We start from the raw sequence: 42,309 nt of genomic DNA on the forward strand, positions 1-42,309 counted from the left end.
GGCGAGAAGACCGTCGAGGCGATCCGCGACCACGCCCGTCATGCCGAGATTTCCATGTGGGAATCCATGCGCCAGCTGGTGGCCAACAAGGGCCTGACCGGCCGCGCCGGCAATGCCCTGGGCGCGTTCATGGAGCTGATCGAGAACCTGGCCGCCAAGGTCATGGAGATGCCCCTGCACTTGATGACCCAGACCGTCATCGAGCAGTCGGGGCTGATCATCTATCACCAGGAAGAAAAAGGTGAAAAGGGCCAGGCACGGGTAGAAAACCTTGAGGAACTGGTCAGCGCCGCGCGCAACTTCGAGACCGCCCCGGAGGACGAGGAGCTGACGCCCCTGGCGGCGTTCCTTGGCCACGCGTCGCTGGAAGCCGGCGACACCCAGGCCGACGAGCACGAAGACAGCGTGCAGTTGATGACCCTGCACAGCGCCAAGGGCCTGGAGTTCCCCCACGTGTTCCTGGTGGGCATGGAAGAAGGCCTGTTCCCGCACAAGATGAGCCTGGAAGAGCCCGGCCGCCTTGAAGAGGAACGCCGCCTGGCCTACGTGGGCATCACCCGCGCCATGCAGCAGCTGGTGATGACCTACGCCGAGACCCGCCGCCTGTACGGCAGCGAGACCTACAACAAGGTCTCGCGTTTCGTGCGCGAAATTCCCGGCGGGCTGATCCAGGAAGTGCGGCTGTCCAACAGCGTCAGCCGCCCGTTCGGCTCGGGCCAGAAGCAGAACTCCAGCAGCCTGTTCGGCGGCGCCAGCATTCCGCAGACCGAATTCACGCTGGGCCAGCGCGTGGCACACTCGGTGTTCGGCGAAGGGGTGATCCTCAACTTCGAGGGCTCCGGCGCCCAGGCCCGGGTGCAGGTCAACTTTGCCGAAGGCAGCAAGTGGCTGATGCTCGGCTACGCCAAGCTCGAAGCGCTGTGATCCTTTCCTGACGCGGCCTGCGGCCGCTGCTACGGTCTTTGTAGCAGCGGCCGCAGGCCGCGTCAGCGGGCACCCCACATCACGCGTGATTGTTTCCCCCTGTAAAAGCTCGAAACACTATGTCACTGGCCATGGCCTGCCCATCTGTGCAACATGGCCTCAGTGCAATCCACAACGGGAATTCCCTTATGCAACGTTTTCTGAGCATCGCCCTGGCGCTGTGCATCGGCCTGACGATGAGTATCGACGCTCACGCCAAGCGCTTTGGCGGCGGCAAGTCGTTCGGCAATGCGCCGACGCACCAGTCGGTCACCCCTTCTTCCTCCGGCGCTGCCGGTGCAGGCGCCGCCGGCATGGCCGGGCGTGCAGCCCCTGCCGCCGGTGGCGCTTCGAAATGGCTGGGCCCACTGGCCGGCATCGCCGCCGGCGGCCTGCTGGCCTCCATGTTCATGGGTGGCGGCTTCCAGGGCATGCAGATCTTCGACATCCTGATCATGGCGGTTATCGCCTTCGTGATCTTCCGCTTCATCGCCGCCCGTCGGCGCAAGCAGCAGGAGCACCTGGCTCCGGCTGGCGCACCGTTCCAGCGTGAAGCCTTCGAGCAGCCTGCCCAGCCGATCTTCGGCAGCTCGGGTGGCCAGCCGGTTCGCCCGGTCATCCACGCCCCGGCCTGGTTCAACGAGCAGAGCTTCCTGAACGCCGCCCGCAGCCACTTCGAAGCGCTGCAGCAGCACTGGGACGCCAACGAGATGGACAAGATCGCCGAGTTCGTCACCCCGCAGATGCTGCAGTTCCTGCGTCAGGAACGCGCCAGCCTGGGCGACGGCTTCCAGTCCACCATCATCGACAACCTGCAGGTGCAGCTCGATGGCGTGGACGACCGCGCCGACAAGACCATCGCCACCCTGACCTTCAGCGGCGTGTCCAAGACCTCGCGCTTTGACCAAGGCGAAGTGTTCAGCGAAAGCTGGAACATGGAACGTCCGCAGGGCGACAACCAGCCTTGGCTGATTGCCGGGATTCGCCAGAACGGCTGATCCACCGGTATTGCACGCCCGAACCCCGGCCCAGGCCGGGGTTTTTCATTTTTAACATTGCGAAAATATCCAGCTAATGTATAAACCGCACCGCGCAATTCGTTGAGAGGAAATACATCGTGGAAGAAGTGATCGAACAACTCCGGGAAGCCAATGAACCGGTACCCGTTCCACTCGAGTTGCCCGATGAGGACCAACTGGTCGAGGTTGAAGAACAGCTGTTCATCAACATCCCGTTCGTCTTCAAGGAATTCCTGTTGACCGTCAGCGACGTCGTCTACGGCAGCCTCGAGCCCGTGACCGTCACCGACCCGCAGTCCCACACCTACCTGCCGGAAGTGGCGGCAAACGCCTGGGACGCCGGCGTGCCGCGCGACCTGATCCCTATCTGCCAGGACGGTGACGACTACTACTGCGTCGAGGAAGACGGCACCGTGGTGCTGTGGTCCGGTGAGGAAGAGCTGGTCACCGAGGAAAGCTGGGAGTCGGTGTGGCACTGGGCGCGGGACGTCTGGCTGGAAAGCTGATCCCCTTGTAGCCGCTGCCGAAGGCTGCGCTGGTTCGGTGCCCCACTGTAGATATCCAGTGTACTCGGAGCCCAGCGCAGCCTGGCGGCAGCGGCTACAGCGCTAGTGGCCATCGGCGTTGTTGCCCAGGGTATCCAGCAACGCCACCTGCATGCGCGTGTGCACGCGTATGAACCAGCGCCATAGCACCGCCGCCACCGCCGCGGCCACCAGGCCCACCACCACCAGCAGCTCGCTGGTGGGCAGGATGCTGGCCGACAACGCTGCCAGCAGCAGGAAAATCACCAGCAGCGACACCAGCGGGATCACCTCGGCGATCACCCGCCGCACCCGCTCGGTGTGCCTGCCCGCCATCTCCGGCTTCACTCCCATTTCCGCCAGCAACATCGACAGCGCCTTGAGCTTGCGATACGCCGCAATCAGGAACGCCAGGGACAGCAGCAGTGCCGCGCCCCAGATCAACGCGTTGTGCCAGCGCGCCTCGCTTACCCACGCCTGCAGGTGCACGGAGATAGGCTCGGCGAAATAGGCTGCGCTGAAGAAAATACCCATCACCAGCGCCAGGTTCACCCCCACCTGCAGCAGGATGCGCCGTATCAACGTCGCCAGCAGCGCGCCCTGCCCCTGCGGCTGAATGCTGCGCAGCCATTCGCCATAGAGGCCGAACACCCGCGCCATGCGCACTGGCACCCAGCCGGCGAGTTTCTCCGACAGCGGGTCGGCGGCGCGGATCAGGTAAGGCGTGGATAACGTGGTCAGCGCCGAGACGGCGACCGCCACCGGGTAGAGGAAATCGCTGGTCACCTGCAGGGTCATGCCCAGGGCGGCGATAATGAAAGAGAACTCGCCAATCTGTGACAGCCCCATGCCTACCCGCAACGAGGTGCGACCGTCGTTGCCGGCGATGAAGGCCCCCAGGCCGCAGGAAATCATCTTGCCCAGCACCACGGCGATGGTGATGACGGCGATCGGCCAGGCGTACTGCACTAGGATCGCGGGGTCGATCATCAGGCCGATGGCGACAAAGAAGATAGCGCTGAACATGTCGCGGATCGGCTCTATCAGCCGCTCGATCTTCAACAGCTGCCGGGACTCGGCCATGATCGCGCCGATCAGGAAGGCGCCCAGCACCATGCTGTATTCCAGCTTCACCACCAGCAGGCAGAAGCCGAAACACAGCCCCAGGACCGTCACCAGCAGCATCTCGTTGCTTTCGAACTTCGCCACGTAGGCCAGCAGCCGGGGCACCAGCAGGATGCCCACCACCAGCGCCACGATCATGAACAGCGACAGCTTGCCGACCGTGGAGAACACTTCGCCGGAGCTGACCGAACCGCTGACCGCTATGCCCGACAGCAGCGCGATGATGCCGATGCCCAGGATGTCCTCGACGATGAGCACGCCGAAGATCAACTGCGCGAAGCGCTGGTTCTTCATCTTCAGGTCGTTCAGCGCTTTGACGATGATGGTGGTGGACGAAATCGCCAGGATGGCACCCAGGAACAGCGAGTCCATGGCGCTCCATTCAAACCAGCGGCCAATCTCGTAGCCGATCCAGATCATCAGCACGATTTCCAGGAAGGCGGCGATGAACGCGGTAGCCCCGACTTTGAACAACTTGCGCAGGCTGAATTCCAGGCCCAGGCAGAACATCAGGAAGATGACCCCCAGCTCGGCCAGGGTCTTGATGGTGTCTTCGTCGTGGATCAACCCAAACGGCGGGGTGTGCGGGCCGATGACGAAGCCGGCGACGATGTAGCCCAGCACCACGGGTTGTCGCAGCCGGTGGAAAATTACCGTGACCACGCCGGCAATCAGCATGATCACGGCCAGATCCTGGATGAAACTGATGGCATGCATGGGCCCGGCTCCTTTTCACGGTGTAACATCTCAAGTCTGAGGTTAACATCGCGAAACCTGCGGAAATGCCGGTGCAACAAGTGGAAACAGATCCGTTCGCCTGGCAGCCTCCAGGCCACGCGGGCTGTGACGTCCAGCCGGCGACCAACGTCCCGGAAGAGTGGGATTTTTTGCCCCAGCGGGTAAGCACCAACATAGGTGGCGCCCCTTAACTACAGCAACATTACCGTGAGCGCACTATGGAACCCGGAAACGCCCAGTTGTCGATGACTGTTCTGATGACCCCGGACATGGCCAACTTTTCAGGCAATGTGCACGGCGGCACCTTGCTCAAGTACCTCGACGAAGTCGCCTACGCCTGCGCCAGCCGCTATGCCGGCCGCTACGTGGTGACCCTGTCGGTGGACCAGGTGATCTTCCGCGAGCCGATTCACGTCGGCGAGCTGGTGACGTTCCTGGCGTCGGTGAACTACACCGGCAATACCTCCATGGAGGTGGGCATCAAGGTGGTCACCGAGAACATCCGTGAACGCTCGGTGCGCCACACCAACAGCTGCTTCTTCACCATGGTGGCCGTCGACGACCAGCGCAAGCCTGCCCAGGTGCCGCGCCTGGAGCCGCAGACCAGCGAAGAGAAACGTCGCTTCGTGCAGGCCCAGCAGCGCCGCCAGATCCGCCAGGAACTGGAAAAGCGCTACCAGGACATCAAGGACGACGGGCTTTAATACGCCAAACGCTGCGCCTCGAAGCGCAGCCGTGGGTGCACGATGCGGTCCTGGGCCCGCACCAGCTCGAGTTCGTAGCTGGCGCAGGCCTGGGTTTCCAGCAACACCTCATGCACGGCCGCAGCGGCGAACTCGAACGCCGCCACCTTGCTGTCGCCCAGCAGCAGGCGCGCCAGGAACAACCCCGACGTCAGGTCACCCACCCCTACCGGCTGGCGCGGGAAGGCCAGCAGTGGCCGGCGCAGGTGCCAGCTGCCTTCGGCAGTGACCAGCAGCATCTCGAACTCTTCGGCGGCCTTGCCGGGGTAGGCCAAGTGCTTGACCACCACGGCCTTGGGGCCGCGTTCCAACAGCGAGCGGGCCATGCCCACGCAATCTTCCAGCGACTGCGCCAGGCGGCCACAGAAGGTATTCAGCTCAAGCTGGTTAGGGCACACCAGGTCAGCCACGGCCACCGCTTCGTCGAGCAGGAACTCGCTGACCTCGGCAGGCACGATGCAGCCCTTCTCCGGGTGGCCCATGACCGGGTCACACAGGTACAAGGCGTTGGGGTTGGCTGCCTTGACCTTGCGCACCACTTCCAGGATCGCCCGGCCCTGGGCAGCGCTGCCCAGGTAGCCGCTGAGCACGGCATCACAGTTGCCCAGCTCACCAATCGTCGCAATCCCTTCCACCAATGCCGGAATTTGCGCTGGCGCCAACACTTCTCCGGCCCACTGGCCATACTGAGTGTGATTGGAGAACTGCACGGTGTTCAGTGGCCATACGTTGACCCCCACGCGTTGCATGGGGAACACCGCGGCGCCGTTACCGGCATGGCCAAACACCACGTGCGACTGGATGGCGAGCAGGTGTGGAGTACGTTTCATGCAAATATCCCGCAGCGGTATCTGATTTTCGAGGGGCGCAGTATGGCGCCAAATACCGTCTGTACGACAGACCGACGTCGCAGTTAAGCTGGGCACACCTAGTTGGAGCATTCCTCGATGTTTACCCTCGGAAATCTGTTTGTGCTGATGGTGCTGGGCGCAGGCGCGGCCTGGCTGTGGCATAACCATGGCCTGCGCGAGCGGGCACTGGAACGGGTCAAGCAGCATTGCGCCAAGCTGGACCTGGAATTGCTCGACGAGAACGTGGCCTTCAAGCGCTTCGGCTTCGTGCGCGATGCCAACGGCCGTCGCCGTTTTGCCCGTGTGTATAACTTTGAATTCACCGTGACCGGCGAGCAGCGTCACCCCGGCACCATCACCCAGTTCGGCGGGCACGCGGTGCAGATCGAACTGGCGCCCTACCCGTTCGAGATCAAGACCCAGCCCACCGCCGAGGTCATCGAGATGGACCAGTGGCGGCAGGAGCACAAGCGCTGGCGGCCTTGAGCTGCCGGTAGCTGTGACGCGGCCTTGCGGCCGCTGCTACAGGCATTGCCTCAGGCCTTGCTCCAAGGCCTGTTCATCCTGCGCATGATCGAAGATCAACTCCACGCGCGAATCCTTGCGCCACTCGCTGGCGCGCCATTCCGGCACATTTTTATCCACAGCGTTGAATGACAGCCACCCACGGTCGCTGTGCACAACTCCTTTCGCCCGCCGCCAGGCCATTGTGGATAACCACATATCCAGCTTCCGCGCATCGAACACCCGGTCCGGATGCCAGCGCCAGCCCATGCTCCAGCCCCCTTCGCCGTTATGCACAGCCCTGATCGGCACATGCGGGTCTATCCACAGAAAAACCGGCTCCACAGCCGCTTTCGGCAGTTTATCCACAGCCCCTGGAAGCGCCTCGACTGTTCTCAATTCACCAATTGGGAGGTATCCAGCCTCTGTAAAATATATTGGAATATCAATAAGTTGCGATTTTATCCACATTATTTTTTCCACAGCCAGTCTAGCCGACTTATTCACAACCACCAAACCCATGCTACCCAGCGCCTGCTGCTGGGCCTCCGGAAGAAGTTGTCCACAGGCCAGCGCCTGGCCGTCCAACACCATGATCGGTGGTTGCACGGCCAGCACCCCGCGCCATGGCGCCTCGCGCAGCTGCGCCAGCAGTTGCAGCGGATGGCCCAGGCCCGAGGGTTCGATGAACAGCCGGTGAGGCTTGGCCTTGCGCAGCAGCCGGGCAAGGCCCACCTGGAACGGCGCGCCATTGACGCAGCACAGGCAGCCTCCCGCCACCTCGCCCAGTGCGATACCATCGTCCGCGGTGCTCAACAACGCGGCGTCCAGGCCGACCTCGCCGAACTCGTTGATCAACACCGCCCAGCGCTCCCCTGCAGGGCGCTGTGCCATCAGCTGGCGGATCAGGCTGGTCTTGCCGGCACCCAGGGGCCCGGCGATGACGTGAGTAGGTATGTTCTCAAGCATCATTGGTTTTCTTGAATGGAGGTAGTGGATGCGTCTTTGGGGTGTGCTGGCGCTAAGCCTTGCCAGCAGTCAGGTCTGGGCCCAGGCCTGCGTGGTGCACAGCCATGCCGAACGGCTCGACGTGAAGGTATGCCAGCAGAACCGCAACATACCGGAAAAGATGTTTCACGATGGTTTCTGCGAGCCGAACCTGCCAGGGCAAAAGGTCGAGGTGCAGTTCGTCGACCAGTGCCCGGCAGGTGCGTTTGGCGTGTGCAGCGACGCCCATGTGGACAATATGCCCTATCGCCAGGATATCCACTATTACGGCGTGGCCAGCGACGCCGCCTACCTGGAACCGTTCTGCGAGCAGAAGAGCCAGGGCACCTGGCTCAAGCCCTGATCAGGCCGCGTCTTCGTGCCAGGGGCCGAAGGGGTCGGGCAGCTGTTCCCAGGCGCCAGCGCCCAGGGCCATTTCCGCTTCGCTGAGCAGGCACTGGTCCAGCTCGGCGTTCAGGCGGGCGAAGTCCACGCCCTGGCCAATGAACACCAACTCCTGGCGGCAGTCGCCGCTGTCAGCCTGCCAATGGGCCATGATCGATGCGGTGCTCTCGGCGTCCTGGGGCCAGTGGGCCTTGGGCACGAAACGCCACCAGCGCCCGGCGAAGCCATGGCGCACCAGGCCGCCGGCCTGGGACCAGCTGCCCGCCTCCTGGGGTTTGCTGGCCAGCCAGAAGAAGCCCTTGGAACGCAGCAGCTTGCCGTTCTGCCACGGGCTGTTGAGCCAGTCGTAGAAGCGCTGCGGGTGGAACGGCCGGCGCGCGCGGTAGGCCCCCGAGCTGATGCCGTACTCATCACTCTCCGGCACGTGCTCGCCGCGCAACTCTTTCAGCCAGCCCGGCGCCTGGCTGGCGCGCTCGAAGTCGAACAGCCCGGTGTCGAGGATCCGCTCCAGCGGCACCTGGCCCATCACCATGGGCAGGATCTGCGCCTGGGCATTGAGACGCTTGAGGATGGCCATCAACTCATCACGGTCGGCGCTGCTGATCAGGTCGATCTTGCTGATGAGGATGACGTCGGCGAACTCCACCTGCTCGATCAACAGGTCGGTGATGGCCCGCTCGTCTTCCTCGCCCAGGGTCTCGCCGCGGCTGGCCAGGCTTTCGGCGGCCTCGTAGTCGCGCAGGAAATTCACCCCGTCCACTACCGTGACCATGGTGTCCAGGCGCGCCAGGTCGGCCAGGCTGCGGCCCTGTTCATCCCGAAAGGTAAAGGTCTCGGCCACCGGCAGCGGTTCGGAGATGCCGGTGGACTCAATCAGCAGGTAATCGAAACGGCCCTCGTCGGCCAGGCGCGCCACTTCTTCCAGCAGGTCTTCGCGCAGGGTGCAGCAGATGCAGCCGTTGCTCATTTCCACCAGCTTTTCTTCGGCGCGGTTGAGGCTCACATCACGCTGCACCTCGGTGCCGTCGATGTTGATCTCGCTCATGTCGTTGACGATGACGGCCACGCGCAGGTTGTCGCGGTTGCGCAGCACGTGGTTGAGCAAGGTGCTCTTGCCCGCGCCCAGGAAGCCTGACAGCACGGTGACGGGAAGACGATGGGGCATGGTTCGATTCCTCAAGGCGCCTGGTCTTGTGGAATGAACTGCCAGGCTATCCTGCAATGTTATAGTATAACATTGCAGGATAGCCAATACCGATTGTCTCTTCAGACGATGCGCTGGGCGTTCTGCTCCTGTTTCCAGGCAATGAAGGAGTCGCTGGGTGGGTTTTTCTGGAAGTAGGTGTTGATGCCGGCGAACAGCCGGTCGGCTACAGCCTGCTGGTGGCGCGCGGTCACCAGGCGCTGGGCGTCGCTGGCGTTGGAGATGAAGCCGGTCTCCACCAGGATGGACGGCACGTCCGGTGACTTCAGCACCGCGAAGCCGGCCTGCTCCACGCGGTTCTGGTGCAGGGTGGTGATGTCGGCCAGGCTGCCCAGCACCGTGTGGCCCAGTTGCAGGCTGGCGGCGATGGTGGCGTTCATCGACATGTCGATGATCACGTTGGCCAGCATCGGGTCCTTGTCCTTGAGGTTGAGCAGGCTGGCGGCGCCGATCAGGTCCGCGCCGTTCTCGCGGTCGGCCATCATGCGTGCGGTGGCCGAGGTGGCACCGTTTTCGGACAGGGCGAATACCGAGGCACCCGACGCGGTCAGGCGCGGCGCCGCATCGGCGTGTACCGAGATGAACATGTCGGCGTTGCGCTGGCGCGCGAAGTCGACGCGTTTGCGCAGCGGCACATAGAAGTCGTCGTTGCGCACCAGGTGCACGGTGTAGCCGTTCTCGCGCTTGAGGCGGCGCGCCAGCAACTGGGCGATGGACAGCACCACGTCTTTCTCGCGCTCGCCCTTGCCGCCGATGGCACCCGGGTCCTTGCCACCGTGGCCAGGGTCGACCACCACCACGATGTCACGCTTGGGGTGCGGGCCACGGCTGGCCACAGCCTTCGGCGCCTCGACCGGCTCAGGCTCGGGTGCCGGTGCGCTGGCCAGCACCGCCGGCGCGGCAACATGGTTGCCCTGAATCAGGTCCAGCACCAGCCGGTGGCCCTGGCCCGCCTGCGGGCCCAACAGGAACGCGTTAGCCTGCATGGGCGCGCTGAGGTCAAAGACGATGCGGGTGTCGCCGTGGCCGAACGGCCCGGAACGAATGGCCCGCACGCTGGTGCCAGCCAGGTTCAAGTGGCCCAGATCGCCGCTGAGCTGGGCGCCGGCCACGTCGACGATGAGGCGGTCGGGGGCCTGCAAGGTAAAGGTCTTGAATTGCACCGGACCGCTCAAGTCGAACACTACGCGCAGCTTGTCGTTGCTGCGCCACAAGCGTGCGTCGCGCACCAGCGCCGCGGAGGCGCCAAGTGGCAGTGCCAGCGTCGTGCTGGCCAGGATGAAGGTGAGCAGTTGGCGTCTATGCATGGCGGATCTTCATCAAAGGAAGTTACAATTTTCGCATCGTTATAATATAACACGCGGAATGTCGCCCAAGATGAAATAGCGCAGGCACAGGGTCCGCATGGTGGCGACTCTAAACCGGGCTTGCATTGCAGATTATGAAATTTTCTACATCTGAGTGTTCCACGTGGAACGCTGTAGCAGCGGCCGCCAGGCCGCGTCCCAGGCGCCTCGGTTGGCAGCCCTGGCGCGGACGCAGCCTTCGGCAGCTGCTACGGGTCAGGGGCGGGGGCGGACGGTGCCGCAGTCGTTGCCCAGCCATACGGCGCGGGTTTCCATGCTGCCTTTCTGCTGGGTGCCGGTAGCGTTGAACGTGCCGCTGACCTTGGTCAGAAACTCACGCTGGCTGAGGAAGGTGGCCTGGCCACTGCCCTGGGCCTTGGGGCAGTTGAAGCGGAAGTCCCAGACGTTGCCATGGCGGGCGGTGATCTGCTGGGTGCAGCCCGACTGCGGGTCCTGCAGCGGGATGTTGTCGGACTGCACCTGTGCTTGGGTCAGGCAGCTGCGAATGCCCTTGCCGCCCACGCTGATGCCCTGCTTGGCCATGGCCTGCTCGACCATGGCTTTCTGTTCCGGCGCCAGCATCTGCATCTGCCCCAGCATCACGTTGAGGTCAGGCAAGGCGCTGCCGTCCACCTGCATGTTGCTGGTGGTCAGCTCCCACAAGCCTGGTTGAAGCATTTGCGCCTGCACGAGGGGCGCCGACAGACACAGGGCCAAAGCCACGGCCGGCAAACGAATCTTCATGGATAACTCCTGGGGTGGGCCACTCTTGGCTGGCTGATGATACTTGGATGCGGGTTTGCCGATTGCGTTGCATGCTGAATTATTTCGAGACAACCCGGGCTGAACGTGGTCTGTTAAGCACAACGCATTCGGGAGCATCGCTGCGCATGGATTATCACAGCCCCTGGTTTTTTGGCTACCTGTTTGGCCTGATCCACCTGCTCGGCGTCATCGCCGCCATTCATGCGGTGTTCACCGTCCGCACCGCGCAGGGCTCGATCGCCTGGGCACTGTCACTGGTCTTCGTGCCCTATCTGACCCTGATCCCCTACCTGGTGTTTGGCCGCAGCACCTTCGACGCCTATATTGAAGCGCGCCGCCAGGCCAATCGGGAAATGCACAAGGCCATTGCCGACTTGGACTGGCGGCCCTGGGTGGAGGAAGCACTGACCGCGCGCAACTCCAGTTCCTACGCATCGCTGCGGGCCATGCCCAAGCTGGGACGCATGCCGTGCCTGGCCAACAACCAGGTCAGCCTGCTGGTCAACGGCAAGGCCACCTTCGAGGCCATCTTCGCCGCCATTCGCGAGGCGCGTGAAGTGGTGTTGGTGCAATTCTTCATCATCCACGACGACCAGATCGGCCGCGAGCTACAGGCGCTGTTGCTGGAGAAAGCCGCTCAGGGTGTGAAAGTGTATGTGCTGTACGACAGCGTCGGCAGCCACGCCCTGCCCCACGAATACAGCGACGTCCTGCGCAAGGGCGGCGTGAAGATCCGTGCGTTCGCCACCCGCAGTGGCTGGCTCAATCGCTTCCAGGTGAACTTCCGCAACCACCGCAAGATTGTCGTGGTGGATGGCGTGGTGGGGTTCATCGGTGGCCATAACGTCGGGGACGAGTACCTGGGCGGCAACCCCAAGCTGTCGCCGTGGCGCGATACCCACATCCGTATCACCGGCCCGGTGGTGGCTTGCCTGCAGGAGTCCTTCGCCGAAGACTGGTTCTGGGCCTCGCGCAAACTGCCACCTTTGATCCTGCCCGACACCTATGAAGACGGCGGCGTGCTGTGCCAGGTGCTGGCCAGCGGCCCCGCGGACCCACAGGAAACCTGCTCGCTGTTCTTCGTCGAAGCCATCCATGCCGCGACCGAGCGGGTGTGGATCACCAGCCCCTACTACATTCCCGACGAGGCGGTGTTCGCCGCCCTGCGCCTGGCGGTGCTGCGCGGGGTGGACGTGCGCATCCTGCTGCCGTCGCGCCCGGACCATAAGGTGGTGTACGCCGCCTCCAGCCTGTTCGCCTTCGAGGCAGTGCGCGCCGGTGTGCGCATGTTCCGCTACGGGCCAGGCTTCCTGCACCAGAAGGTGGTGCTGGTGGACAACGAGATCAGCGCCATCGGCAGTGCCAACATGGACAACCGCTCGTTCCGGCTGAATTTCGAAATCATGCTGCTGACGGTGGACAGCGCGTTCGCAGGCCAGGTGGCGGAGATGCTTGAGGCGGACTTTGCCCTGTCACGAGAGATCACCGTGGAAGACAGCCGCCATACGCACCAACTGCAGAAGCTGGGCATGCGCATCGCCAGGTTGATTTCACCCATCCTGTGATGCGCACGCCCAGGGGTCAGCGGTACAGATCCTCACGGGTCCATGGCAGGCCATGGGTACCATCGGAATAGGCTTTCACCGAGAGGATCTGGTGAATGTTGATCCAGCCACGAGCAAACGCATAAGAGCAGCCGGCCAGGTACAGGCGCCAGATGCGCAGTGCCTGCTCCGGCACCATGGCGGCCGCCTTGTCGAGATTGGCCTCCAGGCGCTTGCTCCAGAAGTCCAGCGTCTTGGCGTAGTGCAGGCGCAGGCTCTCCACGTCCACCACCTCGAAACCAGCCTCGCTGATGCGCGCCGACATCATGGCCATGTGCGGCAGCTCGCCATGGGGAAACACGTAGCGCTCGATGAACTCCCCTGCCCCACGCCCGACCGGCCGGCCATCAGTGTGCTTGGCGGTGATGCCGTGGTTCATCACCAGGCCGCCTTCGCGCACGGCGCCGAACAGGCGCTCGCAGTAGACCTGCAGGTTGGCGTGGCCAACGTGCTCGAACATGCCCACACTGACCACCTTGTCGAAGCGGCCGTCCTGCGGCAGGTCGCGGTAGTCCAGCAACTGCAGCTCCACCAGGTGGTCGAGGCCCTCGGCCTTGACCCGCTCGCGCGCCAGCTTCAGTTGTTCCTTGCTCAGGGTAATGCCGAATACCTTGGCGCCGTATTCGCGTGCGGCATAGCGTGCCAGGCCGCCCCAGCCACAACCCACGTCCAGCAGATAGTCGCCGGCCTGCAGGCGCAACTTACGGCACAGGTGCTCGAACTTGGCATGCTGGGCCTGCTCCAGGGTCTCGGTACCGGTCTGGAAATAAGCACAGGAATAGGCCATGTCCTCGTCCAGCCACAGCTGGTAGAACTCGTTGGACAGGTCGTAGTGGTAGGAGATGGCAGCGGCGTCGGTGTCCTTGTCGTGGACGGTGCGAATCGGCTGGTCGCCGTCATCGTCATCCACCAGGGCTTGGCTAAGCTCGTCACATACCCGGATTACCTCACCGATCGAACCTTCCATTTCCAGCTTGCCCTCGACGAAGGCAGTACCCAGGAGATCAAGGCTCGGGTGAGTGAACTGAGTCACCAGCTGTGGGTCTTTCACCACGATAGTGACACTGGGCGCGGGGCCCAGGTTGAACTCATGACCATCCCAGAGTCTCAGGCGCAGCGGGAGCTGAAGATTCTGTAAGGCCGGTGGTAATTGCGCGAGCATGTGTTTAACCCCCCTAAGTCAGACTTCTCTGAAATTAGGGTAGTCCAGAATTTGGCGCTGTCATGGGGTTCACTACTATGGTCTTAGACCATGCTGCGGATTTTGGTAGGTTTTCTTACGTTACACTTTGTTTCGAGCCACCTGTAGCAGCGGCCGCCAGGCCGCGTCCCTGGCACCACAATTCGCGTCGCCTGGGGACGCGGCCTGGCGGCCGCTGCTACGGGGAATGCAGTTATTCCACGGTGACCGATTTCGCCAGGTTGCGTGGCTGGTCGACGTCGGTGCCTTTCAGCACGGCTACGTAGTACGACAGCAGCTGCAGCGGAATGGTGTAGAGAATCGGCGCCAGCGCATCGAGGATGTGCGGCATGGCGATCACGTGGGTGCCAGGCCCGTCGCGGAACTCGGCCTGGGCGTCGGCGAAGACGATCAGCTCACCGCCGCGGGCGCGCACTTCCTGCAGGTTGGACTTGAGCTTCTCCAGCAGTTCGTTGTTCGGCGCCACGGTGACGATCGGCATGTCCTTGTCCACCAGCGCCAGCGGGCCGTGCTTCAGCTCGCCTGCCGGGTAGGCTTCGGCGTGGATGTAGGAGATTTCCTTGAGCTTGAGCGCGCCTTCCATCGCTACCGGGAACTGTGCGCCACGCCCCAGGAACAGCGTGTGGTGTTTCTCGGCGAACAGCTGGGCAACCTTCTCCACCGTGCTGTCCATGGCCAGGGCTTCACCCAGGCGGGTTGGCAGGCGGCGCAGCTCTTCTACCAGCTCGGCTTCGACGCCGGCTTCCAGGGTGCCACGCACCTGGCCCAGGGACAGGGTCAGCAGCATCAGCGCCACCAGCTGGGTGGTGAAGGCCTTGGTGGAAGCCACGCCGATTTCCGGGCCGGCCTGGGTCAGCAGGGTCAGGTCCGACTCACGCACCAGCGAGCTGATGCCGACGTTGCAGATGGCCAGGCTGCCGAGGAAACCCAGCTCCTTGGCGTTGCGCAGCGCGGCCAGGGTGTCAGCGGTTTCACCGGACTGCGAGATGGACACGAACAGGGTGTCAGGCTGCACCACCACGCGGCGGTAGCGGAACTCGCTGGCCACTTCCACCTGGCAGGGAATGCCGGCCAGGCCTTCGATCCAGTAACGTGCAACCATGCCGGCGTGGTAGCTGGTGCCACAGGCGACGATCTGCACGTTGCGCACCTTGGCAAACAACTCGGCAGCTTGCGGGCCGAACGCTTGCACCAACACCTGCTCCTGGCCCAGGCGGCCTTCCAGGGTGCGTTGCACCACTTTAGGTTGCTCGTGAATTTCCTTGAGCATGAAGTGACGGAACTCGCCCTTGTCGGCGGCTTCGGCGCCTTCGTGGTACTGCACGGTGTCGCGCTGCACTGGCTGGCCATCGGCGTTCCAGATGCGCACGGCTTCGCGAGTGATCTCGGCGATATCGCCCTCTTCCAGGTACATGAAGCGGTCGGTGACCTGGCGCAGGGCCAGTTGGTCGGACGCCAGGAAGTTTTCCCCCAGGCCCAGGCCGATGACCAGCGGGCTGCCGCTGCGCGCAGCTACCAGGCGGTCAGGCTGTTTCAGGCTGATGGCGGCCAGGCCATAGGCACCGTGCAGTTCCTTCACCGTGGCCTTGAGGGCATCGGTCAGGTCCGGCAGGGTCTTGAGGTAGTGGTGCAGCAGGTGCGCGATCACTTCGGTGTCGGTGTCCGAGCTGAACACATAGCCCATGCCTTTGAGGCGGTCGCGCAGCGCCTCGTGGTTTTCGATGATGCCGTTGTGCACCACCGCCACGTCGTCGCTGGAGAAATGCGGGTGGGCGTTGCGCTCGCTGGGCGCGCCGTGGGTGGCCCAACGGGTGTGGGCAATGCCCAACTGGCCGGCCAGCGGGTCGGCGGCCAGCGCGGCTTCAAGCTCGGCGACCTTGCCCACGCGGCGGCGGCGCTGCAGCGAACCGGTGTTGGTGTACAGCGCCACGCCGGCACTGTCGTAGCCACGGTACTCCAGGCGCTTCAGGCCTTCGAGCAGGATGGCGGTGATATTACGCTCGGCGATGGCGCCAACGATTCCACACATGGGTTGTTCTCCTAGCTTGCGGCGGCGCAGATGAGGTTGATACCGCGGGCCTGAATCTGTTCGCGTGCCGCAACGGGCAGGCGATCATCGGTAATAAGGGTATGGACGCTGCTCCACGGCAGCTCCAGGTTGGGGATCTTGCGGCCGACCTTATCGGACTCCACCATCACGATCACTTCACGCGCCACGTCCGCCATCACCCGGCTCAAGCCGAGCAGTTCATTGAAGGTGGTGGTGCCACGTTCCAGGTCAATGCCGTCGGCGCCGATGAACAGCTGGTCGAAATCGTAGGAACGCAGCACCTGCTCGGCGACCTGGCCCTGGAAGGATTCCGAGTGCGGGTCCCAGGTGCCGCCGGTCATCAACAGCACCGGCTCGTGCTCCAGTTCGCTGAGGGCGTTGGCCACGTGCAACGAGTTGGTCATCACCACCAGGCCGGGCTGGTGGCCAAGCTCGGGGATCATGGCGGCGGTGGTGCTGCCGCTGTCGATGATGATGCGCGCATGCTCGCGAATCTTGTCCACAGCCGCACGGGCGATGGCCTGCTTGTGGATAGAAACGCTTTGGGCGCTCTCGGTCATCATTTCCTGCGGCACCGGCACCGCCCCGCCATAGCGGCGCAGCAGCAGCCCATTGGTTTCCAGGGCGGCCAGATCCTTGCGAATGGTGACTTCGGAAGTTTCGAAGCGACGGGCCAAGGCGTCGACGCTCACCTCGCCCTGTTCATTGAGCAAGGCAAGAATGTTGTGGCGGCGCTGGGGCGTGTTGCGTTTCGACATGGTGGCTTTTAAGTTTCGATTCGAAAGATAACGGAAGCAATCAAAACCTATCGGCCGGTTTTCGTCAAGTGAACAGTGGTTCAGGCTGACGGTGGGTGGTTCATCTTGAGTTATCCACACTTGCGCACCGAAGGCTGTTGGCGCCATGACACAGATCGACGCAAAGATTTCCTCGCCATGGGGCGAACTTGGGAAACGTCCTACTTACGGGCGATGACCACGGGCTTACCGTAGGCAGCCTACCAACCACGGCTTCCCAACCATCGTCGAAAAGGATCACCCAATGCCTGCAGCGTCGCCGACTATGTACACCAATGAAGCTTCGCCAGAATACCTTCGCACCCTCGATAGAAGCCCTTTTACCGAAGAGCAATTAGAAGCAACTGCAACGGAACAGGGGGTAACGCGATGAGTGAGGGATATTTCATTGGTCGCGGTGACAAGACCAGCTGCGGTGGTGAGGTGCTGGACGGCGACGACCGGGTGAACATGTTTGGCCTGCTGCATGCCCGTGAAGGTGACCGGGTGTCTTGCGGCGCGAACGGCGGTATCTACCGGATTGTCGGTGGCGTGTCCTTCATCGATAGCCATGGCAAGCTGGTGGCGGGCACGCTGGACAGTTTCAGTGATTGCCCCTGCAGGGCGAAGCTGATTCCCTCGGTGTTCACGGCAAGCTATCGAAACGAGAGCACGCGTGCCATGGCGTCCAATGAGCCGGCTCAAGCTGCTTCCTCCAGCATTGCCGAACGCACAGGCACACCCTCCTCCATCCCGTCCCCAGCTTACCGGCCCCTGAATGCCGTCAGCCAGCTGGAACCTCAAGAGCCGGGTTTTTATGTTGTGCCGCAGAGCACAACCCGCGAAGCCCTGGAGGCCGACCTCTTCCCCATCCGCAACGCGGCAGTGATGAGCAAATTCCGCGCACTCAACCCCTACGTTGCCGAGGTAAAAGCCGGCTCGATGATGGTGCTCAGCGACCCCAACAACACCACCTGCAGCTATCAGGAAGCGCAGTTGATGCAGGCTGCGAACCAGGTCAACTCAGCCCTGGAGCCCCTCACATCCGAAGAGGCCAACTTCCTGTTCAAGCACGGCGCGGAAATCGCCAGCTTCATTGGCGAGACATCCACCTGGCTGGGCGTGAGCGCGGTGATCATGGAAAAGCACTTGGGTAACCTGCGGGGCACGCTCCAGGCCATCGAGCGCTTGCACCAGGAAAGTTACCGGCGGCACGGCAACCTTAAATCACCGCAGTTCCTGTCAGAGCGCCAGCAGCTGCTTGCCAAGCTGGATTCGCACCTGCTGAATTCCACCCGCTTGCGGGGCCAGACAAGTTTGGGGGATCACCCAAAATTGAAGACGGCGCTGGGTATTTCCAGCCGCAGCCTGGTGCATCACTGGAGCAAAGCTGGGGCGCCGGGGCAGATACCGGGGTATGCGACTCATGTGGATAAGATGAGTCGTGCTACCAGGTATATGACTGCAGGGGGGTATATCGGGATCGGGCTGGGCAGCGTCTCTTCCCTGCTGGCTATTCAGCAGGTGTGTAATGGGGAATCGGGCCTGGCTTGTAGGAAGATCAAGTTTACTGAGGGCGGGAAATTTGGTGGTTCTACCATGGCCGGTGTATTAGGAGGCGAAATTGCCAAGTCCGCTAGCGGATCTATCTGCATAGCCCTTGGCGTTTCAACAGGCATCGCGGGAGTTGCTTGCGTTGTTGCAATAGTAGGAACAGGGGCCTGGATGGGTACAACCTTAGGCGGCATTGGCGGCGAGTTTGCTGGCGAACAGCTCTACGAAGCTACATTGCCATGATCAATATTGACAGTTGGAATCGATGGGCCGTGATCTCCTTCACAGGTGGCCCTATGATTTTAGGTATAGTGAATATTGCCTACACTTATTATTTGAGACAATTCCATTTAGATAGCATGCTCAAAGCTCTGGAAAACAGCCGCTACGTATACAGATGGGGGGGGAATTTCAAGAAGCAAGGCATGATAGGTACTGGTCTGGTAATTGCTAAAATCGCTCAGATCGTCGTTTGGCCGAAGTCATCAATTAAAGTTGGCGAACTAAATGCTACAGACCTCCACAACTTCCCTGTTCACCTCAAGCGTTTATTGAAAATAAAACTAGCGATACTAATATTTGGAGCTATATGGATTGTAGCTACCTATATACTTATAAAATTACGCTGACGAATGAGTCGGATTTTTAACAGCACCGAATCATGACTAGCATTGACGATTGGCACCCATGGCTTGCAATATTCTTCTTGAGTGGCCCCTTCGCTCTCGCGCTAGGGGGTATTGCCTACACTTGGTATCTGGCCCGCTATCGTCTGGATGAGATGATGAAGGCTTTAGAAAACAGCCGATATGTTTACATATGGGGGGCAAGTTTGAAGAACCAAGGTCTACTCGGCAACGAGCTAGTGATGGCAAAAATTGCCCAGATCGTTTTATGGCCAAAATCGTCGCTTACTATCGGGGAACTCAATCCAGTCGATCTTCAAAATTTTCCTCCCTCCCTGAAACGCCTATTGAAGATAAAACTGACGATATACATAGCCGCCTGCATCTGGATGGTGATTACCTTCATAGTAATCGAATTGCGTTAACCTCCAATCTTTGGGCCAAGCTTATCCACATCCCGCGGATATTCACTCACCATCCAAAATCAGGGTGAGAACCAGGCACCGTTTAAAGCTCAAACGGTACCTGCCCCCACGCCTCACCAAGCGAACGTCAATCCCGGCTGTGGATAACTCAGCCTTTCTTGATCTTCACCGGCCGCTTCCAGCCATCAATATTGCGCTGGCGCGCACGCCCTACCGCGAGTTGAGCTTCCTCCACATCCTGGGTAATGGTCGAACCCGCCGCAGTGGTAGCACCCGCCTTGATATCCACAGGCGCCACCAACGAGTTGTTGGTGCCGATGAACGCATCCTCGCCAATGACCGTGCGCCACTTGTTGGCACCGTCGTAGTTGCAGGTGATCACGCCCGCACCGATGTTGCTGCGTGCGCCAATGTCGGCATCGCCCAGGTAGGCCAGGTGGCCGGCCTTGGCGCCCTCGCCCATGTGGGCGTTCTTCAGTTCGACGAAGTTACCCACATGGGCGCCCTGGTCCATCACGGTACCCGGGCGCAGGCGCGCGAACGGGCCGGCGTCGCTGCCCTCGCCCATCACGGCACCGTCCAGGTGGGTGTTGGCCTTGAGGGTCACGCCTTTGCGCAGGGTGCTGTCCTTGATGTAGCAGTTCGGGCCGATGACCACGTCGTCCTCGATGACCACCTTGCCTTCGAGAATGACGTTGACGTCGATCAGCACGTCGCGGCCCACGGTGACTTCACCGCGCACGTCGAAACGCGCCGGGTCGCGCAGGGTCACGCCCTGGGCCATCAGGCGGCGGCCTTCGCGCAGCTGGTAGTGGCGCTCGAGCTCCGACAGCTGACGACGATCGTTGGCGCCCTGCACTTCCATGGCATCCAGCGGTTGCTCGGTGGCCACCACCAGGCCATCGCCCACGGCCATGGCAATCACGTCGGTGAGGTAGTACTCGCCCTGGGCGTTGTTGTTGGACAGCCGCCCCAGCCACTCGGCCAGGCGCTTGCCCGGCACCGCGAGGATGCCGGTGTTGCCTTCCTTGATAGCACGCTGTGCTTCGCTGGCGTCCTTGTGTTCGACGATGGCGCTGACCTTGCCGGCGCCGTCACGCACGATGCGGCCGTAGCCGGTGGGGTCGTCCAGGTTCACGGTCAGGAGGCCCAGCTGGTCCGGGGTGACCAGCGCCAGCAGGCGTTGCAGGGTCTCGACTTCGATCAGCGGCACATCGCCGTAGAGGATCAAGACGGTTTCAGCGGTAATGGCCGGCACGGCCTGGGCCACGGCGTGGCCGGTGCCCAGTTGCTGTGACTGCAGCACGAAATTCAGGTCCGGGGCCGCCAGGCGTTCGCGCACCAGCTCCGCGCCATGGCCAATGACCACATGGATACCCTGGGGCGCAAGCTGCCGGGCGCTGTGGATAACATGGCCGAGCATGGAGTTGCCCGCCACCGGATGCAAGACCTTGGGGATGGCCGAACGCATGCGGGTGCCCTGGCCTGCGGCGAGAATGACGATATCGAGAGACATTGAGTGGCTACCAATCCGGGCTGGTCGGCGAACGCGACCGGGAGATGAAAAGCGGAAAAGAAAAAGGGTAGCCGAGGCTACCCTTTTTCTCAATCGCTCAAAAGTTGCGGCTTATTTGCCGAACTTCTTGCGGATCTGCTGAACGGTACGCAGCTGCGCAGTGGCCTCGGCCAGGCGTGCAGCAGCAGCGCCGTAGTCGAAGTCCGCGCCTTGCTCGTTCAGGGCCTTCTGGGCAGCCTTGACGGCTTCCTGAGCAGAGGCTTCATCCAGGTCGGCAGCGCGCTGCACGGTGTCGGCCAGGACCTTCACCATGTTCGGCTGAACCTCGAGGAAACCACCGGAGATGTAATACACCTCCTCGTCTCCACCCTGCTTGATCAAGCGGATCGGACCTGGCTTCAGATTGGTGAGCAACGGTGCGTGGCCCAGGGCAACGCCCAGGTCACCCAGTTCACCGTGTGCAATCACCATCTCGACCAGACCGGAGAAGATTTCCCCTTCCGCGCTGACGATATCGCAATGGACTGTCATAGCCATCTGCTTGCCTCAACCTGATTAGCGCCCGTTGCCGGGCGCCAGGATTACAGTTTCTTGGCTTTCTCGATCGCTTCTTCGATGCCGCCGACCATGTAGAACGCTTGTTCTGGCAGGTGGTCGTAGTCACCGTTGAGGATGCCTTTGAAGCCAGCAATGGTGTCTTTCAGGGAAACGTATTTGCCCGATGCACCAGTGAAGACTTCAGCCACGAAGAACGGCTGCGACAGGAAGCGCTGAATCTTACGAGCGCGGGTAACGAGTTGCTTGTCGGATTCCGACAGCTCGTCCATACCCAGGATCGCGATGATGTCTTTCAGCTCTTTGTAGCGCTGCAGCACGTACTGAACGCCACGAGCGGTGTCGTAGTGTTCCTGGCCGATGACCAGTGGGTCCAGCTGGCGCGAAGTCGAGTCCAGTGGATCGACCGCTGGGTAGATACCCAGGGAGGCGATGTCACGGGACAGTACGACGGTGGCGTCCAAGTGGGCGAACGTGGTGGCTGGCGACGGGTCAGTCAGGTCGTCCGCAGGTACGTATACGGCTTGTACCGAGGTGATCGAACCGGACTTGGTCGAAGTGATGCGCTCTTGCAGAGTGCCCATCTCTTCAGCCAGGGTCGGCTGGTAACCTACGGCCGATGGCATACGACCCAGCAGTGCCGAAACTTCGGTACCGGCCAGGGTGTAACGGTAGATGTTGTCGACGAACAGCAGAACGTCGTTACCTTCGTCACGGAATTTCTCGGCCATGGTCAGGCCGGTCAGCGCTACGCGCAGACGGTTGCCTGGTGGCTCGTTCATTTGACCGTAGACCAGGGCAACCTTGTCCAGAACGTTGGAGTCCTTCATCTCGTGATAGAAGTCGTTACCTTCACGAGTACGCTCACCCACACCGGCGAACACGGAGTAACCGCTGTGTTCCATCGCGATGTTACGGATCAGTTCCATCATGTTTACGGTCTTGCCTACACCGGCACCACCGAACAGACCAACTTTACCGCCTTTGGCGAACGGGCAGACCAGGTCGATAACCTTGATGCCAGTTTCCAGCAGGTCGTTGCCGCCTGCTTGTTCAGCGAACGAAGGAGCCGGCTGGTGGATACCACGGCGCTCTTCTTCACCGATCGGGCCGGCTTCGTCGATTGGGTTGCCCAGGACGTCCATGATACGGCCCAGGGTCGCTTTACCGACGGGTACCGAGATAGGCGCCTTGGTGTCGACAACGTCCAGGCCGCGTTTCAGGCCTTCGGTCGAACCCATTGCAATAGTACGAACCACGCCGTCGCCCAGCTGCTGCTGAACTTCCAGAGTGGTTGGCGCGCCTTGAACATTCAGCGCGCTGTAGATGCTCGGTACGCTGTCACGTGGAAATTCCACGTCGATGACGGCGCCGATGATTTGAACGATACGTCCGCTACTCATAGCAGGATCCTCTGAATATTTGAACCGTTAAACCGCGGCAGCGCCGCCGACGATTTCCGAGATCTCTTGGGTGATCGCAGCCTGACGCGCCTTGTTGTAGACCAGCTGCAATTCGCTGATCAGGTCGCCGGCGTTGTCGGTGGCGTTCTTCATCGCGATCATCCGCGCAGCTTGTTCAGCCGCGTTGTTCTCAACCACCGCCTGGTAGACCTGCGACTCCACGTAGCGAACCATCAAGCCGTCCAGCAGCTCCTTGGCGTCGGGTTCGTAGAGGTAGTCCCAGTGGTGCTTGAGCTCTTGATCCGGGGTTGCGACCAACGGAATCAATTGCTCGACCGTTGGCTTTTGCGTCATGGTATTCACGAACTTGTTGGACACCACGGACAGGCGATCAATACGGCCATCCAGGTAGGCATCCAGCATCACCTTGACGCTGCCGATCAGATCATTGATCGATGGCTCTTCGCCCAGGTGGCTGATCGCTGCAACGACGTTGCCGCCAAAGCTGCGGAAGAATGCCGCACCCTTGCTGCCAACCACGCACAGATCGATCTCGACGCCGCGCTCGCGGTTTACCGCCATGTCCTTGACCAGGGCCTTGAACAGGTTGGTATTCAAGCCGCCGCACAGACCACGGTCACTGCTCACTACCACATAACCTACGCGCTTTACTTCGCGTTCGATCATGAAGGGGTGGCGGTATTCCGGGTTGGCGTTGGCCAGATGACCAATCACCTGGCGGATATGCTCCGCGTAAGGACGGCTGGCTGCCATGCGCATTTGAGCCTTGCGCATTTTGCTGACCGCCACTTTTTCCATGGCGCTGGTAATTTTTTGCGTGCTTTTGATGCTCGCAATCTTACTGCGAATCTCTTTTGCGCCTGCCATGTAACACCTATCAGGTTAGCAAGCGGGAGCCTCGCGGCTCCCGCTGCGGCTTACCAGGTTTGGGTGGCCTTGAACTTCTCGATACCGGCTTTGATGCCAGCGTCGATTTCGTCATTGAAGTCACCCTTCACGTTGATCTTCGCCATCAAATCGGCGTGATCGCGGTTGAAGTAAGCAATCAGGGCCTGCTCGAAGCTACCGATCTTGGCGATTTCGACGTCAGTCAGGAAACCACGCTCAGCGGCGTACAGCGACAGCGCCATGTCCGCGATGGACATAGGAGCGTATTGCTTCTGCTTCATCAGCTCGGTAACGCGCTGACCGTGCTCCAGTTGCTTGCGGGTGGCTTCGTCCAGGTCAGAAGCGAACTGGGCGAATGCAGCCAGTTCACGGTACTGAGCCAGAGCGGTACGGATGCCACCGGACAGCTTCTTGATGATCTTGGTCTGAGCGGCACCACCCACACGGGATACCGAAACACCGGCGTTCACTGCAGGGCGGATGCCCGAGTTGAACATGGCCGATTCCAGGAAGATCTGACCGTCGGTGATGGAAATCACGTTGGTCGGAACGAACGCGGAAACGTCGCCAGCCTGGGTTTCGATGATCGGCAGTGCGGTCAGGGAACCGGTCTTGCCAGTCACTGCACCGTTGGTGAACTTCTCTACGTACTCTTCCGAAACGCGCGATGCACGCTCCAGCAGACGGGAGTGGAGATAGAACACGTCACCGGGGTAGGCTTCACGGCCTGGTGGACGGCGCAGCAGCAGGGAAATCTGGCGGTAGGCCACTGCTTGCTTCGACAGATCGTCATAGACGATCAGCGCGTCTTCACCGCGGTCGCGGAAGAATTCACCCATGGTGCAGCCGGAGTACGGCGCCAGGTATTGCAGTGCGGCGGATTCCGAAGCGCTGGCGGCAACAACGATGGTGTTGGCCAGGGCGCCGTTCTCTTCCAGCTTGCGCACGATGTTGGCGATGGTCGATTGTTTCTGACCGATTGCCACGTACACGCAGAAGATGCCGCTGTTTTTCTGGTTGATGATCGCGTCGATCGCCATGGCGGTCTTGCCGATCTGGCGGTCACCGATGATCAGCTCACGCTGGCCACGGCCGACAGGGATCATGGCGTCAACCGACTTGTAGCCAGTCTGTACAGGCTGGTCTACCGACTTACGCCAGATCACGCCCGGTGCAACTTTCTCGACCGCGTCGGTCTCGGTGTTGCCCAGTGGACCTTTGCCGTCAACAGGGTTACCCAGTGCGTCGACGACGCGACCCAGCAGTTCCTTACCAACCGGAACCTGCAGGACGCGGCCAGTGCACTTGGCGCTCATGCCTTCGGCCAGGGACTGGTAAGCACCGAGGATAACGGCACCTACGGAGTCCTGCTCCAGGTTGAGGGCCATGCCGAAGACGCCGCCCGGAAACTCGATCATCTCGCCGTACATGACGTCGGCCAGACCGTGAATCCGCACGATACCGTCAGATACGCTGACGACAGTGCCTTCGTTACGGGCTTGGGAGGTCACATCGAGCTTTTCGATGCGGCCCTTGATAATTTCACTTATTTCGGAAGGATTGAGTTGCTGCATTGCTCTGCTGCCCCTTCAAACTCAAGATTTCAATGCTTCGGCCAGCTGCGCGAGTTTGCCACGCACTGAACCATCGATTACCAGGTCGCCAGCGCGAATGACAACACCCCCGATGAGGGAGGCATCTTGCGCGGCGTGCAGTCGCACTTCTCGGCCGAGCCGTGCACTGAGAACCTTGGCGAGTTTGTCTTGCTGTTCGTCGTTCAATGCAAAAGCACTGGTTACTTCCACGTCCACGGATTTCTCGAGCTCGGCCTTGTACAGGTCGAACTGAGCGGCGATCTCCGGCAACAGCAGGAGACGGTCGTTTTCCGCGACAACATGAATGAAATTCTGTGCCTGGCTATCAAACTTTTCACCGCACACTTCAATGAAAGTGGCGGCCTTTTGTGCGCTCGTCAGTCGCGGGGCCTTGAGCAGGCGCTGCATGGTGTCGTCTTCCGACACCGCAGCAGCCAGGCCGAGCATGGCTGACCAATTGGCCAGTTGCTGGTGGGCCTGGGCATGCTCGAAGGCTGCCTTAGCGTAAGGTCGGGCCAACGTGGTCAGTTCTGCCATGATCGCCCTCGCTTAGATTTCTGCAGCCAGTTTGTTAACCAGCTCCGCGTGCGCGTTTTGATCGATTGTGGCGCCCAGGATCTTCTCGGCACCGCCTACGGCCAGAGCACCCACTTGGGCACGCAGCGCGTCTTTGACACCGTTCAGTTCCTGCTCGATCTCGGCCTGAGCCTGAGCCTTCACGCGATCAGCTTCGACACGGGCCTGTTCACGGGCCTCGTCGACGATCTGAGCGCCGCGTTTCTTGGCTTGCTCAATGATTTCGGCTGCCTGAGCTTTAGCATCGCGCAGTTGCTGACCCGCTTTGTCTTGGGCCAGCTCCAGGTCGCGAGCTGCTCGTTGTGCAGCGTCCAGTCCATCCGCGATCTTCTTCTGACGTTCTTGCAAAGCCGCGATGACCGGAGGCCACACGAACTTCATGCAAAACAGTACAAAAATGAAGAACGCAACGGACTGGCCAATCAGGGTTGCATTAATGTTCACGCCAACACCTCGCTCGTTCTTTGTTCACACCAATCAGCTCGAAGGTTCGAGAGATTAGCCAGCGAGTTGACCAACGAAGGGGTTCGCGAAGGTGAAGAACAGAGCGATACCAACACCGATCATGGTTACGGCGTCGAGCAGACCGGCAACGATGAACATTTTAACTTGCAGCATTGGAACCATTTCTGGCTGGCGAGCTGCGCCTTCCAGGAATTTGCCGCCCAGCAGGCCGAAGCCGATAGCAGTACCCAGAGCGCCCAGGCCGATCAGCAGAGCAACAGCGATAGCGGTTAGACCAACTACAGTTTCCATCTTTCCTCCCGACTTTTACGTCGTATTGGTTAGGTTTTTTAGATTAAAGCGGTAAAACAAATCGTTTTTGCAGCAGCCCCGGCAGACTCCCCCCAAGGGCACCCTTCCACCGGGGTGGAAGGGTCATCAGACACGCCAGGCGGGTCTTAATGGTTCTCTTCGTGCGCCATCGACAGGTAGACGATGGTCAGCATCATGAAGATAAAGGCCTGCAGGGTGATGATCAGGATGTGGAACACAGCCCACGCCCACTGCAGTACAACGCCCAGACCGCTCAGCCACAGCAGACCGCTGCCGAACATCACTGCGATCAGGATGAACACCAGCTCGCCGGCATACATGTTGCCGAACAGTCGCAGGGCCAGAGAGATTGGCTTGGCGATCAGGGTCACGAATTCAAGCAGGAAGTTGACTGGGATCAGGATGATCTGAACCAGCATGTTCTTGCTGCTGAACGGGTGCAGGGTCAGTTCGCCCAGGAAGCCACCGATGCCCTTGATCTTGATGCTGTAGAAAATGATCAGCGCGAACACCGACAGGGCCATGCCCAGGGTGGCGTTCGGGTCAGTGGTGGACACTGCGCGGAACGGAATCTCGTGATCGCCAGAGATAGCGGCGGCCAGATGAGGAATCCAGTCGACCGGGATCAGGTCGATGGCGTTCATCAGGAACACCCAGGCGAAAATGGTCAGTGCCAGGGGAGCGATCACGGCGCTACGGCCGTGGAAGCTGTCCTTGACGCTGCCGTCGACGAACTCTACCAGCACTTCGACGAAGTTCTGCAGCGCGCCAGGCTGGCCGGAAGTCGCCTTTTTCGCCGCCATGCGGAAAATCAGGACGAAAATCAGGCCCAGGGCCACAGACCAGCCGAGGGTGTCGACGTGGAATGCCCAAAAGCCCATTTCCTTGGCTTGTGCTGCGGAGTGGGCAAAGCCCCAGCCGCCGTCTGGTAGTTGACCGAAGGTCAAGTTCTGCAAGTGGTGCTGGATATAGCCCGAAGCGGTTTCTGCTGCCATGGTTGCCTCAAACGCCCTAAGGTCTCGAAAGTCTTGTTTTCATCAGCAGGGGTGCGAACCAGCTGACCAGTTGGGTCAGCACGAAGACACCGAATACTGCCAACGGCGCCAATGGCTTCACTCCTGCAAACGTCAGCGCGAACAGCACTGCCGTCAAAATCAATTTGCCTGCCTCGCCAGCGTAGAACGACCGGACGATGGCTTGCGCGGCTCGGGCTCCGGTAAACCGGAACGCCTTGTGAGCAAAATACAAATTCGGCAACCAGGCAATCAGTCCCCCGAGGAGGCCTGAATATCCAGTGACTGCCCCGCGCCACTGCCACAACGCCAAGGCTGCCAACAGAAACACGACACATTGAGCCAGCAATACCGGAAATACCGCCAAGCGATGGAAGGGCAGGCGGTTTGGCGTGCGGGTTTCCATCACAATTGCTCCTCGTGAGTCGGCTCGCCAAAATCAGTGACTTGGCATAATTTGTGCCGACAAAATGCGCGCAGAGTATAGGGGCGGTTCAGCCCCTATTCAACTGCTCGGTAGTGATTTCCGACTGCGCGCTACAGAAGGATTGTTTCAGCGAATGTGGGCGAGCACGCCCTGAAGCTCATCCAGGGAGTTGTAACGGATGACCAGCTGGCCCTTGCCCTTCTGCCCGTGGCGTATCTGCACATCAGAGCCCAGACGCTCTGCCAGGCGCTGCTCAAGGCGGGTTATGTCCGGATCAGGTTTGCTCGATTCGACCGGCTCAGGCTTGCCGCTGAGCCATTGGCGAACCAGTGCCTCGGTTTGGCGCACGGTAAGGCCACGTGCGACAACATGTCGCGCCCCCTCGACCTGCTGTTCATCCGGCAGACCGAGCAAAGCACGGGCGTGGCCCATCTCCAGGTCGCCATGGGCGAGCATGGTCTTGATGACTTCCGGCAGCGTGATCAGGCGCAGCAGGTTGGCCACGGTGACCCGCGACTTGCCCACCGCATCGGCGACCTGTTGCTGGGTCAGCTGGAATTCCTGCTGCAGGCGCTGCAACGCGATGGCTTCTTCCACCGGGTTGAGGTCTTCGCGCTGGATGTTCTCGATCAGCGCCATGGCAATGGCGGCTTCATCGGGCACGTCGCGGACCATGGCCGGGATGGTGTCCATGCCGGCCTGCTGGCTCGCGCGCCAGCGGCGTTCACCGGCGATGATCTCGAAACGGTTGTTGCCGATCGGACGCACCACGATCGGCTGCATCACGCCCTGGCTCTTGATCGAGTGGGCAAGTTCTTCCAGCGCCTGCGGGTCCATGTCCCGGCGTGGCTGGTATTTGCCGCGCTGGATCACGTCCAGGGGCAGGTGCTGCAATTCTCTCTGGTCGACCTTGACGGCCTGTTCTTCCAGTGCGCTGACGGTAGGCCCGCTAAGCAGGGCATCCAGTCCACGTCCGAGACCACGTTTCTTCACGGCCATGTGGATTCCTTAGGCTTTTTCAGCGCGAGTTTGGCGGCGCTGGCGACGAACCATCTCGCCCGCCAGGGCCAGGTAGGCCAGCGCGCCACGCGATTGCTTGTCGTAGGCCAGTGCCGGCATGCCGAAGCTCGGCGCCTCTGCCAGGCGTACGTTGCGCGGGATCACCGTGTCGTACAGCTGGTCGCCGAAGTGCTCCTTGAGCTGCGCGGACACATCGTTGATCAGGCTCAGGCGCGGGTCGTACATGGTCCGCAGCAGGCCTTCGATCTTCAGTTCCGGGTTCAGCAGCTCGGCGATGCGCTTGATGTTATCCACAAGGTCGCTCAAGCCTTCCAGGGCGAAGTACTCGCACTGCATGGGGATGATCACGCCATCGGACGCCACCAGGGCGTTGAGGGTGAGCATGGACAGCGACGGCGGGCAGTCGATCAGGATGTAGTCGTAGCTTTCGCGGATAGGCGCCAGCGCAGTGCGCAGGCGGCTCTCCTTCATCTGCATTTCCAGCAGCACCACTTCGGCCGCGGTCAGGTCGCGGTTGGCCGGCAGCAACTGGTAGCCGCCGTGTTCGGAGAAGTGCATGGCCTGGTTCAGGTCGCACTCGCCGATCAACAGGTCGTAGACCGAGTTTTCCAGGCCGTGCTTATCCACACCGCTACCCATGGTGGCGTTGCCCTGTGGATCGAGGTCGATCAGCAGCACGCGGCGCTTGGTCGCGACCAGCGATGCTGCGAGGTTGATGCAGGTGGTGGTCTTGCCCACACCACCTTTCTGGTTCGCTATCGCGAATACCTTAGCCATTCTTGCGTGTGTTCCCAATCATGCCGTGCGGCGCAGTATCAGCAGATGACGTTGGCCTTGGCAACCCGGTACGGTCAAGGCCTGTGCGCTTTCGAGGTGAAAATCTGCCGGTAATGCTACCAGCTCATCGGCAGGATGCAGCCCTTTCATTGCCAACCAGCGCGTATTCGTGTCGCCCAGGTGGCGTGTCCAGTTGCTGAAGTCTTCCAGGCTGCTGAAAGCCCGCGAAATAATTCCGTTGAACGGCAGCTCGGGCTGGAACGCTTCGACCCGGCTGTGGATAACCTGCAGGTTGTCCAGCTTCAGCTCCAGCTTGACCTGGGTGATGAAGCGGGTCTTCTTGCCGTTGCTGTCCAGGCAGGTGATTTTCTTCTCCGGGAACAGGATGGCCAGCGGCACGCCAGGCATGCCGCCGCCGCTGCCCACGTCCAGCCAGCGCTCGCCTTCACCGATGTGAGCGATCACGCTGAGGCTGTCCAGCAGGTGGCGCGACACCATCTCGTCGGGGTTGCGCACGGCGGTCAGGTTGTAGGCCTTGTTCCACTTGATCAACAGGGCCAGGTAGGCCAGCAGCTGATCGTGCTGGGCCTGGCTCAGTTCGACGCCCAGTTCCCGTGCCCCTTGGGCCAATTCCTGCGAGTGGTGTGGGGTGACCATAGAACTCAAGCGCTTTGCTCCAACTCACGGCCAGCGCCGCGTTTTTTCAAATGAATCATCAACAGGGAAATCGCCGCCGGGGTCACGCCCGGGATGCGCGAAGCTTGGCCCAGGGTCTCGGGCCGAGTTATCCCCAGCTTGCCCTGGATCTCCTTGGACAGGCCGGAAATCGCAGCGTAGTCGATATCCACAGGCAGCTTGGTGTTTTCGCTGGCGCGCAGGCGGGCGATCTCGTCTTGTTGACGGTCGATGTAGCCGGCGTACTTGGCCTTGATCTCGACCTGTTCGGCCACGGTCGGGTCAACGGCACCTTCGCCGGTCACCTCGATCAGGCCGTTGTAGTCGATTTCCGGGCGAGTCAGCAGGCTCATCAGGTTGTATTCGTGGCCCAGTGGCGTGCCGAATTTCTCGGCAATGGCATCACCGCGCTCGGTGCCCGGGCGTACCCAGGTGCTTTTCAGCCGCTGTTCTTCCAGCTCGATGGCTTCGCGCTTGGCGCAGAAGGCCGCCCAGCGGGCGTCGTCGACCAGGCCCAGTTCGCGACCTTTCTCGGTCAGGCGCAGGTCGGCGTTGTCTTCGCGCAGGATCAGCCGGTATTCGGCGCGCGAGGTGAACATGCGGTACGGCTCCTGGGTGCCCAGGGTAATCAGGTCGTCGACCAGCACGCCGATGTACGCCTCGTCGCGGCGCGGGCACCAGGCATCACGGCCCTGGGCACGCAGCGCGGCGTTGGTCCCGGCCAGCAGGCCTTGCGCACCGGCTTCTTCGTAACCCGTGGTGCCGTTGATCTGGCCCGCGAAGAACAGACCGCCGATGACCTTGGTCTCCAGGCTGTACTTCAGGTCACGCGGGTCGAAGTAATCGTATTCGATGGCGTAGCCAGGGCGAACGATGTGGGCATTTTCCATGCCGCGGATCGAACGCACGATCTGCAGTTGCACGTCGAAAGGCAGCGAGGTCGAGATGCCGTTCGGATACAGCTCATGGGTGGTCAGGCCTTCCGGCTCGATGAACACCTGATGGCTTTCCTTGTCGGCAAACCGATGGATCTTGTCTTCGATGGACGGGCAGTAACGCGGCCCGACACCTTCGATCATGCCCGAATACATGGGCGAGCGGTCGAGGTTGGCGGCGATGATCTCGTGGGTACGGGCGTTGGTGTGGGTGATCCAGCAGCTGACCTGGCGTGGGTGCAGTTCCTTGGAGCCCATGAACGACATGACCGGGATAGGTGTGTCACCAGGTTGCTCGGTCATTACCGAGAAATCTACCGAACGGCCATCGATGCGCGGCGGCGTACCGGTTTTCAGGCGGCCCACGCGCAGCGGGAATTCACGCAGCCGACGCGCCAGCGCGGTGGAGGGTGGGTCCCCTGCCCGGCCGCCCGAGTAATTTTCCAGGCCGATGTGGATAAGGCCGGCCAGGAAGGTACCGGCGGTCAATACCACGGAGTCGGCAAAGAAACGCAGGCCCATCTGGGTGACCACGCCACGCACCTGGTCCTGCTCGACGATCAGGTCGTCGCACGACTGCTGGAATATCCACAGGTTGGGCTGGTTTTCCAGGATTTCGCGTACCGCTGCCTTGTACAGGATGCGGTCGGCCTGCGCCCGGGTGGCACGCACGGCCGGGCCCTTGCGGTTGTTCAACACTCGGAACTGAATGCCGCCCTTATCGGTGGCCAGCGCCATGGCGCCGCCGAGCGCATCGATCTCTTTGACCAGATGGCTCTTGCCGATGCCGCCAATCGCGGGGTTGCAGCTCATTTGCCCGAGGGTTTCCACGTTATGTGTCAACAGCAGGGTTTTTGCGCCCATGCGTGCTGACGCAAGCGCAGCCTCGGTTCCGGCATGGCCGCCGCCGATGACGATCACTTCAAAACGGGAAGGGAAATCCACCACGCACCTCGTGCCTGTTCATTGATGGGTAATTGGGATAGCTCACCAGTATAGGGACTTACCCCCCTCTATAGGAACCTTTTGCACAAAATTTAACCAGCTGGGGATGAGCGGCAGGATCGGGATCTAAAAATAAAAAAAGAGAAAGAAATTTATTAAAGCTTTGTTTTTATGTTTATTCTTATGCACCGCCCTATCTGTGGATAACGTTCTACAGCCCTTTAACGGCGTACTGTACAGAGAAATTGAACCCTGTGGTCATGTGGCCATGAGGCCCTTGGATAAGCGCTTTAAACCTGTGGATGAAAACACCACTTACCCACAGGGGCCGTTGTCACCAGCTTTGAGGCCTGCTTATCACCAGAGCTGAAGCGGGGTTTTCCACAGGGCTTATTTCGGGCTTGTTGATAGATTTGCGTGACCGCCAGGCACAAAAAAGCCGCTCGAAGGCGGCTGGTATTTCATCCACAGGTGGATAACCGGGCTAGCGGCTGACCAGCACCGGGTCCTCGCGGTAGCGATTGGCGAACAGCTTGGCCAGGTTGGCAATCTTTGGCTGGTCGTTGACCATGATGTAGAAGCTGCCGGGGTTCTGCACCAGGTAGTCCTGGTGGTAGGCCTCGGCCGGGAAGAAGCCATTGAGGTTTTCCACCGTGGTGGCCAGCGGTTTGCCAAAGGCGTGGGCCGCATCCAGCTGGGCGATGTAGGCCTGGGCCACCTGACGTTGCTCGGCATCGGCGACAAAGATGGTGGAACGGTACTGAGTGCCGCTGTCCGGGCCCTGGCGGTTGAGCTGGGTTGGGTCGTGGGCTACCGAGAAGTAGATCTGCAGCAGTTGCCCGTAGGTGATCTGCGTGGGGTCATAGGTCACCTTTACCGACTCGGCGTGGCCAGTCTCGCCCGAGCCCACCTCTTCATAGTGGGCGGTACGCGCCAGCCCCCCGGCATAGCCGGACACCGCCTGGCTCACCCCTTTCACATGTTCGAATACGCCCTGCACGCCCCAGAAGCAGCCGCCGGCGAATACCGCGGTCTCGCTGTGGACAGTTTTTGCGGTCTCATCGACCTTGGGTGGGTCGATCACTACGGCCGACTCCGCCGCCTGGGCACAGGCGGCTGTGGACAAGATGGCGGCGGCCAGCACGCTACGGAAAATCGCTTTCATCGCAGTCTCCAAGGGGGGGCGCCAGCCGGGGTGTGGATAACCGCGCCGGCGCCCCGTCAGCTCACTGATCCTTGCTCATGGAATCCTTGCTCATCCCGTCCTTGGACATGCTGTCTTTCTTCATTGCATCCTTTTTCATGCTGTCCTTGGTCATGGCATCCTTCTTCATGGTGGTGTCTTTCTTCATGCTGTCCTTGCTCATGGCGTCCTTGGACATCGAGCCGCTGGACATGCTGTCGTTGCTCATGGAACCGCTGCTCATGGTGTCTGCCGCGTAGGCGCCAGCGGTGCCCAGTGCCAGGCACATGGTCAGTACGACTGTGGATATTTTTTTCATGGTAGTGCTCCTTGTCGCGTGGGTTGAAAGCACCGCGGATGCCGTGCTGTGGATAACAAGACGTCAGCTGCCGCCGAACCAGTTGTAGCCCTGGTCCTCCCAGTAGCCGCCGGGGTAGGTGTTGGTGACGAAGATCGCCTGGATATGCTTGGGGTTCTTGTAGCCAAGCTTGGTGGGCATGCGCAGCTTCATCGGAAAGCCGTACTGGCGCGGCAGGGTCTGGCCGTCGTAGGTCAGCGCCAGCAGCGTCTGCGGGTGCAGGGCGGTGGCCATGTCGATACTGGTGTAATAGTCGTCGGCGCATTTAAAGCCGACGAAGCGGGCGCTGGTGTCGGCGCCTACCCGTTGCAGGAAGTCGCTGAAGCGCACGCCGCCCCAGCGGCCGATGGCGCTCCAGCCTTCCACGCAGATATGCCGGGTGATCTGGTCGACCTGAGCCATGGCGCGCAGCTCTTCAAGGCGCCAGCTGCGCTTGTCCGCCACAAGGCCGGTGACCTCCAGGCGGTAGCTCGCCGCTTCCACGCTGGGGGCTTCGTCCTCGCCGTAGAACGCGTTGAACGGGAATGGCCGGGTGATCATTGCCTCGTCGTACACCGGCGCCAGCGCCTTGGGGTCGAACAGCCAGCCCTGGACCCGGTCGTTGAAGCGCGACATACCCGCCAATGCACTTTCCACGTGCTTGTCGTCGCTGATGTTGCAGCCGCTGAGCATGGCCACCCCGCCCAGGGTCAGGCTGCGCACCAGGAATTTGCGCCGGCTGAGGTCATGGATACGCGGCGCCAGCAGCTTGCGGGCTTCATCGAGGATGGATTTATCCACAGTCATGATGCCTTGCCCCCTTTGCCGGTAATCATCAGCAGCAGGGTGCGCGGCACCACGGCTACCATCACCAGGTGCACCGCCACGAAGGCCATCAGCAGGGCCATGGCGATGAAATGCACCCGGCGCGCGGCTTCGTAGCCACCCAGCAACTCGCGTAGCAGGCCGAACTGCACGGACTTCCACAGCACCAGTCCGGACATTATCAACAGGGCGACATCGACAATCGCGAACAGATAGGCCAGCCGTTGCACCTGGTTGTAATGGCTGAGGTCATCGTGGGCGAGCTTGCCGCGCAGCGCTGTGGATAAATCCCTCAGCACGCCACGGGGCGACAGTGGAAAGAAGCGCGTGAACAAGCGGCCGGTGGCGATGTTGAGCATCAGGTACAACACGCCATTGAGAAACAGCAGCCACATGCCCGCGAAATGCCACTGCAAGGCCCCGCCCAGCCAACCGCCCAGGGTCAGGGCAGCCGGGAAGCTGAAGTCAAAGAACGGCGAGGCGTTGAAGATGCGCCAGCCACTGGTGACCATGACCAGCACCGCCAGCGCGTTCAACCAATGGGTCAAGCGCAGCCAGCCGGGGTGGCTGGAATAACGCTGCAGGGTTGCTGTGCGGGCCATGGTGGGCTCCAGGTAGCATGGGTGATGGGGGCCATTGTTGGTGGCGCCCGGTCGCCAAGTCCTCACGCAGAGTTAAATTAAATGTGATAACTGCGGCGCGGTTTTTTCGCCACAATGGGCTATCAGCTGCCTGGGGATAACTGCATATGGAACGGCCAAAACGCGTGCTCATCGTCGAGGACGACGCCCACATCGCCGATTTGCTGCGCCTGCACCTGCGCGACGAAGGCTACGTGGTGGAACACGCCGCCGACGGCAACCTGGGGGTGCGCATGCTCGAGGAGGGCCAGTGGGATGCCCTGGTGCTCGACCTGATGCTGCCGGGCATCGACGGCCTGGAGATCTGCAAGCGCGCCCGGGCCATGGCGCGCTACACGCCGATCATCATCACCAGCGCGCGGTCCAGCGAGATGCACCGCATCCTTGGCCTTGAGTTGGGCGCCGACGACTACCTGGCCAAGCCGTTCTCGATGCTCGAACTGGTGGCGCGGGTGCGTGCCCTGCTGCGCCGCACCGATGCCATGGCGCGCAATGCACGGCTGGAATCGGGCCTGTTGATAACTCATGGCTTGAGCATCGACCCGGTAGCCCGGGAAATCAGCCTCGACGGCAAGGCCCTGGGCCTGACGCCACGGGAGTTCGACCTGCTGTATTTCTTCGCTCGCCACCCCGACCAGGTGTTTTCGCGCATGGACCTGCTCAACGAGGTGTGGGGTTATCAACATGATGGCTATGAACACACCGTGAATACCCACATCAACCGCCTGCGCACCAAGATCGAGGAAGACCCGGCAGCCCCGCGGCGCATCCTCACGGTGTGGGGGCGCGGCTACAAGTTCGCCGCTACGCCGGCGGCTGCGGAGGCCACTTCGTGAAGTTCCTGTCCCTCAGCCAGCGCCTGTCGCTGGTATTCGCTGCACTGCTGCTGGCGTGCAGCGGCGTAGCCATCTGGCTGCAGATCAGCGCCAGCACCCGCCACGAACAGGAAGTGGTGCAGCGCCTGTCCAGCGGCCTGGCGGCGCACATCGCCGGCACCGCGCAGCTCATGGATGCCAGCGGCTGGCGCCCGGAGGCAGTGCATGAGCTGTTCGACAAGCTGATGGCGGTGAACCCCTCGGTCGAGCTGTACCTGCTATCCAGGGACGGCAGGATCGTCGGCAACGGCGCCCCGGACGATAACCTCAAGCGCAAAACCGTGGATCTTGCCCCTGTGCATAAGTTTCTGGAGGGGGCGGCGCTGCCCGTGCTGGGCCAGGACCCGCGCAACCTGGCTGTGGATAAAGTATTCAGCGCCGCGCCGGTGCAGGTGGGTGGCCGCGACGGTGGGTATGTGTACGTGGTGCTGCAGGGCGAAGCGCACGATGCCCTGGCTGCAGCCCTTGCCCGGGACTCAACGTTGCGCGTGGCCCTGTGGACAATGTGTTTCATGGTAGTGCTGAGCCTGATCATGGGCCTGGTGGCGTTCCGGCTCATCACGCGGCCGTTGAAAGCACTGACGCAGACTGTGCGTGAGTTCGACGCCAACGGCCACAAGGCCGCGGCTCTCACCGCCCAGCCTGTGGATAAAGGTGATGAGATTGGCGTGCTCAGCGCAGCGTTTGCCCAGATGGGCCAGCGCATCGCCGAGCAATGGCAGGAATTGACCCGCCAGGACCAACAGCGCCGCGACCTGGTGGCCAACATTTCTCATGATCTGCGCACGCCGCTGACTTCGCTGCATGGGTATCTGGAAACATTGCGAATCAAAGATGAGAGCCTCAGCGCCGAGGAGCGCCGCCATTACCTGGACGTGGCACTGGGGCAAAGCCGCAAGGTGGGGCGGCTGGCGCAAGAGTTGTTCGAGCTGGCGCGGCTGGAGTCAGGGCTGGTTCATCCACAGGCAGAGACCTTTGCCCTGCCCGACCTGGTGCAGGATGTGTTGCAGAAGTTCGAACTGGCGGCCGAGGCACGCCAGCAACACCTGGAAGTAGACATGCCCCAGGCCCTGCCGGCAGTGAATGCCGACCTGGGGATGATCGAACGGGTGCTGACCAACCTGCTGGACAACGCCATCCGCCACAATCCACCCGGCACACGGATTATCGTGCGTCTGTTGGGCCAGGCGGCGGAAGTTCAGGTGGCGATCATCGACACCGGCAAGGGCATCGCCCCTGAATTGCGTGCGGGGTTGTTCACCCGCGCCTCGGCCATGTCGCGCAGCTCGCCGGAAAGCGGCGGGCTGGGGCTGATTATCGTCAAGCGCATGCTGCAGCTGCATGGCAGTGATATCCAACTGGGCGCGGGCACGCCCAGTGGCACGGTGATGAGCTTTCAGTTATCCACAGCGCAGTGACGGTTACTTCCCGATACAAAAACTCGAGAAGATCCGGCCCAGCAGGTCGTCTGAGCTGAAGGCACCGGTGATCTCACCCAGGGAATGCTGGGCCTGGCGCAAATCCTCGGCCAGCAGTTCACCGGCGCCCGCCAGGGTCAGCTGGCTACGGCCGTGCTCCAGGGCCTGGCTGGCATGGCGCAGGGCGTCCAGGTGCCGGCGGCGGGCGCTGAAGCTGCTTTCGGCGGTCTGTTCATACCCCATGCACGCCTTCAGGTGCTCGCGCAGCAGGTCCAGGCCCTGGCCTTCGTCCTTGGCGCTGAGGCTGATGGTCACGTGGCCATCGGCGCTTTGCTGCATATCCACAGCCTCACCGGTGAGGTCAGCCTTGTTGCGGATCAGCGTGACCTTGACCATGTCCGGGCGGGTTTCGAGAAATTCCGGCCAGAGGGCGAACGGGTCATTGGCCTCTGGCGCACTAGCGTCCACCACCAGCAGCACCCGGTCTGCCTCGCCGATGGCCTTGAGCGCCCGTTCCACGCCAATCTTTTCCACCTGGTCATCGGTGTCACGCAGGCCTGCGGTGTCGACCACGTGCAACGGCATGCCGTCGATGTGGATATGTTCGCGCAGGATATCCCGGGTGGTGCCGGCGATGTCGGTGACGATGGCGGCTTCGCGGCCTGCCAGCAGGTTCAGCAGGCTGGACTTGCCAGCGTTCGGGCGGCCAGCGATGACCACCGTCATGCCGTCGCGCAGCAACGCGCCCTGCCCGGCTTCGCGCATCACTGTGGACAAGTTGTCGCGCACGTCGTCGAGCATGCTCAGCACATGGCCATCAGCGAGGAAGTCGATTTCCTCCTCCGGGAAATCGATGGCCGCCTCCACGTAGATACGCAGGGCGATGAGTTTCTCGGTGAGGTTGTCCACACGGCGGGAGAACGCACCCTGCAGGGACCGCACGGCGTTGCGCGCGGCCTGGGCAGAGCTGGCCTCGATCAGGTCGGCGATGGCTTCGGCTTGGGCCAGGTCGAGCTTGTCGTTGAGGAACGCCCGCTCACTGAACTCCCCCGGCCGCGCCAGGCGGCAACCCAGCTCCAGGCAGCGCTGCAGCAGCATGTCCAGCACCACCGGGCCGCCGTGGCCCTGCAATTCCAGCACGTCTTCGCCGGTAAACGAGTTCGGGCCCGGGAAGTACAGCGCCAGGCCTTCATCGATGACCTCACCGTCGGCGGTGCGCATGGGCCCGTAGTGGGCGTGGCGCGGGGTCAGCTGGCGGCCGGCGATGGCTTGCGCCGCGGCGCTGGCCAGTGGCCCGGAAATGCGCACGATACCCACGCCGCCGCGGCCCTGGGCGGTGGCGATGGCGGCAATGGTTTCACGGGGAGTGTTCATGGGGCAGGCCTCAATAAATCGACAGATAGCAAAACGCCCCACGAATGGGGCGTTTATCCACAGGTTAGATGATCAACCTGTTCAGGCGGCAGCTTTCTTGCTTTTCGCCTCGATACCACGAGTGATGTACCACTGTTGCAGGATCGACAGGGTGTTGTTGGTCACCCAGTACATCACCAGACCTGCAGGGAACCACAGGAAGAAGAAGGTGAAGACGATCGGCATCAGCTTCATCACCTTGGCCTGCATCGGATCCGGCGGCGTCGGGTTCAGGCGCTGCTGGATGAACATGGTCGCGCCCATGATGATCGGCAGGATGAAGAACGGGTCCTTGATCGACAGGTCGGTGATCCACAGCAGCCATGGCGCCTGGCGCATCTCGACGCTTTCCAGCAGTACCCAGTACAGCGACAGGAAGACCGGCATCTGCACCACGATCGGCAGGCAGCCACCCAGCGGGTTGATCTTCTCTTTCTTGTACAGCTCCATCATGGCCTGGGACAGTTTCTGACGGTCATCGCCGAACTGTTCCTTCAGCTGGGCCAGGCGCGGGGCCACGGCACGCATGCGCGCCATCGACTTGTAGCTGGCAGCCGACAGCGGGAAGAACAGCAGCTTGATCATCAGGGTCAGGACGATGATCGAGAAGCCCCAGTTACCCAGCAGCATGTGGATATGTTTCAGCAGCCAGAAGATCGGCTGGGCAATGAACCACAGGATGCCGTAGTCGACGGTCAGTTCCAGGCCAGGCGCCAGCTCTTTCAGCTTGTCCTGGATCTTCGGACCGGCATACAGCACGGCGCTGGTTTCCACCTTGGCGCCAGGTGCGGCGGTCAGGGTCGGGCCAGTGAAGCCGATGATGTAGTTGCCAGCGCTGTCCTTGCGGGTCGACATGGCGTTGTTGTCCGAATGGTTCGGAATCCACGCTGTGACGAAGTAGTGCTGCAGCCAGGCTACCCAACCACCCTGAACGGTTTCCTTCAGGTTGCCCTTGTCGATATCTTTCATCGATATCTTCTTGTAGGGCTCGGCCGGAGTACCCAGGGCGGCGCCCAGGTAGGTCGCGGTGCCGGTGGCGGTGCTCGACGATGGGTCGGCGCTGTTGTCACGCTTGAGCTGTGCGAACAGGTTGCCCGACCACGGCGTGGTGCCCTGGTTGTCGATCAGGTAGCTGACCTTCAGGTCGTACTCGCCGCGGTCCAGGGTGAAGCGCTTGATGTAGTTGACGCCATTGGACGAGAACTTCAGGTCCACGACCAGCTCGTTCTGGCCGTCAGCCAGTTGGTAGCTCTTCTGTTCGGTGCTGTACAGCGGGCGACCGGTGGAACGCGAGTCCGGGCCGTCGGTGCCGACCAGGCCGCTCTGGGCCAGGTAAGTGCGCTCGCCGCCGTTGTCGAACAGCTGGAACGGCACGTCAGGATGGTCCTGGCGGCGCGGGTATTCCGGCAAGGTCAACTGGGCGATGTCGCCCCCGTTTGGATCGATAGCCAGATCCAGGACATCGGTCTTGATGCGGATCAGGTTCTTGCTGCCGGCATCCGGGGCCAGGGTTGGCGCGGGCGCGTTGGCAGAAGGGGCGCTGGGTACGTCGGCACTCGCTTGAGCATTGTTAGCCAACGGGGCTTCGGGCAAATCCGATGCGCCAGTGCTGGTAGCAACATTCTGAGTCGGCAAGGCAGCCTGACCATAGTCCTGGTTCCATTTCAGGACCATGGAGTAGGACACGACTGCCAGGGCGGCGATCAGGATCGTGCGTTTAATATCCATGATTACTCGGCTATCGAAGAATTACGGGGAGATGGGGCTGGCGGAACCGGGTCAAGACCACCGGCGTGCCAGGGGTGGCAACGACCCAGACGACGTAGGGTCAGCCAGCTGCCGCGTAGGAGTCCATGGATTTCGATGGCTTCCAGCGCGTAGCAGGAACAACTGGGGTAGAAACGACAGTGATTGCCCATCAAAGGGCTGATGGCATAGCGGTAAAACTGGATCGGAACGATGGCCAGTTTACGCATCTTGACTGTCTACCCCTTCAGTTTCGGTCTTCACTGCTGGGGCGGGCCGACTGCGGGCTAGTCGCTTCCAGAGCTTGCCAAAATGCTGGTGCAGTTCCGGGTTTTCGACGTCACCCAAACCTTTCCGCGCGACGATGACGATATCCCAGCCAACCAGGAGGTCCTGGTGCAGGCGGAACGAGTCGCGCATCAAGCGTTTGAGTCGGTTGCGCTGAACGGAGAGCTTGACGCTCTTTTTCCCGATCACTAACCCCAGACGAGGGTGATCGAGCTCGTTTTCGCGCGCAAGGAGCAGCAGGTTTTTCCCTGGAACCTTGCCGGTTGGGGAGTCAAAGACCGCTTTGAAGTGTCGGGCTGTCAGAAGACGCTTTTCCCGACTGTAGTCCTGACTCACCCCCAGTGCCGAGTGATCAAACTGCCAGACGCGCACGGCCTTTGGCACGGCGACGCGACAGAACGGCACGGCCGTTTTTGGTGGCCATGCGAGCACGGAAGCCGTGGGTGCGGGCGCGTTTGATGGTGCTGGGTTGGAAAGTACGTTTCATGGCGTGTTACCTGGTTCGTCCACAACGGGCCGGAATGGTCCCCGTTTTAAGAGACCGGCGATTCTAGTGAAAGCAAGGCCTCAGGTCAATTTCCAACCAGCTTTTCCTTTACATAGGCATGACCGTCGGTCTGACTGGCAAAACCCGCGGTAAACATAAAAATAAGAAGGAGCGTATTTAAAGCTTTTTTGAAGAGCTTATAGAACTTAGGCACGCACCTTTCTGTGGATAACACCCTGCACGCCTTTATTTACGTAGCATACAGGGAATGGTAACCCTGTCGAGAAGCGGTGCTGCGGCTGTGCTGTGACCTCGGAAAAGCTGTGCATGAAAGGCGTACTTATACACAGGCGAGTTATGCACAGTTTTCGACCCCCACTTGTGCAGAAAGCTCAGTGGTGGTTATCCACAGAGTTTATTCACAGCTCGGCAAAACTATTTTTCTTCGTGCACGTGCTGATTTGCCTCTATGTACACCCCACCTACATGTGGATAAGTGTGCTCGGCGCCGGTACAATGGGGATCGTTTTTTGCCTCTCCGGCTTTCAACTCAGGGGATATCC

The 42,309-nt window shown here is 61.3% G+C and carries 44 protein-coding genes (1 of these 44 cut by a window edge); 12 read left to right on the forward strand and 32 right to left on the reverse strand.

Annotated features, from left to right (window positions below; genetic code table 11):
- The 3 genes from uvrD to AC0J42_RS30490 form a co-directional block, all read left to right on the forward strand.
- Positions 1-924, forward strand: partial view of a DNA helicase II gene (gene uvrD / locus AC0J42_RS30480; protein WP_416421624.1) — the 3' portion only. 1,260 nt of this gene lie to the left of the window's left edge; the window shows 924 of its 2,184 coding nt (coding positions 1,261-2,184); its start codon lies beyond the left edge, outside the window; it ends in the stop codon at positions 922-924.
- A 188-nt stretch (positions 925-1,112) separates the two neighbouring features.
- Positions 1,113-1,961, forward strand: coding sequence for a Tim44 domain-containing protein (locus AC0J42_RS30485; protein WP_416421625.1), 849 nt, complete (start codon positions 1,113-1,115; stop codon positions 1,959-1,961).
- Positions 1,962-2,080: 119 nt separating this feature from the next.
- Positions 2,081-2,488, forward strand: a complete 408-nt coding sequence (locus AC0J42_RS30490) for an SMI1/KNR4 family protein (RefSeq protein WP_416421626.1) — start codon at positions 2,081-2,083, stop codon at positions 2,486-2,488.
- A 102-nt stretch (positions 2,489-2,590) separates the two neighbouring features.
- Here the strand turns inward: AC0J42_RS30490 and AC0J42_RS30495 are convergent, their stop codons facing one another.
- Positions 2,591-4,348 (reverse strand): cation:proton antiporter, encoded by a 1,758-nt coding sequence (locus tag AC0J42_RS30495; protein ID WP_473004941.1) that lies wholly within the window; start codon positions 4,346-4,348, stop codon positions 2,591-2,593.
- 239 nt (positions 4,349-4,587) lie between these two features.
- Here AC0J42_RS30495 and AC0J42_RS30500 point away from each other — a divergent pair, with 239 nt between their 5' ends.
- On the forward strand, positions 4,588-5,073 hold the full coding sequence (locus AC0J42_RS30500; protein WP_416421628.1) for an acyl-CoA thioesterase: 486 nt from the start codon (positions 4,588-4,590) through the stop codon (positions 5,071-5,073).
- On the opposite strand, the gene pdxY is transcribed toward AC0J42_RS30500, so the two are convergent.
- Positions 5,070-5,942: a pyridoxal kinase PdxY gene (pdxY, locus tag AC0J42_RS30505; protein ID WP_473004942.1), complete on the reverse strand. Its 873-nt coding sequence runs from the start codon at positions 5,940-5,942 to the stop codon at positions 5,070-5,072. The genes AC0J42_RS30500 and pdxY overlap by 4 nt on opposite strands.
- Before the next feature lie 117 nt (positions 5,943-6,059).
- Between pdxY and AC0J42_RS30510 the strand changes: the two genes are divergently transcribed.
- A complete protein-coding gene (locus AC0J42_RS30510; protein WP_416421630.1) occupies positions 6,060-6,449 on the forward strand; it encodes a DUF3301 domain-containing protein in 390 nt (129 codons plus the stop codon).
- Positions 6,450-6,485: 36 nt separating this feature from the next.
- Here the strand turns inward: AC0J42_RS30510 and AC0J42_RS30515 are convergent, their stop codons facing one another.
- The gene (locus AC0J42_RS30515) at positions 6,486-7,436 is read right to left on the reverse strand and encodes a CobW family GTP-binding protein (protein WP_473006922.1); all 951 of its coding nucleotides are present in this window, start codon (positions 7,434-7,436) and stop codon (positions 6,486-6,488) included.
- 28 nt (positions 7,437-7,464) lie between these two features.
- Here AC0J42_RS30515 and AC0J42_RS30520 point away from each other — a divergent pair, with 28 nt between their 5' ends.
- Entirely contained in the window at positions 7,465-7,818 is a 354-nt protein-coding gene (locus tag AC0J42_RS30520) for an NADH:ubiquinone oxidoreductase (RefSeq protein ID WP_416421631.1), read from the forward strand.
- Here AC0J42_RS30520 and zigA read toward each other — a convergent pair whose 3' ends face one another.
- The 3 genes from zigA to AC0J42_RS30535 form a co-directional block, all read right to left on the reverse strand.
- On the reverse strand, positions 7,819-9,024 hold the full coding sequence (zigA, locus tag AC0J42_RS30525) for a zinc metallochaperone GTPase ZigA (protein WP_473004943.1): 1,206 nt from the start codon (positions 9,022-9,024) through the stop codon (positions 7,819-7,821).
- A gap of 101 nt (positions 9,025-9,125) precedes the next feature.
- Positions 9,126-10,370: an N-acetylmuramoyl-L-alanine amidase gene (locus AC0J42_RS30530; RefSeq protein ID WP_473004944.1), complete on the reverse strand. Its 1,245-nt coding sequence runs from the start codon at positions 10,368-10,370 to the stop codon at positions 9,126-9,128.
- Between the two features lie 255 nt (positions 10,371-10,625).
- A complete protein-coding gene (locus AC0J42_RS30535; protein ID WP_473004945.1) occupies positions 10,626-11,153 on the reverse strand; it encodes a DUF3617 domain-containing protein in 528 nt (175 codons plus the stop codon).
- Positions 11,154-11,299: 146 nt separating this feature from the next.
- On the opposite strand from AC0J42_RS30535, the gene cls reads away from it, so the two are divergent.
- Positions 11,300-12,739 (forward strand): cardiolipin synthase, encoded by a 1,440-nt coding sequence (gene cls, locus AC0J42_RS30540; protein WP_473004946.1) that lies wholly within the window; start codon positions 11,300-11,302, stop codon positions 12,737-12,739.
- A 16-nt stretch (positions 12,740-12,755) separates the two neighbouring features.
- On the opposite strand, the gene cfaB is transcribed toward cls, so the two are convergent.
- The 3 genes from cfaB to AC0J42_RS30555 form a co-directional block, all read right to left on the reverse strand.
- Positions 12,756-13,940, reverse strand: coding sequence for a C17 cyclopropane fatty acid synthase CfaB (cfaB, locus tag AC0J42_RS30545; protein WP_416421636.1), 1,185 nt, complete (start codon positions 13,938-13,940; stop codon positions 12,756-12,758).
- A 232-nt stretch (positions 13,941-14,172) separates the two neighbouring features.
- Positions 14,173-16,008, reverse strand: coding sequence for a glutamine--fructose-6-phosphate transaminase (isomerizing) (glmS, locus tag AC0J42_RS30550; RefSeq protein ID WP_473004947.1), 1,836 nt, complete (start codon positions 16,006-16,008; stop codon positions 14,173-14,175).
- 11 nt (positions 16,009-16,019) lie between these two features.
- Positions 16,020-16,787, reverse strand: a complete 768-nt coding sequence (locus AC0J42_RS30555; RefSeq protein ID WP_416421638.1) for a DeoR/GlpR family DNA-binding transcription regulator — start codon at positions 16,785-16,787, stop codon at positions 16,020-16,022.
- 408 nt (positions 16,788-17,195) lie between these two features.
- Here AC0J42_RS30555 and AC0J42_RS30560 point away from each other — a divergent pair, with 408 nt between their 5' ends.
- Genes AC0J42_RS30560 through AC0J42_RS30570 form a run of 3 tightly spaced genes read left to right on the forward strand, consistent with a single transcriptional unit; the run spans position 17,196 to position 19,410 of the window.
- On the forward strand, positions 17,196-18,602 hold the full coding sequence (locus AC0J42_RS30560; RefSeq protein ID WP_473004948.1) for a PAAR domain-containing protein: 1,407 nt from the start codon (positions 17,196-17,198) through the stop codon (positions 18,600-18,602).
- Positions 18,599-18,988: a hypothetical protein gene (locus AC0J42_RS30565; RefSeq protein WP_473004949.1), complete on the forward strand. Its 390-nt coding sequence runs from the start codon at positions 18,599-18,601 to the stop codon at positions 18,986-18,988. The genes AC0J42_RS30560 and AC0J42_RS30565 overlap by 4 nt, the downstream gene beginning before the upstream one ends.
- Before the next feature lie 32 nt (positions 18,989-19,020).
- Positions 19,021-19,410, forward strand: a complete 390-nt coding sequence (locus tag AC0J42_RS30570) for a hypothetical protein (RefSeq protein WP_473004950.1) — start codon at positions 19,021-19,023, stop codon at positions 19,408-19,410.
- 148 nt (positions 19,411-19,558) lie between these two features.
- Here AC0J42_RS30570 and glmU read toward each other — a convergent pair whose 3' ends face one another.
- From glmU to AC0J42_RS30660, 18 genes are all read right to left on the reverse strand, one after another.
- Positions 19,559-20,926 (reverse strand): bifunctional UDP-N-acetylglucosamine diphosphorylase/glucosamine-1-phosphate N-acetyltransferase GlmU, encoded by a 1,368-nt coding sequence (glmU, locus tag AC0J42_RS30575; RefSeq protein ID WP_473004951.1) that lies wholly within the window; start codon positions 20,924-20,926, stop codon positions 19,559-19,561.
- 111 nt (positions 20,927-21,037) lie between these two features.
- Positions 21,038-21,463: a F0F1 ATP synthase subunit epsilon gene (locus tag AC0J42_RS30580; protein WP_416421642.1), complete on the reverse strand. Its 426-nt coding sequence runs from the start codon at positions 21,461-21,463 to the stop codon at positions 21,038-21,040.
- Between the two features lie 44 nt (positions 21,464-21,507).
- Complete coding sequence (gene atpD, locus AC0J42_RS30585; RefSeq protein WP_027980916.1) at positions 21,508-22,884, reverse strand: F0F1 ATP synthase subunit beta; 1,377 nt, start codon at positions 22,882-22,884, stop codon at positions 21,508-21,510.
- Positions 22,885-22,911: 27 nt separating this feature from the next.
- Positions 22,912-23,772, reverse strand: a complete 861-nt coding sequence (atpG, locus tag AC0J42_RS30590; protein ID WP_416421643.1) for a F0F1 ATP synthase subunit gamma — start codon at positions 23,770-23,772, stop codon at positions 22,912-22,914.
- A 50-nt stretch (positions 23,773-23,822) separates the two neighbouring features.
- The gene (gene atpA / locus AC0J42_RS30595) at positions 23,823-25,367 is read right to left on the reverse strand and encodes a F0F1 ATP synthase subunit alpha (RefSeq protein ID WP_416421644.1); all 1,545 of its coding nucleotides are present in this window, start codon (positions 25,365-25,367) and stop codon (positions 23,823-23,825) included.
- 21 nt (positions 25,368-25,388) lie between these two features.
- Complete coding sequence (locus AC0J42_RS30600; RefSeq protein ID WP_416421645.1) at positions 25,389-25,925, reverse strand: F0F1 ATP synthase subunit delta; 537 nt, start codon at positions 25,923-25,925, stop codon at positions 25,389-25,391.
- A 12-nt stretch (positions 25,926-25,937) separates the two neighbouring features.
- Positions 25,938-26,408 carry a F0F1 ATP synthase subunit B gene (locus tag AC0J42_RS30605; RefSeq protein ID WP_008367083.1) on the reverse strand — a complete coding sequence of 157 codons (471 nt, stop codon included), beginning with the start codon at positions 26,406-26,408 and terminating at the stop codon, positions 25,938-25,940.
- A 54-nt stretch (positions 26,409-26,462) separates the two neighbouring features.
- Positions 26,463-26,720 (reverse strand): F0F1 ATP synthase subunit C, encoded by a 258-nt coding sequence (gene atpE, locus AC0J42_RS30610; RefSeq protein ID WP_002555987.1) that lies wholly within the window; start codon positions 26,718-26,720, stop codon positions 26,463-26,465.
- 146 nt (positions 26,721-26,866) lie between these two features.
- Positions 26,867-27,736, reverse strand: a complete 870-nt coding sequence (gene atpB / locus AC0J42_RS30615; protein ID WP_027980922.1) for a F0F1 ATP synthase subunit A — start codon at positions 27,734-27,736, stop codon at positions 26,867-26,869.
- A 16-nt stretch (positions 27,737-27,752) separates the two neighbouring features.
- On the reverse strand, positions 27,753-28,160 hold the full coding sequence (locus tag AC0J42_RS30620; RefSeq protein ID WP_027980923.1) for a F0F1 ATP synthase subunit I: 408 nt from the start codon (positions 28,158-28,160) through the stop codon (positions 27,753-27,755).
- 147 nt (positions 28,161-28,307) lie between these two features.
- A complete protein-coding gene (locus tag AC0J42_RS30625; protein WP_416421646.1) occupies positions 28,308-29,180 on the reverse strand; it encodes a ParB/RepB/Spo0J family partition protein in 873 nt (290 codons plus the stop codon).
- Between the two features lie 9 nt (positions 29,181-29,189).
- Positions 29,190-29,978: a ParA family protein gene (locus tag AC0J42_RS30630; RefSeq protein WP_416421647.1), complete on the reverse strand. Its 789-nt coding sequence runs from the start codon at positions 29,976-29,978 to the stop codon at positions 29,190-29,192.
- Between the two features lie 18 nt (positions 29,979-29,996).
- The gene (gene rsmG / locus AC0J42_RS30635; RefSeq protein ID WP_416427507.1) at positions 29,997-30,635 is read right to left on the reverse strand and encodes a 16S rRNA (guanine(527)-N(7))-methyltransferase RsmG; all 639 of its coding nucleotides are present in this window, start codon (positions 30,633-30,635) and stop codon (positions 29,997-29,999) included.
- A 5-nt stretch (positions 30,636-30,640) separates the two neighbouring features.
- Positions 30,641-32,533, reverse strand: a complete 1,893-nt coding sequence (gene mnmG, locus AC0J42_RS30640; protein WP_473004952.1) for a tRNA uridine-5-carboxymethylaminomethyl(34) synthesis enzyme MnmG — start codon at positions 32,531-32,533, stop codon at positions 30,641-30,643.
- Positions 32,534-33,017: 484 nt separating this feature from the next.
- Positions 33,018-33,698 carry a peptide-methionine (S)-S-oxide reductase MsrA gene (gene msrA, locus AC0J42_RS30645; protein WP_473004953.1) on the reverse strand — a complete coding sequence of 227 codons (681 nt, stop codon included), beginning with the start codon at positions 33,696-33,698 and terminating at the stop codon, positions 33,018-33,020.
- A gap of 61 nt (positions 33,699-33,759) precedes the next feature.
- On the reverse strand, positions 33,760-34,035 hold the full coding sequence (locus AC0J42_RS30650; RefSeq protein ID WP_416421650.1) for a pentapeptide MXKDX repeat protein: 276 nt from the start codon (positions 34,033-34,035) through the stop codon (positions 33,760-33,762).
- Between the two features lie 63 nt (positions 34,036-34,098).
- A complete protein-coding gene (locus tag AC0J42_RS30655; RefSeq protein WP_473004954.1) occupies positions 34,099-34,860 on the reverse strand; it encodes a molybdopterin-dependent oxidoreductase in 762 nt (253 codons plus the stop codon).
- Positions 34,857-35,480 (reverse strand): cytochrome b/b6 domain-containing protein, encoded by a 624-nt coding sequence (locus tag AC0J42_RS30660; RefSeq protein WP_473004955.1) that lies wholly within the window; start codon positions 35,478-35,480, stop codon positions 34,857-34,859. The genes AC0J42_RS30655 and AC0J42_RS30660 overlap by 4 nt, the downstream gene beginning before the upstream one ends.
- A 146-nt stretch (positions 35,481-35,626) precedes the next feature.
- Here AC0J42_RS30660 and AC0J42_RS30665 point away from each other — a divergent pair, with 146 nt between their 5' ends.
- Positions 35,627-36,355 (forward strand): response regulator transcription factor, encoded by a 729-nt coding sequence (locus AC0J42_RS30665; protein ID WP_416421653.1) that lies wholly within the window; start codon positions 35,627-35,629, stop codon positions 36,353-36,355.
- The gene (locus tag AC0J42_RS30670) at positions 36,352-37,812 is read left to right on the forward strand and encodes a sensor histidine kinase (RefSeq protein WP_473004956.1); all 1,461 of its coding nucleotides are present in this window, start codon (positions 36,352-36,354) and stop codon (positions 37,810-37,812) included. Before AC0J42_RS30665 ends, AC0J42_RS30670 begins: the two co-directional genes overlap by 4 nt.
- A 3-nt stretch (positions 37,813-37,815) precedes the next feature.
- Here AC0J42_RS30670 and mnmE read toward each other — a convergent pair whose 3' ends face one another.
- The 5 genes from mnmE to rpmH all read right to left on the reverse strand — a co-directional run bounded on the left by mnmE (position 37,816) and on the right by rpmH (position 41,746).
- Positions 37,816-39,186 carry a tRNA uridine-5-carboxymethylaminomethyl(34) synthesis GTPase MnmE gene (mnmE, locus tag AC0J42_RS30675; RefSeq protein WP_473004957.1) on the reverse strand — a complete coding sequence of 457 codons (1,371 nt, stop codon included), beginning with the start codon at positions 39,184-39,186 and terminating at the stop codon, positions 37,816-37,818.
- An 81-nt stretch (positions 39,187-39,267) separates the two neighbouring features.
- On the reverse strand, positions 39,268-40,953 hold the full coding sequence (yidC, locus tag AC0J42_RS30680) for a membrane protein insertase YidC (RefSeq protein ID WP_416421656.1): 1,686 nt from the start codon (positions 40,951-40,953) through the stop codon (positions 39,268-39,270).
- 2 nt (positions 40,954-40,955) lie between these two features.
- On the reverse strand, positions 40,956-41,201 hold the full coding sequence (gene yidD / locus AC0J42_RS30685) for a membrane protein insertion efficiency factor YidD (protein ID WP_416421657.1): 246 nt from the start codon (positions 41,199-41,201) through the stop codon (positions 40,956-40,958).
- Positions 41,194-41,595 carry a ribonuclease P protein component gene (gene rnpA, locus AC0J42_RS30690; RefSeq protein ID WP_416421658.1) on the reverse strand — a complete coding sequence of 134 codons (402 nt, stop codon included), beginning with the start codon at positions 41,593-41,595 and terminating at the stop codon, positions 41,194-41,196. Before rnpA ends, yidD begins: the two co-directional genes overlap by 8 nt.
- Positions 41,596-41,611: 16 nt before the next feature.
- The gene (rpmH, locus tag AC0J42_RS30695) at positions 41,612-41,746 is read right to left on the reverse strand and encodes a 50S ribosomal protein L34 (protein ID WP_003213577.1); all 135 of its coding nucleotides are present in this window, start codon (positions 41,744-41,746) and stop codon (positions 41,612-41,614) included.
- Positions 41,747-42,309: the final 563 nt, after the last annotated feature.

The sequence above is a fragment of the Pseudomonas sp. Tav-5-1A genome (genome assembly GCF_055755055.1).

Bases quoted from the DNA above. Each gene is read 5' to 3' on its own strand.
- atpE (WP_002555987.1), bottom strand. From the start codon at position 26,720: ATGGAAACTGTAGTTGGTCTAACCGCTATCGCTGTTGCTCTGCTGATC.
- AC0J42_RS30620 (WP_027980923.1), bottom strand. From the start codon at position 28,160: ATGGAAACCCGCACGCCAAACCGCCTGCCCTTCCATCGCTTGGCGGTA.
- yidC (WP_416421656.1), bottom strand. From the start codon at position 40,953: ATGGATATTAAACGCACGATCCTGATCGCCGCCCTGGCAGTCGTGTCC.
- AC0J42_RS30660 (WP_473004955.1), bottom strand. From the start codon at position 35,480: ATGGCCCGCACAGCAACCCTGCAGCGTTATTCCAGCCACCCCGGCTGG.
- AC0J42_RS30515 (WP_473006922.1), bottom strand. From the start codon at position 7,436: ATGCTTGAGAACATACCTACTCACGTCATCGCCGGGCCCCTGGGTGCC.
- AC0J42_RS30570 (WP_473004950.1), top strand. From the start codon at position 19,021: ATGACTAGCATTGACGATTGGCACCCATGGCTTGCAATATTCTTCTTG.
- atpB (WP_027980922.1), bottom strand. From the start codon at position 27,736: ATGGCAGCAGAAACCGCTTCGGGCTATATCCAGCACCACTTGCAGAAC.
- AC0J42_RS30565 (WP_473004949.1), top strand. From the start codon at position 18,599: ATGATCAATATTGACAGTTGGAATCGATGGGCCGTGATCTCCTTCACA.
- AC0J42_RS30665 (WP_416421653.1), top strand. From the start codon at position 35,627: ATGGAACGGCCAAAACGCGTGCTCATCGTCGAGGACGACGCCCACATC.
- AC0J42_RS30580 (WP_416421642.1), bottom strand. From the start codon at position 21,463: ATGGCTATGACAGTCCATTGCGATATCGTCAGCGCGGAAGGGGAAATC.
- AC0J42_RS30625 (WP_416421646.1), bottom strand. From the start codon at position 29,180: ATGGCCGTGAAGAAACGTGGTCTCGGACGTGGACTGGATGCCCTGCTT.
- mnmE (WP_473004957.1), bottom strand. From the start codon at position 39,186: ATGAACACTCCCCGTGAAACCATTGCCGCCATCGCCACCGCCCAGGGC.
- rsmG (WP_416427507.1), bottom strand. From the start codon at position 30,635: ATGGTCACCCCACACCACTCGCAGGAATTGGCCCAAGGGGCACGGGAA.
- AC0J42_RS30600 (WP_416421645.1), bottom strand. From the start codon at position 25,925: ATGGCAGAACTGACCACGTTGGCCCGACCTTACGCTAAGGCAGCCTTC.
- AC0J42_RS30495 (WP_473004941.1), bottom strand. From the start codon at position 4,348: ATGCATGCCATCAGTTTCATCCAGGATCTGGCCGTGATCATGCTGATT.
- glmU (WP_473004951.1), bottom strand. From the start codon at position 20,926: ATGTCTCTCGATATCGTCATTCTCGCCGCAGGCCAGGGCACCCGCATG.
- pdxY (WP_473004942.1), bottom strand. From the start codon at position 5,942: ATGAAACGTACTCCACACCTGCTCGCCATCCAGTCGCACGTGGTGTTT.
- cls (WP_473004946.1), top strand. From the start codon at position 11,300: ATGGATTATCACAGCCCCTGGTTTTTTGGCTACCTGTTTGGCCTGATC.
- AC0J42_RS30500 (WP_416421628.1), top strand. From the start codon at position 4,588: ATGGAACCCGGAAACGCCCAGTTGTCGATGACTGTTCTGATGACCCCG.
- AC0J42_RS30655 (WP_473004954.1), bottom strand. From the start codon at position 34,860: ATGACTGTGGATAAATCCATCCTCGATGAAGCCCGCAAGCTGCTGGCG.
- AC0J42_RS30630 (WP_416421647.1), bottom strand. From the start codon at position 29,978: ATGGCTAAGGTATTCGCGATAGCGAACCAGAAAGGTGGTGTGGGCAAG.
- AC0J42_RS30560 (WP_473004948.1), top strand. From the start codon at position 17,196: ATGAGTGAGGGATATTTCATTGGTCGCGGTGACAAGACCAGCTGCGGT.
- AC0J42_RS30485 (WP_416421625.1), top strand. From the start codon at position 1,113: ATGCAACGTTTTCTGAGCATCGCCCTGGCGCTGTGCATCGGCCTGACG.
- rpmH (WP_003213577.1), bottom strand. From the start codon at position 41,746: ATGAAACGTACTTTCCAACCCAGCACCATCAAACGCGCCCGCACCCAC.
- atpA (WP_416421644.1), bottom strand. From the start codon at position 25,367: ATGCAGCAACTCAATCCTTCCGAAATAAGTGAAATTATCAAGGGCCGC.
- glmS (WP_473004947.1), bottom strand. From the start codon at position 16,008: ATGTGTGGAATCGTTGGCGCCATCGCCGAGCGTAATATCACCGCCATC.
- AC0J42_RS30650 (WP_416421650.1), bottom strand. From the start codon at position 34,035: ATGAAAAAAATATCCACAGTCGTACTGACCATGTGCCTGGCACTGGGC.
- AC0J42_RS30555 (WP_416421638.1), bottom strand. From the start codon at position 16,787: ATGTCGAAACGCAACACGCCCCAGCGCCGCCACAACATTCTTGCCTTG.
- yidD (WP_416421657.1), bottom strand. From the start codon at position 41,201: ATGCGTAAACTGGCCATCGTTCCGATCCAGTTTTACCGCTATGCCATC.
- msrA (WP_473004953.1), bottom strand. From the start codon at position 33,698: ATGAAAGCGATTTTCCGTAGCGTGCTGGCCGCCGCCATCTTGTCCACA.
- AC0J42_RS30530 (WP_473004944.1), bottom strand. From the start codon at position 10,370: ATGCATAGACGCCAACTGCTCACCTTCATCCTGGCCAGCACGACGCTG.
- atpD (WP_027980916.1), bottom strand. From the start codon at position 22,884: ATGAGTAGCGGACGTATCGTTCAAATCATCGGCGCCGTCATCGACGTG.
- zigA (WP_473004943.1), bottom strand. From the start codon at position 9,024: ATGCCCCATCGTCTTCCCGTCACCGTGCTGTCAGGCTTCCTGGGCGCG.
- AC0J42_RS30535 (WP_473004945.1), bottom strand. From the start codon at position 11,153: ATGAAGATTCGTTTGCCGGCCGTGGCTTTGGCCCTGTGTCTGTCGGCG.
- cfaB (WP_416421636.1), bottom strand. From the start codon at position 13,940: ATGCTCGCGCAATTACCACCGGCCTTACAGAATCTTCAGCTCCCGCTG.
- AC0J42_RS30510 (WP_416421630.1), top strand. From the start codon at position 6,060: ATGTTTACCCTCGGAAATCTGTTTGTGCTGATGGTGCTGGGCGCAGGC.
- AC0J42_RS30520 (WP_416421631.1), top strand. From the start codon at position 7,465: ATGCGTCTTTGGGGTGTGCTGGCGCTAAGCCTTGCCAGCAGTCAGGTC.
- atpG (WP_416421643.1), bottom strand. From the start codon at position 23,772: ATGGCAGGCGCAAAAGAGATTCGCAGTAAGATTGCGAGCATCAAAAGC.